Origin of the sequence: Pseudomonas sp. W2I6 (genome assembly GCF_030815935.1) — a bacterium.
GTDB lineage: Bacteria > Pseudomonadota > Gammaproteobacteria > Pseudomonadales > Pseudomonadaceae > Aquipseudomonas.
Genome location: NZ_JAUSXJ010000001.1, coordinates 6,287,889 through 6,344,470, shown reverse-complemented (window position 1 = coordinate 6,344,470; position 56,582 = coordinate 6,287,889). Strand labels below are relative to the sequence as shown.

The window sequence follows — 56,582 nt, the reverse complement described above, 5'->3', positions numbered from 1 at the left end:
ACCGGTCGAAACCGCCAAACCTGATCCGGATATTGCACGCCTGGAGCAGCGCCTGGCCGAACGCCTAGGCTCTGCGGTGCAAATTCGTCATGGCAAGAAAGGCAAAGGGCAATTGGTCATCGGATATAACTCATTGGATGAGCTTCAGGGCGTCCTTGCCCACATCCGCTGAAACAATTGCTTCTGTAGCGCGCAGTCGGAAATCACTACCCGGCAGTTGAATAGGGGCAGAACCGCCCCTATACTCTGCGCGCATTTTGTCGGCACAAATTATGCCAAGTTATTGATTTCCGGCAGCCGACCATTGAGGAGCAAGAGTGATGGAAACCCGCACGCCAAACACGTTGCCGTTCCATCGCTTGGCCGTTTTCCCGGTTTTAGTGGCTCAATTTGTCATTTTACTGATCGCCTCTTTGGCGCTCTGGTATTGGTATGGAGTCGTAGCCGGATACTCGGGACTCTGCGGAGGCCTGATAGCCTTGCTGCCCAATATGTATTTTGCTCACAGGGCCTTTCGGTTTTCCGGCGCCCGAGCAGCCCAGGCTATCGTCCGGTCTTTTTATGCCGGCGAGGCGGGGAAATTGATTTTGACGGCAGTGCTGTTTGCACTGACCTTTGCAGGTGTGAAGCCATTGGCGCCGCTGGCTGTATTCGGCGTCTTCGTGTTGACCCAACTGGTCAGCTGGTTCGCTCCCCTGCTAATGAAAACAAGACTTTCGAAACCTTAGGGCGTTTGAGGCAACCATGGCAGAAACAACCGCTTCGGGCTATATCCAGCACCACTTGCAGAACCTGACCTTCGGTCAGCTTCCCAACGGCGGCTGGGGCTTTGCCCACTCCGCAGCAGAAGCCAAAGAAATGGGCTTCTGGGCATTCCACCTGGATACTCTGGGCTGGTCTGTCGCATTGGGTCTGATCTTTGTCCTGATTTTCCGCATGGCGGCAAAGAAGGCGACTTCCGGTCAGCCAGGTGCTTTGCAGAACTTCGTTGAAGTATTGGTCGAATTCGTCGATGGCAGCGTGCGGGACAGCTTCCATGGTCGTAGCGCGGTGATTGCACCGTTGGCACTGACCATCTTCGTCTGGGTGTTCCTGATGAACGCCGTCGACCTGATCCCGGTCGACTGGATTCCTCAGTTGGCCATCCTGATCTCCGGCGATCACCACATTCCATTCCGTGCGGTTTCGACCACGGACCCTAACGCCACCCTGGGCATGGCCCTGTCGGTGTTCGCGTTGATCATTTTCTACAGCATCAAGATCAAGGGCATCGGCGGCTTCATCGGCGAACTGACCCTGCACCCGTTCGGCAGCAAGAACATCTTCGTTCAAGCGCTGCTGATCCCGGTGAACTTCCTGCTGGAGTTCGTGACCCTGGTCGCCAAGCCGATTTCCCTGGCCCTGCGACTGTTCGGCAACATGTATGCCGGCGAGCTGGTGTTCATTCTGATCGCTGTGATGTTCGGCAGTGGTCTGCTCTGGCTTAGCGGCCTGGGCATTGTTCTGCAGTGGGCGTGGGCTGTGTTCCACATCCTGATCATCACCCTGCAGGCGTTTATCTTCATGATGCTGACCATCGTCTACCTGTCGATGGCGCACGAAGAGAACCATTAAGACCAGTCTCGACTAGTCTGATGTCCCTCCCGGTCAAACGGGAGGGTAGCCCTGAAGGGCTATGAAACGATTTGTTTTACCGCTTTAAAATCTAAAAAACCTAAACCATACGACGTAAAAGTCGGGAGGAAAGATGGAAACTGTAGTTGGTCTAACCGCTATCGCTGTTGCACTGTTGATCGGCCTGGGCGCCCTGGGTACTGCCATTGGTTTCGGCCTGCTGGGCGGCAAGTTCCTGGAAGGCGCAGCGCGTCAGCCAGAAATGGTTCCAATGCTGCAAGTTAAAATGTTCATCGTCGCCGGCCTGCTCGACGCCGTGACCATGATCGGTGTTGGTATCGCTCTGTTCTTCACCTTCGCGAACCCCTTCGTTGGTCAACTCGCCGGTTAATCACTCGTTTTTTCGAGTGATTGGTGTGTTGTGCAACGAACGAGCGAGGTATTGGCGTGAACATTAATGCAACCATTATTGGTCAGTCCTTAGCGTTCTTGATTTTTGTAGTTTTCTGCATGAAGTTCGTATGGCCTCCGGTCATCGCGGCTTTGCACGAACGTCAGAAGAAGATCGCAGACGGACTGGACGCTGCCGCACGAGCAGCTCGCGACCTGGAGTTGGCCCAAGATAAAGCGGGTCAACAACTGCGCGAAGCGAAAGCTCAGGCAGCTGAAATCATTGAGCAAGCCAAGAAACGCGGTAACCAGATCGTTGAAGAGGCTGTTGAAAAAGCCCGTATCGACGCTGACCGTGTGAAGGTTCAGGCTCAAGCCGAGATCGAGCAGGAACTGAACGGTGTCAAAGATGCGCTGCGTGCCCAACTGGGTGCTCTGGCCGTCGGCGGTGCTGAGAAGATCCTGGGTGCCACAATCGATCAAAACGCGCACGCGGAGCTGGTAAACAAACTGGCTGCTGAAATTTAAGCGAGGGCGATCATGGCAGAATTGACCACGTTGGCCCGACCTTACGCTAAGGCAGCCTTCGAGCACGCCCAGGCCCACCAGCAGCTGGCCTCTTGGTCAGCCATGCTCGGCCTGGCTGCAGCAGTGTCGCAAGACGACACCATGCAGCGCGTGCTCAAGGCCCCGCGACTGACGAGCGCAGACAAGGCCGCCACGTTTATTGACGTGTGCGGCGACAAGTTTGATGTAAAAGTGCAGAACTTCATCCACGTCGTTGCCGAAAACGACCGTCTCCCGCTTCTGCCGGAGATCGCCGCTCTGTTTGACCTGTACAAGGCCGAACAAGAGAAATCGGTAGATGTTGAAGTGACCAGTGCTTTTGCATTGAACCAAGAACAGCAAGACAAACTCGCCAAGGTTCTCAGTGCACGACTCGACCGGGAAGTGCGCCTGCAAGTTGCGGAGGATGCCACCCTGATTGGTGGTGTCATCATTCGCGCCGGCGACCTGGTTATCGATGGCTCGATTCGCGGCAAACTCGCGAATCTTGCCGAAGCATTGAAATCTTGAGTTTGAAGGGGCAGCAGAGCAATGCAGCAACTCAATCCTTCCGAAATAAGTGAAATTATCAAGGGCCGCATCGACAAGCTCGATGTGACCTCCCAAGCCCGTAACGAAGGCACTGTCGTCAGCGTATCTGACGGCATCGTGCGGATTCACGGTCTGGCCGACGTAATGTACGGCGAGATGATCGAGTTTCCGGGCGGCGTCTACGGTATGGCCCTCAACCTGGAGCAAGACTCTGTAGGTGCCGTTGTATTGGGCTCCTACCAGACTCTGGCCGAAGGCATGAGCGCCAAGTGCACAGGCCGCATCCTGGAAGTTCCGGTTGGTAAGGAACTGCTGGGTCGCGTTGTCGACGCACTGGGTAACCCAGTTGACGGCAAAGGTCCGCTGAACAACACCGAGACCGATGCGGTCGAGAAAGTTGCTCCAGGCGTGATCTGGCGTAAGTCGGTAGACCAGCCTGTACAGACTGGCTACAAGGCTGTCGATGCCATGATTCCTGTCGGCCGTGGCCAGCGTGAGCTGATCATCGGTGACCGTCAGATCGGTAAAACCGCTCTGGCGATCGACGCGATCATCAACCAGAAAGACAGCGGGATTTTCTGCGTCTACGTAGCCATCGGTCAGAAACAATCGACCATCGCCAACGTGGTTCGCAAGCTGGAAGAAAACGGCGCCCTGGCTAACACCATCGTCGTGGCCGCCAGTGCTTCCGAATCCGCTGCACTTCAGTTCCTGGCACCGTACTCCGGTTGCACCATGGGCGAATACTTCCGCGACCGCGGTGAAGACGCGCTGATCGTTTATGACGATCTGTCCAAGCAAGCAGTGGCTTACCGCCAGATTTCCCTGCTGCTGCGCCGTCCACCAGGCCGTGAAGCTTACCCAGGCGACGTGTTCTATCTCCACTCCCGTCTGCTGGAGCGCGCATCCCGCGTTTCGGAAGAATACGTAGAGAAGTTCACCAACGGCGCAGTGACCGGCAAAACCGGTTCCCTGACCGCACTGCCGATCATCGAAACCCAGGCTGGCGACGTTTCCGCGTTCGTTCCGACCAACGTGATTTCCATCACCGACGGTCAGATCTTCCTGGAATCGGCCATGTTCAACTCCGGGATCCGTCCTGCAGTGAACGCCGGTGTTTCGGTATCCCGTGTGGGTGGTGCCGCTCAGACCAAGATCATCAAGAAGCTCTCCGGTGGTATCCGTACCGCTCTGGCTCAGTACCGTGAACTGGCGGCATTCGCCCAGTTCGCTTCTGACCTGGACGAAGCGACCCGTAAGCAACTTGAGCATGGTCAGCGCGTTACCGAGCTGATGAAGCAGAAGCAATACGCACCAATGTCGATCGCTGACATGGCGCTGTCGCTGTATGCCGCTGAGCGTGGGTTCCTGACCGACGTTGAAATCACCAAGGTCGGCAGCTTCGAACAAGCGCTGATTGCTTACTTCAACCGCGATCACGCCGAATTGATGGCGAAGATCAACGTGAAGGGTGACTTCAATGACGACATCGACGCTGGCATCAAAGCCGGTATCGAGAAGTTCAAGGCCACCCAAACCTGGTAAGCCGCAGCGGGGGCCGCGAGGCTCCCGCTTGCTAACCTGATAGGTGTTACATGGCAGGCGCAAAAGAGATTCGCAGTAAGATTGCGAGCATCAAAAGCACGCAAAAGATCACCAGCGCCATGGAAAAAGTGGCGGTCAGCAAAATGCGCAAGGCACAAATGCGCATGGCTGCTAGCCGTCCCTACGCGGAGCGTATCCGCCAGGTTATTGGTCATCTGGCCAACGCCAACCCGGAATATCGCCACCCGTTCATGATCGATCGCGAAGTAAAGCGCGTCGGTTATGTCGTGGTGAGCAGTGACCGTGGTTTGTGCGGTGGTTTGAATACCAACCTGTTCAAGGCCCTGGTCAAGGACATGGCGGTAAACCGCGAAAAAGGCGTCGAGATCGATCTGTGTGTGGTCGGTAGCAAGGGTGCGGCCTTTTTCCGCAACTTCGGCGGTAACGTCGTTGCAGCTATCAGCCACCTGGGTGAAGAACCGTCGATCAATGATTTGATCGGCAGCGTCAAGGTGATGCTGGATGCATACCTGGAAGGCCGGATTGACCGCCTCTCCGTGGTATCCAACAAGTTCATCAACACCATGACGCAACAGCCTACCGTGGAGCAGTTGATTCCATTGGTGGCCGCCCCGGAACAAGAACTCAAGCACCACTGGGACTACCTCTACGAACCAGACGCCAAAGAGCTGCTTGACGGCTTGATGGTGCGCTACGTGGAGTCGCAGGTGTACCAGGCGGTGGTCGAGAACAACGCGGCTGAACAAGCTGCGCGGATGATCGCGATGAAGAACGCTACCGACAACGCCGGTGATTTGATCAGCGATTTGCAGCTGATCTACAACAAGGCGCGTCAGGCTGCGATCACCCAAGAGATCTCGGAAATCGTCGGCGGCGCTGCCGCGGTTTAACGGTTCAAATATTCAGAGGATCCAGCTATGAGTAGCGGACGTATCGTTCAAATCATCGGCGCCGTTATCGACGTGGAATTCCCACGCGACAGCGTACCGAGCATCTACAACGCTTTGAAAGTCAAAAGCGATGCAGGCACCACCCTGGAAGTTCAGCAGCAGCTGGGCGACGGCGTGGTTCGTACCATTGCAATGGGTTCCACCGAAGGCTTGAAGCGCGGTCTGGAAGTCACTGACTCTGGCGCAGCCATCTCCGTACCGGTCGGTAAAGCGACCCTGGGCCGGATCATGGACGTCCTCGGTAACCCGATCGACGAAGCCGGTCCAATCGACACCGAAGAGCGCTGGGGCATTCACCGTCCTGCGCCTTCCTTCGCGGAACAAGCGGGCGGCAACGACCTGCTGGAAACCGGCATCAAGGTTATCGACCTGGTTTGCCCGTTCGCCAAGGGCGGTAAAGTCGGTCTGTTCGGTGGTGCCGGTGTAGGCAAAACCGTAAACATGATGGAACTGATCCGTAACATCGCCATCGAGCACAGCGGTTATTCCGTGTTCGCCGGTGTGGGTGAGCGTACTCGTGAGGGTAACGACTTCTACCACGAGATGAAGGATTCCAACGTTCTGGACAAAGTGGCACTGGTTTACGGTCAGATGAACGAGCCGCCGGGTAACCGTCTGCGCGTAGCACTGACCGGCCTGACCATGGCCGAGAAGTTCCGTGACGAAGGTAACGACGTTCTGCTGTTCGTCGACAACATCTACCGTTACACCCTGGCCGGTACTGAAGTATCCGCACTGCTGGGCCGTATGCCTTCCGCAGTAGGTTACCAGCCGACCCTGGCCGAAGAGATGGGTACTCTGCAAGAGCGTATCACTTCGACCAAAAACGGTTCGATCACCTCGATCCAAGCGGTATACGTACCTGCGGATGACTTGACTGACCCGTCGCCAGCGACCACGTTCGCCCACTTGGACGCCACCGTCGTACTGTCCCGTGACATCGCCTCCCTGGGTATCTACCCAGCGGTCGATCCACTGGACTCGACTTCGCGCCAGCTGGACCCGAACGTCATCGGCCAGGAACACTACGACACCGCTCGCGGCGTCCAGTACGTTCTGCAGCGTTACAAAGAACTGAAGGACATCATTGCGATCCTGGGTATGGACGAGCTGTCGGAAACCGACAAGCAGTTGGTATCCCGCGCTCGTAAGATCCAGCGCTTCTTGTCGCAGCCGTTCTTCGTGGCTGAAGTCTTCACCGGTGCCTCGGGTAAATACGTTTCCCTGAAAGACACCATTGCTGGCTTCAAAGGCATCCTCAACGGTGACTACGACCACCTGCCAGAACAAGCGTTCTACATGGTCGGCGGCATCGAAGAAGCGATCGAGAAAGCCAAGAAACTGTAATTCCGGCGCCCGGTAACGGGCGCTAATCAGGTTGAGGCAAGCAGATGGCTATGACATTCCATTGCGATATCGTCAGCGCGGAAGGGGAAATCTTCTCCGGTCAGATCGAGAGTGTGATTGCACACGGCGAACTGGGCGACCTGGGTATTAACTTTGGCCACGCGCCATTGATTACATCCTTGAAGCCTGGTCCGATCACTCTGACCAAGCTGGGCGGGGAACGGGAGGTGTTTTACATCTCCGGTGGTTTCCTCGAGGTTCAGCCGAACATGGTCAAGGTACTTGCCGACACCGTGCAACGTGCTGCCGACCTGGATGAAGCCTCCGCTCAGGAAGCCGTCAAGGCTGCCGAGAAGGCCCTGAACGAAAAAGGCGCAGATTTCGACTACGGTTCTGCTGCTGCACGTCTGGCCGAGGCCGCAGCTCAGCTGCGCACCGTCCAGCAGATCCGCAAGAAGTTTGGCGGCTAAGCCGTCAAGCCTCATGCGTGATTGATTAAAAAGGGTAGCCTCGGCTACCCTTTTTCTTTTTTTGCAAAACACTTCTTTGGTCTGAAGTCTGACCGCCCAGGATTGGTAGCCATTCATGTCTCTCGAAATCGTAATTCTTGCCGCAGGCCAGGGCACCCGCATGCGTTCGGCCCTGCCCAAGGTGCTGCACCCGGTTGCCGGCAACTCCATGCTTGGCCATGTTATCCACAGCGCCCGGCAGCTGGATCCACAGCGCATTCATGTGGTGATCGGCCACGGTGCCGATGTGGTGCGTGAGCGGCTGGCGGCGGATGACCTGAATTTCGTATTGCAGGACAAGCAATTGGGTACCGGCCATGCCACCGCGCAGGCCGTGCCGTTCATCAAGTCCGACACCGTGCTGATCCTCTACGGTGACGTGCCGCTGATCGAAGTGGAAACCTTGCAGCGCCTGCTCAAGCACGTGGTGCCAGGCCAGATGGGCCTGCTCACTGTCGAGCTGGACGACCCGACCGGCTACGGTCGCATCGTGCGCAACGCTGACGGCAAGGTCGCCGCCATCGTCGAGCATAAAGACGCCAGCAAAGCCCAGCGCGCCATCACTGAAGGCAACACCGGCATCCTCGCTGTGCCGGCTGACCGCCTGGCTGACTGGATGAGCCGCTTGTCCAACAACAACGCCCAGGGCGAGTACTACCTGACCGACGTCATCGAGATGGCCGTCAGCGATGGCCTGGTGGTCGCCACCGAACAGCCCCACGACCCGATGGAAGTGCAGGGCGCCAACGACCGCAAGCAACTGGCGGAGCTGGAGCGTCACTACCAACTGCGTGAAGGCCGCCGCCTGATGGCGCTGGGCGTGACGCTGCGTGATCCGGCACGTTTCGATGTGCGGGGTGACGTCACCGTTGGCCGCGACGTGCTGATCGATATCAACGTGATCCTCGAAGGCCGCGTGGTCATCGAAGACGACGTGGTGATCGGGCCGAACTGCGTGATCAAGGACAGCACCCTGCGCAAGGGTGTGGTGATCAAGGCCAACAGCCATATCGACGGTGCGGTGATGGGCGAGGGCAGTGATGCGGGTCCGTTCGCGCGTTTGCGTCCGGGCAGCGTGCTGGGAGCCAGGGCCCATGTGGGTAACTTTGTCGAACTGAAAAACGCCCGGATGGGTGACGACGCCAAGGCCGGCCATCTGGCCTACCTCGGTGATGCGGTGATCGGAGCGCGCAGCAATATCGGCGCAGGCGCCATCACCTGCAATTACGACGGCGCCAACAAGTACCAGACGACCATTGGCGAAGACGTGTTTATCGGCTCCAACAACTCGCTGATCGCCCCCGTCACTATCGGTGATGGTTCAAACACCGCCGCAGGTTCCACCATCAACCAGGATGTGGATAAGTCCCAGTTGGCCGTGGCCCGCGCCCGCCAGCGCAACATCGACGGCTGGAAACGCCCGGTCAAAATCAAGAAGAGCTGAGTTATCCACAACCCAGAAACACTGCAGTACGCATGTGGGAGCGGGCTTGCTCGCGAAGGCGGTCTTTCGGTTGATACATGCGCCGACTGACACACCGCCTTCGCGAGCAAGCCCGCTCCCACATTTTTATCTGTGTTGATTCAAAAAACTCAGTCGCATGCTTGACCATTTTGAATGAATAGGTTTTGATTGCCTTCGTTATCTTTCGAAACGAAACTTATCATCACCATGTCGAAACGAAATACACCCCAACGTCGCCACAACATCCTTGCCATGCTCACCGAGCAAGGTGAAGTCAGCGTGGACGAATTGGCCAAGCGTTTCGAAACCTCGGAAGTCACCATCCGCAAGGACCTGGCTGCCCTCGAAAGTAACGGTCTGTTGCTGCGTCGCTACGGTGGCGCCATCACCATGCCTCAGGAACTGGTCGGTGATCCGGCACAGCCCATTTCGGCCTACAAGCGCGCCATCGCCCGTGCGGCCGTCCGGCGTTTGCGGGAACACGCGCGCATCATCATCGACAGCGGCAGCACCACCGCCGCCATGATCCCCGAACTGGGGCACCAGCCCGGCCTGGTGGTGATGACCAACTCCCTGCACGTGGCCAGCGCCTTGAGCGACCTGGAACACGAGCCGGTATTGTTGATGACCGGCGGCACCTGGGACCCGCATTCGGACTCGTTCCAGGGCCAGGTCGCCGAACAGGTACTGCGTTCCTACGATTTCGACCAGCTCTTTATTGGTGCCGATGGCATCGACCTGGAGCGCGGCACCACCACCTTCAACGAATTACTGGGGCTGAGCCGCGTCATGGCCGAAGTCGCCCGCGAAGTGGTGGTGATGGTCGAGTCCGACAAGATTGGCCGCAAGATCCCCAACCTGGAACTGCCCTGGAGCAGCGTCCATACCCTTATTACCGATGATCGCCTGCCACTTGAGGCCCGCGACCAGATTCAAGCCCGCGGCATCACGCTGATTTGCGCGGCAGTCATCTAGGAGAGAAACCATGTGTGGAATTGTTGGCGCAGTCGCTGAACGAAACGTCACTGCCATTTTGCTCGAAGGCCTCAAACGCCTGGAATACCGTGGCTACGACAGCGCCGGTGTGGCGCTCTTTACCAACGCCGGCAAGCTTGAGCGCATGCGTCGCCCGGGCAAGGTCAGCGAACTCGAACAAGCGTTGGCCGGTGAGCCGCTGGTAGGCCGCCTGGGTATCGCCCACACCCGTTGGGCCACCCACGGCGCGCCGTGCGAACGCAATGCTCACCCGCACTTCTCCGGTGACCTGGCGGTTGTGCACAACGGCATCATCGAAAACCACGAAGTGCTGCGTGAACAACTCAAAGGCCAGGGTTATGTCTTCACCTCGGACACCGACACCGAAGTCATCGCCCACCTGCTGAACCACAAGCTCAAGGACATCGGCGACCTGACCAATGCCCTCAAGGCCACCGTCAAGGAACTGCATGGCGCCTATGGCCTGGCCGTGATCAGCGCCAGCCAGCCTGACCGCCTGGTTGCCGCCCGCAGCGGCAGCCCATTGGTGATCGGCCTGGGCCTGGGCGAGAACTTCCTCGCCTCCGACCAACTGGCCCTGCGTCAGGTGACTGACCGCTTCATGTACCTGGAAGAAGGCGACATCGCCGAAATCCGCCGTGAAAGCGTGCAGATCTGGGACGTTGACGGCCAGTCCGTGGAACGTGAGGCCGTGCAGTATCGTGACGGCGCCGAAGCCGCCGACAAGGGCGAGTTCCGCCACTTCATGCTCAAGGAAATCCACGAGCAACCGGCCGTGGTGCAACGCACCCTGGAAGGTCGCCTGAGCCAGAACCAGGTATTGGTGCAAGCCTTCGGCCCGCAAGCTGCCGAGCTGTTCGCCAAAGTGCGCAACGTGCAAATCGTCGCCTGCGGCACCAGCTACCACGCCGGTATGGTCGCACGTTACTGGCTGGAAGAACTGGCCGGCATCCCGTGCCAGGTCGAAGTCGCCAGCGAATTCCGCTACCGCAAGGTGGTGGTGCAGCCCGACACTCTGTTCGTGACCATCTCCCAGTCCGGTGAAACCGCCGACACCCTGGCCGCCCTGCGCAACGCCAAGGAACTGGGCTTCCTCGGCAGCCTGGCGATCTGCAACGTCGGCATCAGCTCGCTGGTGCGCGAGTCCGACCTGACCCTGCTGACCCAGGCCGGTCGTGAAATCGGCGTGGCATCCACCAAGGCCTTCACCACCCAGTTGGTCGGCCTGTTGTTGCTGACCCTGTCCCTGGGCCAGGTTCGCGGCACGCTGGGCGAAGGCGTCGAGGCACACCTGGTCGAAGAACTGCGCCGCCTGCCGGCCCGCCTGGGTGAAGCCCTGGCCATGGACAGCACCGTGGAGAAAGTCGCTGAGCTGTTCGCCGACAAACACCACACCCTGTTCCTCGGCCGTGGTGCGCAATACCCGGTGGCAATGGAAGGTTCGCTCAAGCTCAAGGAAATCTCCTACATCCACGCCGAAGCCTACCCGGCCGGTGAGCTCAAGCACGGTCCGCTGGCCCTGGTGGATGACGACATGCCAGTCGTTACCGTCGCGCCGAACAACGAACTGCTGGAGAAGCTCAAGTCCAACCTGCAGGAAGTGCGCGCCCGTGGCGGCCAATTGATCGTGTTCGCGGACGAGAAGGCCGGCATGACCAATGGCGAAGGCACTCACGTCATCAACATGCCGCACATCCACGACACCCTGTCGCCGATCCTCTACACCATCCCGCTGCAGCTGCTGTCGTATTACGTGGCTGTGCTGAAGGGCACCGACGTTGACCAGCCGCGTAACCTGGCGAAGTCGGTGACGGTGGAATAAGCCGCACCCGAACCACCAAAACCCCCGTTCTTCGGGGGTTTTGCTTTTTCAGGCTACCGGATATCGGGTCTTGCCGTTTCTGTGGACTAATTCCGGGAGTATTCCCCTGCTTTACCCCTAGAATGCGCCCTGTGGATAACTAGCCAGGGAATGCCGCCGCCATGAACATCGAACTGCTGATCGCCGGTATCGTCGTGCTGATCATTGTCGTCGGCCTGGTCGGCTGGCTGGTGGGGGTCTACAACGGCCTGGTGATGCGCCGCAACGATGTGGATAAAGCCTTCGCCAACATCGACGTGCTGCTCAAGCAGCGGGCAGACCAGATTCCCGACCTGATGCGCGTGGTGCAAACCGCCATGAACCATGAGAACGCGCTGTTCACCCGCCTCAGCGACGCCCGCACCGCGTACCTCAACGCCAGCAGCCTCACCGATAAAGTCGATGCCTCCAACCAGCTCAATACGGCGCTCAAGTCGGTGATTGCAGTGGCCGAGAATTATCCGACGCTGATCTCCGGCCCCAACATGGTCGAGTTGCAGCAGGCGATCTCGGCAGTGGAGGAACGCATCGCCGACCGTCGCGAGTTCTTCAATGAGTCGGTCAACCTCTACAACATCGCCATCGCGATTTTTCCTGATCTGTTCTTCGCCAAGATGCTCGGCTATCAGCGCATTCCGCTGCTGGCCATCAGCGCCGAAGAAACCCGCTACGACGGCGTGAAGCTTGAGGTGCCGGGGGCATGAAAACCACCCAGGCAGGGGTTGTCACAAAAAAACCAGCGTGGAAAACCCTGGTGGCACTGGTCTTTCTCGCCGGCTTTATTGGCCTGATGGTCTACGCCCCGACGATCCTGGTGGCGCTGTTTTTTCCTGTGTGCATCCTGATCGGACTGCTGGCCAGCTTCGGCCCCAATTTCTATCGCACCGAACAGCGCCTGGCCACCAGCCAGATACGCTCATTGGCCATGGGGCTGGTGGAGGTGAACGGCAAGGTGATCGTCGACTCGCCGCTGATCTCCCCGGTCCACGGCAAGCCTTGCGCGGGTTACGTGTGGGTCATCGAAGAAGGCACCAAAGACAAGGATGGCGATTGGAGCTGGAGCCAGGTCTCGGCCGAGGCTCGCTGCAATGACTTCCGCCTGCAGGACGCCACCGGTGAAGTGACAGTGATTGCCGAGGGTATCGACCTGTTCGGCAAGAAGCGCCCTGACGACCATGAATGGATCAGCAGCTCCCGCCGCCAGGGCGAACTGCTCCTCACCCACGATATGCAGGTGATGCTGATTGGCGACGCCTGCGAGCGTGCGGGCAAGACGGTGATTGCCCAGGGCCGGCAACCTGACGCGGTCTTCGGCCTGGCCGAGACCAAGGAGGTGGAAAACCGCCGTGTGCTGGCGCCGCTGTGGCGCGCCGGTGGTTTCTACGCGGTGGTGGTGGGTTTGATCGGCGTCGGCATCATGGCCATGACGCCGGAACATTTTGCCCAACTGCATTTGCCGGGCCCCGCCACCTACCAGCAAATGGCAGAGCTGAATCCCGCCTATCGGTTTCTGGCCTGGTTGTACCGTGACAATGGCTTCGTGATTCCTTTCATGGCCGCGTTTGGCTTCTTGCTGACGATGTTTGTGGTGTTGCTCGCGCTGCGGCTCTTGCTGCCCACGGGCATGCGCCTGGCGGTAGGCCGCGTGCTGGGCGCCTGGATGGGCCTGGGCATGGTGATTGGCGGCGTAGTGACCTTGCTGCTGGTGGTGGCCCAGGTGGACACCATGAAGGTGTTCCTGGTGTGGATGATGATTCTGCTGGGCACCCTGGTGTTTTCGATCTTTGAGCAACGCAAGCTGGGGGTGGCGTACAAGCATTTCGCAAAAGATGCCGGCACTGCCGGTTTAGGCGACGAAGACGCCTGATCAGGGTACAAACTCAACCTTCAAGCCTCGGCTGGCGCTGCGGCCCTGATCGTCAGTCACCCGCAACCGGTACTCCCCCGACTTACCCGGCCGCCAGTTCAGCGTGGTTTGCGGCGGGCCCTGGCCGATCAGGGTCTGGTCGGCGAACCAATACAGCGTCAGTGCATCACTGGCCGCATTGGCGTTCAGCGGGATGCTTTCCTGGGGCTGGGACAGGCGCAGGTGGTAGCTGACCTGGGTCAGCGGCGAGCGAATCTGTGGCGCTTCGCTTTGATCGCCGACACGGTTGGGTTGGCAGCTTTTCTGCACATTGGGCGGCGTACGCCGGGGCAGCCCGGCGGCGCGGAACAGCCGCTGCACATCGCTGGGCCAGAACTCGAAGACTTCTTCACGGGTGTACTGCGGGTCGAACGGCGGGCACGCGGCCTTGCCGGTGCGGGTGTCGATCAGCACCGGGCGGTGCAGGTTGGACACCCGAATCGGTGACACGCCGGGGATGTACCAGGTCTTGCGGGTACGTGGGCACCAACGGTTGGGCAAGTCACCAGAGGCCGCGCAGACGTCGATGCGGATCAGCCCGGCGGGCGGCTTGTCGGGTTTGATCACCACATTGGGCAAGGCCAGCGGCAGGGCGTCGGCGATACGGAAGAACAGCGGTGCCGCAGTTTTCGCACCGATAAACTCAGGATTCGGACGGCCATCGAAGTTGCCCACCCACACCACCAGCACGTACGGGCCTACGAGGCCGGCGCTCCATGCATCATGAAAACCCCATGACGTGCCGGTCTTCCAGGCCGTACGCCAGTGGCGCCCCGGCAGCCCGTCCGGGCGCGGGTTGCGCCGCAGCATGTCGCGCACCATAAACGCGGCCTGCGGCGTGAGTAGCTGGGCGCCAGTGGTTTGCGGCTGTTCCTGCAAATAGCGCAGCGGCCGCAAATGCCCGTCACCAGCCAGCATCACATACAGCCGCGCCAGCTCCTCGGGCGTCATCTCGCCGCCGCCCAATGCCAGCGCCAAGCCGTAATGGCTTTCGCCGCGCAGGCCCTTGATCCCGGCCCTTTGCAGCAATCCGTAGAGTGACGGAGAGCGGGTTTGGCTGGCCAGCCACACCGCCGGAATATTGCGGCTGCGAATCAGCGCGTCGCGGGCTGTCACCGGACCGACAAAACTACCGTCGAAATTTTCCGGCTGGAAGTAGCCGAAGTTACTCGGCATGTCCTTGAGGATGCTCATGGGGTGGATCACCCCTTGGTCCAGCGCCAGCCCATACAGGAATGGCTTGAGGGTGGAGCCCGGCGAGCGCCGCGACAACACGCCGTTGACCTGGCCGTGGATGCTTGTGGATAAGTAGTCTGCCGAGCCCACCAGGGCTTTTACGCTCTGGTCGCGGCTGTCGATCAGGATCGCCGTGGCGTTTTCCACGCCGCTGCTGCGGCGCTCGGCGATGAAGCCGGTGATCAGCCGTTCCAGCAATTGTTGCAGCGCCAGGTTGAGGGTGCTGTTCAACTCATTGCCGGTTTGCGAGGCCAGCAACTGTTCGCTCAGGTGCGGCGCGAGAAACGGGATCTGCTGGCGGTTGCGGGCTTCCAGCGGCAGGTCCAGCAAACTGTCGTTACGCGGGTCCTGTGGATAAGTTTCCCGCCAGTCGGCCATCAGCCGTTGCCGGGCGGTTTGCAGGGAAGGCCCAAAGCGCGCCCGACGACCCGGTTGCTGGGGAATCACGGCCAGCGCGAGGGCTTCAGACAAGGACAACTGCGCCGCTGACTTGCCAAAATAGATCCGGCTGGCCGCTTCGGCACCTTCGATATTGCCGCCCATGGGCGCCAGGTTGAGGTAGGCCTCAAGGATGTCGTGCTTGCTGTAACGCGCCTCCAGCCACAGTGCCAGGGCCATCTGCTGCAGCTTGCCGGGCACTTGGCGAGTATTGAGATCCCACAAGCGCCTGGCCAGTTGCATGCTCAAGGTCGAGCCGCCTTGGCGCTGGCCGCCGCTATAGGTGGCCATGGCCGCTCGCAATAACGCCGGGGGATTGATCCCCGGGTGCCAGTAGAAATTGCGGTCTTCCTTGAGCAGCAACGCCTCCACCAGTGACGGAGAAATCCGTTCCAGGGGAAGCCACAGGCGATATTGCCCGTCAGCCGCCAGGGTCATGCGCAGCAGCGAACCGTCATCGGCCAAAACCACCCGTGATGAACTGGCCGCCTGTTCCAGCGGTGCATGGGGCCACAAGCGCAGCCCCGCCAGAATCACCGCCGCTGCCAGCAGCGGCGTGAGGCTTTTAAGGCTTGGTAATTTCAAGCTGGCCTACTTTGCCGCGTCCTTGCAGGGTGGTTTCGTACATGCCCTCGGCGTAGGCCGGTGGCGTATTGAAGGTACCGGCGTTGGTGGCGCGCACGCGGTACACGAAGGTGCCTACATCCCGCAGCGCGGTGCCGTACAACACCACTCGGTCATCACGCACGTCGACGTAGTCCGGCTGCCAGTTGCTCAAGTCGGTCTCGCCAATCGGCGCCTGCCAGGCGTCGGCTTCTTCGGTGTCTTCGCCGGTTTCAACGTACTCCGAATCGTCGCCTTCGCTTTCCTCGGTGCTGGCCGCTTCCGGCTCCGGCGGCAAGTTATACACAGGCTCGACGCCGCCCGGCAGCAGGTCGACCACCGCCACTTGTTGCACCTGATCACGGTCGGTGGCGCGCAAGCGCAGGCGCACCAGGAACTCATCGCCTACCGCGACCTTGCTGACTGGATTGCCTTTGAGGTCGAGGTATTCGTGGATGATTTCCAGGCCGCTGTTGATCGGCTTGAGGTTGGCGCCCTTGTCATAGCCCGCTTCGCTCAGCATGTAGAACGCCGCCGGGCCGTCGGATTTTTCCATCTGCAGTTTTTGCGTACCGGCAGGCACCGCCGCACGTGGCGGCTGGCCGGCCATCTGCAACAACTGTTGCTGCTTGTCGCTGAGCCATGCGGTGGCCTTGAGGGTCATGTCGCTTTGGGCGCGCTGGCCGTAATTGTCCAGGGCCCGCAGCAACAGTGCCGCCGACAGCGAGTTGTAGCGTTGCTCGTTGAGACGCTTGCCGAGTTTATCCAGCAGGCTTGTCGGCACATCGTCGAGCATTTCCGGGAAGTGCCGCGCGAGCAAATGCAGGTGCTCGGCGTCGTGCACCAGCGGGTCGTAATACAGGCCGTCGCTGTTCCATTTATCCGACAGGGAAAGCCACGGCACCTTGCGGAACAAGGTATCGGCCTGACGATCCTGCTTGAGCAGCTTGTAGCTGGCGGCCAGGTACGCCGCGCCAATGTCGTTCTGCCAGGTGTCCTTGAAGTAGCTTTCGTAGCGCTCGCGGATATCGCTCAAGGCGCCGCTCACCAGAATCCCCTGACGGCTCAGGAGGTAACTGGCGTAGGCGCGGTTGCGCAATTCCGACAGGCCTTCGCTCGGGCCGTTGGCCAGGTCGGTGAGGTACGCGTTGGAACGTTGCAGCAGGTCTTCCGGCACCGGCAGCCCGCGCTCCCTGGCTTCGATCAGGAAGTCGGTGGCGTACAGGCTGGCATACGGCGCCACATCCGGGTTGGCCGCCCACAAGCCGAAACCGCCGGCCTGGTTCTGCCGTTGACGCAGCATGCGCACCGCACCGCTGAAGGCTTGCTCGGCCTCCGGCGCGTTACCACCCCAGATCAACGCCGGCATGGCCTTGGACACCAATTGCTCGGTGCAGGCGTAGCCATAGTCATCCAGGTAATGCTTGAGGCCGTTGGCCCATACCAGCGGCGAAGCGGCGACGCCCAACTGCACATCGCGCAACTGGCTGAACAGCTCGCGGGTCGGTTTCAGCTCTTTGCTGGCGCTGTCGAAACGGCCCAGGCTCAGGGCCACCCGATGCTCGCTCAAGGGTCGGATCGACGTGGTTTCCGCCACCTGGATACGCTTGCCATCCGGCAGCACCGCGACGAAGCGCAAGTCGGCCGAGCCTAGGGTTTCCCCAACCTTGATCTTGAACTCGGCAACACCTTCCTTGCGCGGTTGCAGGGCCAGGGTGCTGGCCTTGTCGCCTTGCACCTGCAGGCCATCGCTGGTCTGCACTTCAAACTTCACGTCCGCCGCCGCGTCCAGGTTGCTGAACACCCCGGCGCTGACGCTGAACACATCCCCCGGTGCGACAAAGGCCGGCACGTTCGGCGTGATCACCAGCGGCCCGCGCACTTCGGTGTTGGCCTCGCTGACGCCCACGCTGTCGCTGTCCACGGCCACCGCAAACAGGTGCAGCTTGCCATTGAAGCTGTCCGGAACCTGGTAGTGCAGCACGGTTTCACCGGCCGGCAAGTCCACCAGGCCAGACCACCAGGCCACAGGCGGCTGATGTTTACGCTTGAACGGGTTGAGGTGGTTGGCCAGGGCGCCTTCCGTATCGCCACCCGGCGCCGCCCCACTGAGCAGGCGGCTGAATTCCGGCAGGATCAGGTCAAGGATCTGACTGGTGCCGACCTCCAGTGCACGCTTCTGGAAGAAGAAGCCCAACGGGTCCGGCGTCTGGTAGCGCGCCACTTGCAGGATGCCTTCGTCCACCGCGTAGACCACTGCGCGGCCAGGGCGGTCGGCGTTGACCTTGATGTCCAGGGTCTGCCCCGGTTCGATCTTCGCCGGGCCTTCGACTTTCAGCGCCATGCGCCGCGCGTCGAGGTTGATGCTGAACGGCACCACGCCGTAGGACAGCGGGCTCATGTAGACCTCGGACGAACCAATGTCCCGTACGAACTGCACGTTGACGTAGGCATTGCCCTCAAGCCCCGCAGGAACGCGGATGTGTTGCACACTGTTGGTGCTGTCGGCCTTGAACCACTGCTGGGTGTAGACCTTGTCCCGCTCGATGGTGATCAACCCGGCGCCGGTGTACGGCGCGCGAATGCTGATGGCGATCTCATCACCGGTGGCGTAGCTGCGTCTATCCAGGCGCAGTTGCAGTTCGGCGTTGCGCTCCAGGGAGCGCGAGGTGTTGCCCCGGCCGGCGACGCTGTAGTCGATCTGGTTCAGCAGGTTGCCGTTGGCGTCCTTGAGTTGCAGGGTGAAATCGCCCGGGGTGCCGGTGTTCAGGGTTTGCTTGGCGCCGTCCTTGGTCATCACCAGCGGCGAGGCAGGCTGGCTGATGTTCTTGATGCGCGACTCGTATTTGTAGGTGCCGTTGGATTGCTTCACCAGCACCGAGACGTAGCGGTGCTCGACCACTTCACTGGTCAGGCCGTCGACTGCGACTGGCGTAAGGTCTGGCGCCACGGCCAGCCATTGCACTTCACGCGGGGCGTCCTTGGCGACGAAAGACAGCGAATCCTTGCTCTTCACACCCACCAGGTACGGCGCCGCCGACACCAGCAATGCGCTTTGTGCGGCGACGTTGCGACCGCCTTCGGCTTCGTACACCTGGGTCATCACTTGCAGGCGGTAGGTGCTGTTGGCGAAGCGTTGCAGGTTCAGGTCCAGCACCGCCTGGCCATTGTCGTCGACGGTGGTTTCGGCCAGGTCTTCGGAGCTGGCTTCTTCCAGCGAGTCATTCAGGCGGAAGCGGTAATCCGGGTAGCGATCAAAGGCCGCGAGCGTCGGGCTCAGAGACATTTTCGCCGTGACGCGACGACCCGCCGCCGGAGCGCCGAACAAGTGCATCGCGGTGACCTTGGCCACCACCTGGTCCGGCGGGATCCAGCCCAGCACCGGTGTATCGTGCAGGCTCAGGCTGACTTTCATCCGGTCCGGTTCAAAGTCGCGGACCTTGAAGCTGACGCTGCCCAGGTCGGTACGACGCTGCTTCTCACCGATCAGTTGCAGGGTCGCGGTGTAATCGCCGGATGGGGCTACTTCGCTGCTTGGGAAATCGAAGGTTTCAAAACCGCTGGCCGACAGTTTCAACGGCTGGCGAATCACCTCAAGGCCACGGGGGTCGGTGATCTGCAACTCAACCGGCAGGCCTTGCAGGGCGCCTTTCCAGTCGCCGCTGCGCACGATCATGCCCAGGTGCGCGGTCTCGCCGGGCCGGTACAGGCCGCGATCGGTAAACAGGTAGGCGCTGAGGCGATTGATCGCACCGTCCTCTTCCAGGCCGCCTACATCAAAGCGTGACAAATCCAGCTGTTGCGACTGACGGGCAATCGGCAGGAAGGATTGGTCATTGCCGCGACTGACCACATACATCAACGGCGTTTTCTCACGGCGCAGTTCATCCAGCTTGGCGAAGTGCGCATGACCTTCGGCGTCGGTATGGCCGCTGGCGACCGGCAAACCGTTGCGGCCGATGATATCGACCTGGGCGTCGGACACCGGCGAGCCGTTGCCGATGGACTGCACGTACACATCGTGACTGCCATCGCTGGAGCGCTTGGCGATGATGCCCAAGTCGGTGACCACGATGAAACGCAGGTCGCTGGTGGTGTTGCGCGAGTAGTCGAAGGTGCGATCGGCCGGGTCGTCCTGCGGGCTCAGCTTGAGCACAAAAATCCCCCGGCGGCCGCCGTTGGCCGTGAGGTAGTTGCTCAGGTCGACGTTGTCGTAGACGGTTTTCGACGGGTCGCCAGCCGACAGCGGAATGTCCAGGCTCTGACGCTCCACCATCCGGTCGAAGTAGTCATTGGCAAAATTCGGTCGGGCAAAGCTGCCGCTGCTCTGGTCCACCAGGTGTTGCAACTGGTTGGGCAGCAGGCGCGCGATTTCCACATGGGCGCCGGGTACGCCACGGGCCATGAAGCCCAGGCGTTTTTCGCCGGTGAGGCTGAGCAGGGCGCCGTCGGACAGGAACTGCAGCGTGCGTGGATAAGCCGGCATGCTCACGAGAGAGGCTGTCGGATTTTTCGCCAGGTAGCCGCCGATGGCTTCCAGGTTGGCCGGCACCCGCACATACAGGGCGCGGCCCGGCGGGGCCTTGAACTTGAAGGCGTGCAGGGTGTTCAGCGGTTCGACGCTCGGCACGTGGGTCAGCTTGACCTTGGTGCTGCTGGCCAACAGCTTGTCGTCGATGTCTTGCAGGTTCCAGGGGCGGGTATCGTCCTCGGCTTTTTCCGGCAGCATCCAGGCCTGCACCTTGTTGGCGATGGTCTCGTCGGCCACGGCGCTGGAACTGCTGAACATCAACACCGGCTCGGGTTCGCCGCGCTCGTTGTCGACAAAGCTGACTTCGGCGCCGGTAAAGGTCAGGCGATAGCGGCCGGGCACGGTGACTTCGGCCACCAGCGGTGCCGAGCTGGGATTGCCGCCATCACGGGCCTTGAGGCCTTCATCGAGCTTGGCGCTGACCGGGGTGCTTTCCAGTGGGGTGGCCAGGGCGGCAGAGCGCACAAAGGCGTTGAGCTTGTGTTCGTCGAAGGTGATTTCCGGGCGATTGGGCAGTTGCGCATCGCGGTAGGCCAAGCCTTTGCCGAGGGCGACCGAGGCACGTTTGCGTACGCTGTCTTCGTCTACCGGGTGGGAAAAGTGGAAGGTCGCTACCAGCTGTTTCTGCGTCGCGTTGCTCGGGTCCTGGTACAGCTCGTTTTGCGTCAAGGTGGCGCGGAACGGCTGGGTGGAGAATTGGCTGGTGTATTGGCTGAGCAGTACGCCGTCGGCCAACAGGGTTTTCTTGGCCAGGTCGATGGTGTAGTGGGCGTCGACGGGCCAGTCTTTTTCCGGGGTGAACACCAGGCTGCGGTCATCCGCCCAGCGCCAGGCGCCGGCGATGGCAGGCTTGAGGGTGATGCCTTCGGTGACCGGCTTGCCGATGGCTGCCAGCGGGGCCACGGATTCGGCGAAGCGTACCTGCAAGTTATCCACAACCGGTTGCGGCTGGGTGTAATCCGTCAGGTTGGGCTTGTGCAGCGAATAACCCACGGTGTGGGGCTGAGGCAGGTGGGAATACCAGTGCCAGCCGTAAAAGCCCGCGGCCAGCACGAGTACCAGGGCCAGCGCGCCGCCCGCAGCCTGGCGCGGATAAGCCCGGGCCTTGTGGCCGACGTTGACCAGGCCGTTGCCTGTGGCTTGCAGCCAACGCGGCGGCTGCCACTGGCCGAACAGGCTGCGTGCCAGCCATCGAACGGCGCTGAACAGGACACTCACCACTGAGATCAAGGCCCCGAAAAAACGGCGGCTGGTCGCTTTTAACGAATCAAACATGGTGAGCATCCCTGGCAATGTGTCGCGTATCTTACACGTCTCTTTGATACAAAAGATGACGGCAAATGCGCCGCAAAGCTCAGGCTTGCTGTACGAAGGTGAGGCGTATCGCAAAACCGATCAAAAGACTGCCAAACAGCCATTGCTGAAGGCGCTGGGCGGACGGGCTGCGCTCCAGCCAGCGGCCGATTCTTGCGCCGGCCAATCCATAGCAACTGTCGAATCCCAGGCCGACCGCCACCAGAATCGCCCCCAGCAGCGCAAACTGCGCCGTCACCGATGCGCCATGTGGATCAATGAATTGCGGCAGCAGCACGGAGCAGAACAGCAGCGCCTTGGGGTTGAGCAGGTTGGTCAGCAACCCCCGCTGGAAGGCTTCGCGCCAGGCATGCGCCGGCGCCGTGCTGTGCCCGGCGTTCAGGTTGGGCAGCAGGTTTGAGCGCAGGCACTGCACGCCGATCCACAGCAGATATGCCGCACCGCCCAGGCGCACCACATCGAAGGTCCAGGGTGCGACCTTGAACAGGGTCGCCAGGCCCATCCCCGCCAGCGCCACGTGGCAGGCTCGCGCCAGGCCCAAGCCGCCTGCGGTTGCCAGTGCCATCGCCTTGCCCTGGCGGGCGCCGGTTTGCAGCAGCAGGATCATGTCCGGGCCGGGCAGCAGGTACACCACTGCCAACGCGACTAAAAACAACCAGAGTTCTGCCATGTGCCTGCCCATTGCGGTAGGTGATTCGTAGGGCAATTTTAGGGGCGAAGGCCGGGGCAGGTGCTTGCGTAGTCAGATGGAAAAGCGTCTAGTCTTGGCACAATCTGCCACTTTTTTCGGGCGAAACATTTCACTTATGCCAAATCTGAAGCTGGACGCATTTGACCGCAAGATTCTTGAAGCCCTGCAACGGGATGGCCGGCTGAGCAACGTGCAACTGGCGGACGAGATTGGCCTCTCGGCCTCGCCCTGCTTGCGGCGTGTGCGGCTGCTGGAAGAGGCCGGGGTGATTCGTGGTTATCAGGCAAGCCTGGACCGGGATGAAGTCGGGTTGGGGCTGACGGTGTTTGTCGGGGTGAAAGTGGAGCGGCATAACGACGAACAGGCGGAGGCGTTTCGGTTGGCGGTGACGGCGCTGCCCCAGGTGATTTCGGCGTTTCTGGTGTCGGGGGAGTCGGATTTCCTGCTGCAAGTGGTGGTGCCGGACTTGCGCGGGTATGAGCGGTTCCTGACCGGGAGCTTGTTAAAGTTGCCGGGGGTGAGCGATATCCGCAGCAACTTCGCGATTCAGACGGTGAAGACGCCCGGGGCATTGCCGCTGGGTCACCTTCCCGGCTAGATCGTTCCCACGCTCCGCGTGGGAATGCCGCCCTGGACGCTCCGCGTTCGCTTTAAAAGTCGTGACGCGGAGCGTCACCGGATGCATTCCCACGCAGAGCGTGGGAACGATCAGATTATGACGCCGGGGGCATCTTCCCGGCTGGTGATTTCTTATTGTGGTAAGGACGCTTGTTGTGGCGAGGGAGCTTGCTCCCGCTGGGCTGCGTAGCGGCCCCAAAATCCTGGGAGCGCTGCGCACTCCAGCGGGAGCAAGCTCCCTCGCCACTGGGGTTGTGTGGATTTGGGGAGGGAGGTGGTCGTCAGGTCCACCAGTAGCGCACGAGATGAAAGAAGATCGGCGCGGCAAAACACACTGAATCCAGCCGATCCAGCATCCCGCCGTGCCCTTCGATCATGTGCCCCCAATCCTTCACGCCGCGGTCGCGCTTGATCGCTGACATCACGATCCCGCCGGCAAACCCCAGCAGGTTGATCAACAGTGCAATCAGGAACGACTGCCAGGGATTGAACGGCGTGGTCCACCACAGCGCCGCGCCGATCAGGGATGACAGCAGAATCCCGCCGACAAACCCTTCCACGGTTTTAGACGGCGACAAGTTGGGCGCGATCTTGTGTTTGCCGAACAGCTTCCCGCACACGTACTGCAGCACGTCCGACAGTTGCACCACGATCACCAGGTAGGCAATCAGCAGCAGGTTGCGGCCTTCGTAGCCGACGATATCCAGGGTCAGCAGCGCCGGCACGAAGGACACACAGAACACCGCGATCATCAGCCCCCATTGCACCTTCGACGCCCGCTCCAGGAAGTGCGTGCTGTCGCCGCCCAGTGACGCGAGGATCGGCAGCAGCAGGAACACGTACACCGGGATAAAGATCGAGAACAGCCCGTACCAGTCGAAGTAGATCAGCAGGTATTGCAGCGGCAGCGCCAAGTAGAAGGCCGCCACCAGCGCCGGGTAATCGCTGCGCCGGGTGGGTGTCAGCGTGAGGAATTCCCGCAGCGCATAGAACGACACTGCGTAAAACAGCAGGATCACCGCGCCGGTGCCAAGCCAGAACGCCACGCCGATCACCACCACCATCACCCACCACGCATTGATGCGGGCGTTGAGGTTGTCGATCACCGCGTTGGGTGTGCCACGGGTGCGCAGCTTGAGGATCAGGCCGATCAGCGAGGCGAGCACCAGGATCGCGCCGATCCCGCCGAACAACATCAGGGTTTGGCTATCCATCTCAGGAATGCTCCGGGGCAAGGGCGAGCAAGGCGTCGCGGGTGCGGGCGAGGAACAGCGCCTTGTCTTCGCCGTCCTCCAGTTGCAGCGGTGCGCCGAAGCTGGTGGTGCACAGCAAGGGCAGCGGCAGCACACGGCCCTTGGGCATGACCCGGTTGAGGTTGGCGATCCACACCGGGATCAATTCGGCTTGTGGATAACTCTTGGCCAGGTGATACAGCCCGCTTTTGAACGGCAACAGGCCGTCTTCCAGGTTGCGCGTGCCCTCGGGAAAGATGATCAGCGAGTCGCCGTTTTCCAAGGCCTGAAGCATCGGCGCCAGAGGGTTATCCACAGGGTCCTTGCGCTCGCGGTCGATCAGCACGCCGTTGAACACCCGGTTGATGATGTAGCGGCGCAGGGCGCTGGTGTTCCAGTAGTCGCTGCCGGCCACCGGGCGGGTGAATTTACGCAGGTTCTGCGGCAACGAGGCCCACAGCAGCACGAAATCGCCGTGGCTGCTGTGGTTGGCGTAGTAGATGCGTTGCACCGGCACCGGCGCGCAGCCAAGCCACAGGCTGCGGGCGCCGGTGACGGTGCGGGCCATGGAGGTAATCAGGGTGGCGACCACGGGTTCGAACATGAGGATTCCTTATCCGGCGAAGGGCAGCCAGGGGCTGGCCAGGATGACGGCCACGGTCAGCAGCACTTGCGCCGCCAGCAGGTAGGCTTGCTTGCGCAACAGTTTCAGGGCGCCGCGACGGCGCTCGGTCCAGGGGCGGCCTGCGCGTTTGGCGGATTGCAGGCCAAGGGTTTGCATGGCCTGGTCGAAGTCGGGCGTGCGGTCGGTGTCGCGGGCGAGCAGGGCGAACAGGTCGGCGTCGAAGGCCACCCGCAGCGCCCAGTATTTTTCCAGCAGCCCGAGCACAATCATCCACAGGCTGAGGATCAGGCAGACCGGCGTGATGCTGGCCATCAGCAGTTGAGCGAGGCCGAACAGTACGCCGAGCAAGGTCAGGCCTGTGGATAACTGATCCAGGGAACGGCCCCGCCGCAGCAGGCTGGCGACGACCTGTAATTCCATATCAGCGGGCATGGGCTAAACCCTCCAGGGCTTCACGGTGAGCGGAATGCAGGACCACACGTGGGCGTGCTGTACGAATAATAGCCACCGCCTCGTCGACATTGCCTGCGCGCCCGGTATGCAGCAGCCATGCAGCCACGGCGGTGGCGCTGCGTGAGTAACCGAGGGCGCAGCACACCAGCAAAGGTCCGGCTGAGCGTAGCCGCTCTATCGCTTGGGCGGCTTCCACGCATTGCGCTGCAGTGGGCGCCGTCAGGTCGAGCACTGGCAGGCTGTAATAGGCGCGACCCTGTGGATTAATCGGCAATTCGGCGCACAGATCGACCACCGCCTTGAATGATCCCAGCTCGCCGCTGGTGGGAATTCGCCCCAGCCAAACGTTATCCACAACCTGATCGGGCTGTGGATGTCTACGTGTCCACAGGCGGGAATTGATCCAGGCGGCCACCAGATAAGGCGCCAACAACCAGCGCGCCGCCGGAGTGAGTCGTCCGTCGGCGCGTTTCTGAAATCCCGCAACGCCCAGTACCAGGTAATTCGCCTTCATCAAGCCAAGGGATACCGCCGGCCAAAGCAGCCACAACCAGCCGCCGCCAAGGGAAAACGCCAGGATCAAACACACCAGCGACCCGAAGCCATAGCGCAGCCCCAGGCGCCAACGCTGGCGGTCCCTGGTCAGCTGGGCATTCAGCAGCGGGCTCGGATGTTCCAGCGGCCACAGCCACACGCACATCCAGCCGGCGAGGGCGCCTGTGGGTAAGTCAATAAAGTGATGTTGATAAGTGGTCAGCACCGAAAGGCCGATCAACGCGAACCAGCCATGCACCAGCCAGCGCCACAGGCCCTGGCTATGCCGCTGATACATTATCCACAGCACCACCAGCAGCGCGATGTGCAATGACGGCGCCTGGTTGAACGGCTTGTCGAACCCGGCGAGTACCGCAAACAGCCAGCCAAACACGCCGTCCAGCGCCGGCCTTTCAAAGGTGAAGCGCAAGGGCCAGATCAGGAAGCAGGTGACGGCAATCACTTGGGCCGTCAGCAGGCGCAAGGCATGTTGTTTCAGTTCATGGCGGGTGCTTGGCAGTAGCAGGGAGAAACCGTAGAGCAGGTCGATCGACCAGTAGGGCACGATGGTCCAGGCCCAGAACGGGATATGGGTTTCCCAGCCGAACACCATCGTGCCCACGTCGCTGCGCTGGCTGGTGACCCACGTGGCAAAGCCGTAGGTGCTGAAAAACAGCGGCGCCAACAGCAGCAGCCACAGCACCGCCGGTTTCAACAGGCCCGGTTCACGCATGGGTCAGGCTCGCTGTGCCAGGGACACGCTGAAAATCCCCCACTCATCCACACGCTGGGTGATCTTGCGGAAACCGGCGGCTGCCACCAGTTGATCCATTTCCGCCTGGCTGCGCCGGCGCATTACCCAGGCCTGGCCCTGGCGGTGGCTGGTGAGGGCGCGGGCGATCAGTTCCAGTTGCGGGTGCCACGGTTGGCCGGTGTACACCAGATAACCACCTGGCTCCACGGCTTCGGCCAAGCCGGCGAGCGAGCCACCGACCATCGCGTTATCCGCGAACAGTTCATATAGCCCGGACACCACCGCCAGCGTCGGCTTGGGTTCCAGCGCCGCAAGGTCCGCCCGGTCAAACGCATCGCCTTTGACGAACTGGGCGATATCCCCCAGCCCTTTTTCACGAATCAGCGCGCCACCGTCGCGCACGTTGATATCGCTGTAGTCCCGCAGCAGGATCGATTCCGGCAACGGCGAAACGCCCTGCAAGGCTTCCAGAATGTACCGACCATGCCCGGCGGCGATGTCGACGATTCGCACTTCCCGCTGCTCGTCCCGCAGCTTGGCCATCGCCAGGCGCAGCAGCTCTTCCACGTTCAACTTGCGCTGACGAATACCGCGCCAGCCGATGGAGTTCAGGTAGTTGGTGTCGATCATCCGCCCCAGCCCGCCTTTGCCGGTGGGTTTGTTGCGGTACACGTAGTCCAGGGTGCTGCCGGAGTCGAAGCCGGTGTCGAAACCGAGCTTCACGCCATCCGACAGTTTGCTGCCCAGGCCCATGCTGGCGCGGGTCATGCGCCAGTACAGGTCGCGCAGGGAGTTGCGTGGCAACGGCGCGGCGAGGGACTCGGATTCGGCGCAGGTCAGGCCAATCCTGTCGGCATCCAGCAAGGAGGCGCGGTCCAGCGGGTGTTCGAAGTTCTGCAGGATAAAGCGCCGGGCGCTGCTCAAGGCCACGGCACGATCACGTTCACCGAGGGTGTCGTGGAAGAAGCCGGGGAGGATGTGCAGCTCTTTCTTCAAGCTGCCGAGGCGGTCGAAAAACTGCTGCTGGGGTTTGCGGTGCACCACAAAGTCCGAGCCGGAGATCAGCAGTTGGGTCGGTACCTGAATTGCCTGGGCATCGGCTACAACCCGGTCGGCCGCTTCGTACAGGCCCAACAGCACATTCACCGAGATGGCTTTGGTGATCAGCGGATCACTGTCGTAGGACGCCACGCGCTCCGGGTCATGGCTCAGGAACTTGGCCTTGACGTAGCTGTTGACGAAAAAGTTGCCGCGAAACTTGCGCATCAACGCCAGGCCCGGCCGGGCGAAGGGCACGTAGAGTTTGACCTTGAATGCGGGGGAGGCGAGTACCAGCGAGCGAATCTTCGGCGCGTAGTCGTGCACCCAGGTGGCCGCGATCACCGCGCCGACGCTTTGGGCGATCACTGCGAGGTGTTCTTCCTCGATGTTGTAGGCGCTGCGGATATGGTCAACGAAAGTCTGCACGTCCCGCGCACTGGTGGCGAAGCTCGGGCTGTCGCCGCGCGCGCCGGGGGATTGGCCGTGGCCACGGGCGTCCCAGGCGAAGAAGTCGAACTCCGGCAGGTTCAGCTCTTCCACCAGGTGGGCGATACGACCGGAATGCTCGTGGCCGCGATGGAACAGCAAGATCGCCTTGCGCGGCGCAAAGCCCGCGGGTGCGGTGGCGGGCCAATGACGGTAGAAAAGCTCCACCCCGTCATGGGTGCTGAAGGTGTGCTCTTGCTGTTCACGCATCGCAAAATCCTTATGCAGAAGGGGAGGTGTTCGTTTCTTCTTTCAAGCCTTGGCGCACACGGTTGACCAGGGTGTAGGCCAGCAACGCCGCGACCAGCCACATCACCGCTTCGACCCAACCGGCACCCAGCCAACCCAGCGCCACGCCGGTGGCCAGCACCCCGAGCACAAACGCCCGATCGCTCTTGCCCATCGGGCCGTCGTAGCGCCGGGAAGCCCCGACCATCGGCCCGAGCACGCCGGCGTATTCGCTGAACACCGCCAGCAGCGTCACCAGCAACACCGGCGCCAGACTGACCTCGGGGATCAGCGCAAACGGCAGGATCAGTGCGCTGTCGGCGATCACGTCACACAGTTCATTGAGGTAGGCGCCGAGTCGCGACTGCTGGCCGAATTCCCGGGCGAGCATGCCGTCGATGGCATTGAGGGCCATGCGCAGGATCATCCACAGCGGGATCAGCGCAAACAGCCACACATGTTGTGCGAAGCCGGCAATCAGCAATCCCACCAGCAGGGAAACCACCCCGGCCAGCACGGTGATCTGGTTGGCGGTGGTGCCGTTGTCGTAGAGGCGCTGCACCAGCGGGCGCAGCAGGTTCTGAAAACGCGGTTTAAGCTGATAGATCGAAATCATGGGGAGTGACGCTTCCTTGTCCGTAAGCCCGCGAAAAACTCTGGGGAGTGTGCCGATTTATCACCGCTGAAACCAGTGATGGCTCGTGTTTCTGGGGCTTTCGTCACTATCTGTGTGAAACCAAACAAAAATTTCACGCTTCGGGTTATAGAGTAACTAATTGTTTCTGGGTGGGCGTTTGGGGATGCGAGTGGATCTAGACGCTGATGACGTGGCCATCGAAGGGCTGCCGCGTTTTCAGCAGGGGTTGTTTCATGCCCGCCGGTTAAGGCAGGCCGGCATTGGCCTGACGGTGCTGGCGGTCGGCGGCTGGATGCTGGCGCTGTTTGTGGCGCTGTTCGCCCCGCTGTCGATCTGGCCGGTGGTGCTGATCAACTGCGCCTCGGCGTTGCTGGTGCTGGTGGCTGGCTTGCAATCGGCGTGGTGGGTCGCGGATTGGCGGGCCATGGCGCTGGAGGAGCCGGCTGCACGGCTGATCGAACCGCCGCTGCCACAAGAAGAACCTGGCTGGCTAAACCGGCAGTTCGGTCGCGTCGGTAACGGCTTGCTGGTGCAGATTGGCGCACCGGTGTTCTGGCTGTGCAGCTGGTCGTTGCTGGCATTCTTCAGCGTTCTGGAATTCTGGAGCTTGACCTTGCCCGCCGCGGCGCTGGGCCAGGCTGCCAGTGTGGGCGCCGCCATTGCCTTGGCACTGGCGTTCGGCTTGCTGGTGTTTGAACGGCGCATGGCCCAGGAAAGCACCGCCCAATGGCCGGAAGCGGTGCAACTGGCGCAACTGAGCCGGGTGGCGATTATCTGCCTGGTGATCAGTGCGATTTGTCTGCTGTTTGCCGGTGAAGAGTCCGAGTGGCCTCTGCGCCTGGCCGTGTTGATCGGCCTGTTGCCGGCCCTGGTGGCGCTGGAGTTTCTGCTAAGAGGCCTGCTGTCGCTGTTCAGCCCGCGCCAGGGGCGGCTTGAACCGCGCCTGATGGCGCAAAGTTTTATCGCCGGGATGCTGCGCTGGCCGCCGCAACCGTTGCTCGCCTTGCAGCACGAACTGCACAACCGTTTCGGCATCGACCTGCGGCAGATCTGGGCCTTCACCTATATGCGCCGGGCATTCCTGCCAGTGCTGGTGGTGGTGCTGGCCGTAGGCTGGTTGCTGACCGGCGTGCATGAAGTCGCCCTGCAAAGCCGTGGGATCTATGAACGCTTTGGCAAGCCGGTGGAGGTCTTCGGGCCTGGCCTGCATGCCGGTTTGCCGTGGCCGCTGGGTCGCGTACTGAACGTGGAAAACGGCGTGGTCCATGAGCTGGCCACCAGCGTTGGCGAAGCGGCAAACACCGACGTCGCTCCGGCCGAGGGCCCGGCGCCGCTGATCGCCAACCGCCTGTGGGACGCCAGCCATGTGAATGACAAATCCCAGGTGATCGCCAGCAGCAGCGGCGACAAGCAGAGCGTCCAGATCGTCAATATGGACGTGCGCTTTGTGTACCGCATCGGCTTGACCGACCAGGCCGCACTCGCCGCCACCTATAACAGCGCCGATGTGCCCACGCTGATCCGCAGTACCGCCAGCCGCATCCTGGTGCACGAGTTTGCCTCGCGAACCCTTGATGAATTGCTGGGTGAGGAACGCAACAGCCTCGCCGATCAAATTGGCCAGGCGGTGCAAGCGGACCTGAAGACACTCGACAGCGGCGTGGAAATTCTCGCCACCGTGGTGGAAGCCATTCACCCGCCCTCCGGTGCGGCGAATGCCTACCACGCGGTGCAAGCTGCGCAGATCGGCGCCCAGGCGCTGATTTCCCGGGAGCGCGGCGCTGCCAGTGAGCAGACCAACCAGGCGTTGCTGCAAGCCAGTACCGCCCGCGACCAGGCCCAGGCCACGGCCCATGAAGTCAGCGCCGGCGCCCAGGCAGCAGACCTGCGTTTCAGCGCCGAAAAAAAGGCCTATCAACAAGCCGGCCAGGCGTTCGTGCTGGAGCAGTACCTGAGCCAACTGAGCCAGGGCCTGGCTCACGCCAAGTTACTCATTCTTGATCATCGCCTGGGCGCCAGTGGCGCACCGACCATCGATCTGCGTTCCTTTACCTTACCGGCCGACCCTGCGGTGCCGCGTAAAGCCGTTCAATAAGGAGTTCATCTGTTGAGCGCTCATTCTCACGATCACGCAGGCCATGGTCACCACCACGGCCACCATCATCACCATCATGGCGATGAGCACGAAGCCGGCCCGTTCCCCTGGCGGCGTATGGGCTGGGCGGTATTGCTGGTGCTGTTCGCGGTCACCGCGGCGAGCCTGGTGCAGGTGCGTTCCGGTGAAGCCACGGTGATTACCCGCTTCGGCAATCCGTCGCGGGTATTGCTGGAACCGGGCCTGGGCTGGCGCTGGCCGGCGCCGTTCGAGGCGGCGATTCCGGTGGACCTGCGCCTGCGCACCACCTCCAGCGGTTTGCAGGATGTGGGCACCCGCGATGGCCTGCGGATCATCGTGCAGGCCTACGTAGCCTGGCAGGTGCAGGGCGACCCCGACAACGTGCAGCGCTTTATGCGTGCGGTGCAGAACCAGCCGGATGAAGCGGCGCGGCAGATTCGTACCTTTGTCGGCTCGGCGCTGGAAACCACCGCCGCCAGTTTCGACCTGGCCAACCTGGTGAACACCGATGCCAGCCAGGTGCGCATTGCCGATTTTGAAGCGCAGTTGCGCCAGCAGATTGATCAACAATTGCTCACCACCTATGGCGTGCGTGTGGTGCAGGTGGGCGTTGAACGGCTGACCTTGCCCTCGGTGACCCTCGCCGCCACCGTCGACCGCATGCGCGCCGAGCGCGAGACCATCGCCACGGAACGAACCGCCGTGGGCAAGCGTGAAGCGGCGCAGATTCGTTCGGCCGCCGAGCGTGATGCGCGAATCGTCCAGGCCGACGCCACGGTGAAAGCCGCCGACATCGAAGCGCAATCCCGGGTCGAAGCCGCGCAGATTTATGGCCGTGCCTACGCCGGCAATCCGCAGTTGTACAACCTGCTGCGTTCCCTCGACACCCTTGGCACAGTGGTCACGCCGGGCACCAAGATCATCCTGCGCACCGACGCCGCGCCTTTCCGCGCGCTGGTGGATGGGCCGAAGGATGTCCAGCCATGAGTGAGCGGGAAAGCCTCGACAGCCCGTGGATCCAGGCTGGACGGCTGACGTTCCTGGCGCTGTATGCGGTGACGGTATTGGCCGCGCTGGCGTGGGCATTTTCCAACGTGCGGCAGATCGACCCGCAGAACCGCGCCGTGGTGTTGCACTTCGGCGCGCTGGACCGGATCCAGAATGCCGGGCTGCTGCTGGCCTGGCCGCGTCCGTTCGAGCAAGTGGTGCTGTTGCCCGCCGCGGACCGGGTGATTGAGCGCCGGGTGGAAAACCTGCTGCGTTCCGATGCGGCCACCCAAGCCGATCGCGTGGCCAGTTTTGCCACGCCGCTGAGCGATGCCCTGGCCGGTTCCGGCTACCTGCTGACTGGCGATGCCGGGGTGGTGCAGTTGGATGTGCGGGTTTTCTACAAGGTCACTGAGCCCTATGCGTTTGTGTTGCAGGGCGATCACGTGCTGCCGGCGCTGGATCGACTGGTCACTCGCAGCGCCGTGGTGCTGACTGCGGCGCGGGATCTGGACACGATTCTGGTGGCGCGCCCCGAGTTGATCGGCGCCGACAACCAGGCCGCCGAACGCCGCGAACGGCTGCGTGGCGACCTGGTGCGCGGCATCAATCAACGCCTGGCTGACCTGGCGTCTACCGGCCTTGGCCTGGGCATCGAAGTCACCCGGGTCGACGTGCAATCGAGCTTGCCGGGCCCGGCGGTCAATGCCTTCAACGCAGTGCTGACCGCCAGCCAGCAAGCCGACAAGGCGGTGGCCAATGCGCGCACCGACGCCGAAAAACTTACCCAGACCGCCAACCAGGACGCCGACCGCGCCGTGCAAGTGGCTCACGCCCAGGCCAGCGAACGGCTGTCCAACGCCCAGGCGCAAACCGCTACCGTCGCCAGCCTGGCCCAGGTCCAAGACCCAGGCTTGTTGCTGCGCCTCTACCGCGAACGCCTGCCGAAGATTCTCGGGCAGGCCGGCTCCGTGACCACGGTTGACCCTAAAGACGATTCCCGCCTGATCATTCAGGGAGCCGAACAATGACCGCCCACGCAGCCCCGATGCTCTCATCGGCCGAACAACGCAGCGCCGCCCGGCAACTGACCCTGGCGATGCTCGCCCTGGGCCTCCTCAGCCTGGGCCTGGTATGGCGCTGGCTGGCGCCGGACCAGACCGGCGTGAGCCAACTGCTGTTGGGCGTCGCCTCATTGCTGGTGGCCGTGCCCGTGATGCGCTCGGCCTGGTACAGCCTGCGGTATCCAAGTTTGCATGGCATCACCGACCAACTGATCGCCCTGGCCATGCTTGGCGCCTGGGCTACCGGTGACCTGCTGACCGCCGCGCTGCTGCCGATCATCATGATCTTCGGCCATGTGCTGGAAGAGCGCAGCGTCATCGGCTCCCAGGAAGCGATTCATGCCCTGGGCAAGCTGACCCGCAGCCACGCACGATTGGTGCAGGCGGACGGGACGATCCTGGAAGTGGACAACGGCATCCTGAAGACCGGCGATATCGTCGAAGTGCGCGCCGGTGACCGCGTGCCCGCCGACGGCGTGGTGCTTTCGGGCCAGGCCAGCCTCGACACCGCGCCGATTACCGGTGAATCGGTGCCGCTGGAAGCGAGTATCGGCGTGCAGGTGTTTGGTGGCGCGATCAACCTCGACGGTTTGCTGCGCCTGGAAGTGACCCGCACCGGCAATGAGTCGACGCTGGGTAAAGTCATCGCCCTGATGCAGAGCGCCGAACGTTCCAAGCCGCCGATCACCCGATTGCTGGAGCGCTACGCCGGCAGCTACATGGTGCTGGTGCTGTTGCTGGCAGCGGTCACCTGGTTTGTCACCAATGACGCCCAGGCGATGCTCGCGGTGCTGGTGGCGGCGTGCCCGTGTGCTTTGGTGTTGTCGGCGCCGGCCACGGCAATTGCGGGCATTGCGGTGGCGGCGCGTCACGGCATTCTGATTCGCAGCTCGGCGTTTCTCGAAGAACTGGCGGACCTGACGTCCCTGGTGGTCGACAAGACCGGTACTTTGACGTTTGGCACCCTGCGTTTGCAGTCCATCGAAACCTGCGAGCCGGATCGGCAAGTGCTGCTCAATCTGGCGGCCAGCCTCGGCTCGGCCAGCAGCCACCCGGTCAGCCGGGCATTGGCGGGGCTGGCGACTCAGGAACACATGCTGGTGTTGTCGGATATTCGCGAGCGGCAGGGCCTCGGTGTGGTCGCGCAGACCGGGCAGGGCGAAGCCGCCCTCGGCCGGCCGGAATTGTTTGAGCAACTGGGCATCACGACCACGGCGGTCCCCAATCACGACGGCCCGATTGCCGGGCTTGCGTTGAACGGGCAGTTCCTTGCCTGGCTGTTGCTGGCGGACAGCGTGAAACCTGAAGCGCGCCAGGCGATGAAAGAGCTGCGTGAATTGGGCCTGGGGCGCCAACTGCTGCTGACCGGCGACCGCCAGAGCGTGGCCGACAGCCTGGCGTTGGAAGTGGGCATCAGCGACGTCGAAGCCCAGGCGTTGCCGGAGGACAAACTCAATCGCGTGCTGGGGGAAATCGGCAGCGGTTTCCGGCCGATGGTGGTGGGCGACGGGATCAACGATTCCCTGGCGCTCAAGGCCGGCGTGGTCGGTGTGGCGATGGGCGCGGGCGGGGCGGATATCGCGCTGGCGTCGGCGGACGTGGTGCTGATCGGCAGCGACCTGCGGCGCCTGGGCACGTGCGTACGCTTGAGCCGCCAGTGCCGGCACACGCTGCAGGTCAACGTGATCATCGGCCTGGGCTGGACGCTGGCGATCGTGGTGTTCGCCGCATTTGGCTGGCTGGGCGCGGCGGGCGCGATGATTGCGGCGGTGCTGCACAACCTCAGTACGCTGCTGGTGCTGGGGAATGCGGGGCGCTTGCTGCGGTTCCAGGAGCCGTTATTGAAACTCGAGGAATAAATTTTTCAGTCGTGCTGTAACGCCATGGGGGGACCTCACTCTAGTGCTATGTCGAGACTGAACAATCCGTTCAGACCGGCTCCACTACCGATCATGAGGAATACAAAATGAACTTCAAAAACGCCGTTTCCGGTGCCGCCCTTGCTATCGCCGCTGCTGGCATGTTCGCCGGTGTTGCCACCCAGGTACAAGCCGCTGACGCGCCGGTTCATTGCTATGGCGTCAACGCCTGCAAAGGCCAGAACGACTGCAAGACCGCAGAGAACGCCTGCAAAGGCCAGGGTGTTTGCAAAGGTCACGGCTTCCTGTCGATGAGCAAGGCGATGTGCGACCAGAAAGGCGGCAAAGTCGGCGAGTAACCGACAACCGAGTGCAACCGCAGCGGGCACCCCCTCCGCTGCGGACACTTTCCCCAGGAGTGTTTTTATGTCCGCTTCCCTTCCGAGTCTGGGTTACGGCCTGGGTTTACGCAGCGAGTACTACCAGCAGATCCTTGAACAATCGCCGGCCGTGGATTGGTTCGAAGTGATCTCCGAGAATTATCTGGTGCAGGGCGGCAAGGCCTTGTACTACCTGGATGCGATAGCCGAGCGTTATCCCCTGGTGATGCATGGCGTGTCCCTGTCTATCGGCGGGCCCCATGCCCTCGATACCGATTACCTGAAACAACTCAAGCAGCTCTCCGAGCGCATCCGGCCGGCGTGGATTTCCGATCACCTGTGCTGGAGCCGTGGCAACGCGCACCAGTTGCATGACTTGCTGCCGCTGCCCTACACCGAAGAAAGCCTGTACCACGTCGCCGCTCGCGTGCGGCAGGTGCAGGATGTGTTGCAGCGCCCGTTCGTGCTGGAAAACGTCTCCAGCTACGTGCGCTCCAAGGCGGATGAGTTTACCGAGTGGGAATTTCTCAACGCCCTGAGCCACCTCACCGGCTGCCAGTTGCTGCTGGACGTGAATAACGTCTACGTCAGCTCGCGCAATCACGGGTTCGACGCCTGGGAATTTATCCGCAACCTGCCGCCCGAAAGCATCCGCCAACTGCACCTGGCCGGGCATATGGATTACGGCGACTACGTGATCGACACCCATGACCATCCGGTATGCGATCCGGTGTGGGCGCTGTATCAGCGGACCCTGGAGCACCTCGGGCCAGTCTCGACCTTGCTCGAACGCGATGACCATTTCCCGCCTTTCCAGGAGCTGCTCGACGAGTTGAACAAGGCCCGCGAACTGGGCGCGAGCGCGCTGGACAGGAGAGCGTTATGCGCCTGATCGATTGGCAATTGGCCTTTGAGCGGCATTTGCTGGCCGAATCTTCCACTGCCAGCAACAGCTTCAGCGCCACCTTGATCGGCGGCCCGACCCTGGATGTCGAGACGGGCCTGGCGATTTACCACAACGCCTATCACGCCCGATTGCAGGAAGTGCTGCGCGATGACTTCAGCGCCGTCTGGTATTGGCTGGGGGACGAGGAGTTTGCAGCGTTGGGTTCGGCCTATACCCGCCGTTATCCCTCGGCCCATTACAGCCTGCGCTGGTTTGGCGAGCGGTTCCCCGGGTTTATCGTTGAGCATTATGGCGAGCAAGGTTTGGCGCCTGCCGAGCTGGCGCGGCTCGAATGGGCATTCACCCTGGCCTTTGATGCACCGCAGGGCGAGCCGTTGGCCCTGCAAGACATGGCAACGCTGCCGCCCGAAGACTGGCCAGGGCTGCAGGTGCAGTTCGTGCCCTCGGTGCAGCAGGTGCTGTGTGATTTCAACAGCCTGGGCATCTGGCGTGCGAGCAAGGGCGAGTGGGACTTTCCCGGCAGCGAAGCCCTGCCATTGGCGCAGGTGTGCCTGGTCTGGCGCCATCAGAATGTCTGCCAATACCGCAGCGTTGAACCGGCGCAAGCCTGCGCGCTGACAGGCATGGTCGCCAACGGTTGGAGTTTTTCCGAACTGTGTGCCGAGTTGGCAGTCACTTACCAGGAGGGCGCGCCATTGCAAGCGGTTACCTGGCTGAAACAGTGGGTCCAGGAGGGTTTGCTCCAGCGGCGGGCACCATAGAAAGGCGCTATTGTTTCGATAGCCTGCTAATTTTTCCGTGGATGGTCTACCCTCATTTCAGACGTCTGAAACAAGGGGGGACTACTCATGCTCGCGCAACTTCCACCGGCCTTACAGAATCTCAAGCTACCGCTGCGTCTTCGACTCTGGGACGGCCATGAATTCAACCTGGGCCCGGATCCCAGCGTCACCATTGTGGTCAAGGACCCCATGATGGTTTCAAAGCTCAGCCATCCGACGCTCGACTCACTGGGCGAAGCTTTCGTCGAGGGCAAACTGGAGCTGGAAGGCTCCATTTCCGAAGTGATCAGGGTCGTTGACGAGTTGAGTCATGCCCTGGTTGATGACGACGAGGGGAGTCGTCCGGTGCGCTCGATCCACGACAAGGCCACCGACGCAGCGGCTATTTCCTACCATTACGACCTGTCCAACGAGTTCTACCAGCTGTGGCTGGACCGCGACATGGCCTATTCCTGTGGGTATTTCGAAACCGGCAGCGAATCCCTTGATCAAGCCCAACAAGACAAATTCCGCCACCTGTGCCGCAAATTGCGGCTGCAGCCGGGGGAGTATTTGCTCGACGTGGGCTGCGGTTGGGGTGGGCTGGCGCGGTATGCCGCGCGGGAATTCGGGGTCAAGGTGTTCGGTATCACCCTGAGCAAGGAACAGCTGGCGCTGGCCCAGGAGCGGGTGAAGGCCGAAGGCCTGGAAGACCAGGTAGAGCTGACGCTGCTCGACTACCGCGACTTGCCTCAGGATGGCCGGTTCGACAAGGTGGTGAGCGTGGGGATGTTTGAACACGTTGGCCACGCCAACCTGGCGGAGTACTGCAAGATTCTCTACGGCGCGGTGCGTGAGGGCGGCCTGGTGATGAACCACGGGATTACCGCCAAGCACATTGATGGCCGGCCCGTGGGCCGTGGCGCCGGGGATTTTATCGAGCGTTATGTGTTCCCCAACGGCGAGTTGCCGCATCTGTCGATGATGACCGCAGAGATCAGCGACGTGGGCCTGGAAGTAGTCGACGTCGAAAGCCTGCGCCTGCATTACGCGCGCACGCTGGATCACTGGAGCGAGCGCCTCGAAGACAACCTGGAAGCGGCGGGCAAGATGGTGCCGGAGCAAGCCTTGCGCATTTGGCGCCTGTACCTGGCCGGCTGTGCGTATGCGTTTGCCCGGGGCTGGATCAACCTGCATCAGATTCTGGCGGTGAAACCCCATGCCGATGGTAGCCATGAGCTGCCTTGGACGCGGGATGACCTGTACCAGTAAGCAATGGTACCGGTGATCTGAATGTGGGAGCGGGCTTGTGTGGGAGCGGGCTTGCTCGCGAAGGCGTTGGATCAGAAACACATTCAGTGACTGACACTCCGCTTTCGCGAGCAAGCCCGCTCCCACATTGGGTTCGGTGCAAGCCTTACAAGATTGGAGAAATCAGCCGCGCGATCCGCATGCCCAGTTGTTGCAGGCGGTGGGTCTGGCGGTTTTCTTCCTGGCTGATTTCATGGGCCAGGGCGAAGTCTTCCAGCAGCATGTGCTCCACCTGGCTGGCGAAAGTGTCATCTACCGTCAGCAACATCACTTCGAAATTCAGCCGGAACGAGCGGTTATCCAGGTTCGCACTGCCGATGGCGCTGATTTCACGGTCGACCAACACCACTTTCTGATGCAGGAACCCTGGCGTATAGCGAAATACCCGCACCCCGGCGCGCACGGCTTCGATCGCATACAGGCTGGAAGCGGCGTAGACGATGCGGTGATCCGGCCGTGACGGCAGCAGCAGGCGCACGTCGACACCGCGCAATACCGCCAACCTCAAAGCCGCAAACACCGCCTCATCGGGAATGAAATACGGGCTGGTGATCCACACCCGCTCGGTCGCCGCATGAATGGCCTCGACGAAAAACAGCGAGCAGGTTTCGTAGGGATCCGCCGGGCCGCTGGCCAGCAACTGGCAGAGTACGCCGTCGTCCGGGTAGGTATCCGGCAGCAGCAACGGCGGCAGCTCACGCGAGGCCCAGAACCAGTCTTCGGCAAACGACTCCTGCAAGCACGCCACCACCGGGCCGCTGACTTGCACATGGGTGTCACGCCATGGCGCCAGCGGCGGTTTCTTGCCCAGGTACTCATCGCCGACGTTATGCCCGCCGACAAACCCGGTAATGCCGTCGACCACCACGATCTTGCGATGGTTGCGAAAGTTGACCTGGAAGCGGTTGAGCCAGCCACTGCGGGTGGCGAATGCCTTGACCTGCACTCCGGCGTCCCGCAGTGACTGCACATAACGATGGGGCAGGGCATGGCTGCCGATACGGTCGTACAGCACGAAAATGGCTACGCCTTCGGCGGCTTTTTCCTTGAGCAAGGTGTGCAGTTGGCGGCCGAGTTCGTCGTCATGAATGATGAAGAACTGGAACAGCACAGCGGTCTTTGCCGAGCGAATCGCCTCGAAAATCGCGCTGAACGTGGCCTCGCCATTGATCAGCAAACGCACCTGATTATTCGCCAGGCACGGCATGCGTCCCAGCTTGGGCATGGCCCGCAGCGAAGCGTAGGCCTGGGAGTTGCGCGCGGCCAGCGCCTCTTCAACCCATGGGCGCCAGTTCAGCTCGGTGATCGCCTTGTGCATTTCCTGGTTGGCCTGGCGCCGCGCCTGAATGTAGGCGTCGAAAGTGCTCCGGCCAAAGATCAGGTAGGGAATCAGCGTCAGGTAGGGGATGAACATCAGCGACAATGCCCAGGCAATCGAGCCTTGGGCGGTCCTGACGGTCAGCACCGCATGGATGGCGGCGAGGGTGCCCAGAAAATGCAGGGTGGCAATGAAATAGGCGAGCAGGTGCGGGCCAAAGAAATCCATGGACAACGGTACTCCTGACGAACAAGTGCCTAACAGACCATGTTCGGCCACGAATGTCGCTATTTTATTTGCTGTGCAACACTGGCGCTTTTGCGGCGTCTAACGCCGACAATTGCCCAGGAGTTACCCGATGAATGCTCGTCTGCTTGGTTTGGCCATGGTTGTTGGTTTGACGCTGCCTGTGGCGGCGCAAGCGCAGATGTTGGCGCCGGGCTTGTGGGAGTTGACCACCAGCAACATGAAGGTCGATAACCAGGACCTGCCGGACTTGTCGCTGATCCTCGGTCAGCTCAAGCAACAGATGACCCCGGAACAACGCGCGATGCTTGAGAAGCAAGGCATCACCATGGCCGGCAAAGGCGTACAGGTGTGCCTGACCCCGGCCCAGGTGGCGTCCGATTCCATCCCGCTGACCGACCCGCAATCGGGTTGCAAGCAGGAAGTGACGGACAAGACCGGCAACCAATGGAAATTCCGTTTCAGCTGCCCGAAAGCCCAGGGCACTGGCGTGGCGACGTTCCAGAGCCAGCAGGAATTCACCACTACGGTTAACGGTACCTTCAACGCCACCGGCGTACAGCAGAAGGGCAGCCTGGACACCCACGCGCAGTGGTTGGGCAGCAACTGCGGCACGGTCAAACCCCGCGCCTAACCTAAGACATACCCCGATCAAAATGTGGGAGCGGGCTTGCTCGCGAATGCGGTGAATCAGTCACAGGTGTATTGGCTGACCCACCGCATTCGCGAGCAAGCCCGCTCCCACATTTGATTGGATTGCCAGGTACAGAGTCTCTTCAGCGCTGAAAATGCAGCGGCAACCCCTGGCAACTGTCGTGCACGCGCCCGTCGTGCCATGCCAGGTGGCCGGACACAAGCGTGGTGCTGACGCTGTGCCGGAAGCTGCGCCCGGCAAACGGCGTCCAGCCGCAGCGAGCCAGGATCGGCTGGCTGCTGACGGGCTTGCCGTGAGGCTCGGGTTGGATCAGCACCAGGTCGGCCCAATAGCCTTCGCGCAGGTAGCCACGGTCGGGGATCGCAAACAGGTCCGCGACCCGATGGCTGGTTTTCGCCACCAGCGTGGTCAGCGGCAGCAGGCCGTCGGCGACCAATTCCAGCAGCGCCGGCAGGGCGTGTTGCACCAGCGGCAAGCCTGACGGCGCTTCGCGATAGGGCAGCTGTTTTTGCGCCCAGGTGTGCGGCGCATGGTCACTGCCAATTACATCCAGACGATCACTCAACAATGCCAGGCGCAAGGCGTTGCGGTCGGCACGTGTTTTGATCGCCGGGTTGCATTTGATCTGGTGGCCGAGGCGGGCGTAGTCGCGGTCATCGAACAAGAGGTGATGCAGGCAGACTTCCGCCGTGATGTGTTTTTGCGCCAGGGGTTTGTCTTCGAACAGCACCAACTCCCGTGCGCTGGTGATGTGCAGCACATGCAGGCGCGTGCCGTGCCGCTTGGCCAGTTCCACCGCCAGGGACGAGGAGCGATAGCAGGCCTCGGCATCGCGGATCAGCGGGTGTGCCACGGCAGGAATGTGCTCACCGAAACGCTCGCGCATCCTTTGCTCGCGGGCCAGGATGCTGGGGGTGTGCTCGCAGTGGGCCAGGAGAATGGTCGGCACCTCGGCGAACAGACGCTCAAGGATCTTCGGATCATCCACCAGCATATTGCCGGTAGACGCACCCATGAACACTTTGACCCCGGCGACTTCTCGCGGGTCCAGCGCGGCGACGGTGTCGAGGTTGTCGTTGCTCACTCCGAAGTGAAAGCCATAGTTGGCCACCGAATGCAGCGCCGCGCGGCGCTTCTTGTCGGCCAGGGCATCCAGGTTCAGGGTCGCCGGGTTGGTGTTGGGCATGTCCATGAAACTGGTGATTCCACCCGCCACCGCCGCGCGGGACTCGCTGTAGAAGCTGCCTTTGTCCGGCGCGCCGGGCTCTCGGAAGTGCACCTGGTCGTCGATCATTCCCGGCAGCAGCCACTGGCCTTGGGCGTCGATTTCCACGGTGGCGTTGGCGTTGTCGATGCTGCCGGCGATCTTCTCGATACGGCCATTGGCGACCAGCAGGTCAGCCTCGAATTCCTCGCCTTCGTTCACCAGGCGGGCGTTGCGGATCAGCAGGCGGCTCATGGTCAGAACTCGTTTTGCAGGGCTTTGTAACCCAGTACCAGGTCGACGTTGGTGCGCGCCACGTCTTCGGAAAACTCCGAAGCGCTGACACTCACCGGCGGGAACTGGGACAGGTCGGTGTTGGGGCCGATGCGGGTGGTGGAGGGCACGTAGAACGCGTCGGGCAAATCGCGGCCGTCGACTACAGAGTTGTGCCGCACCACGCAGCCATTGCCGACGACGCAATTGAACAGCACGCTGTTGAAGCCGATGAACACCCGGTCACCAACGGTGCAGGGCCCGTGGACGATGGAGCGGTGGGCGATGGAGGTGAACTCGCCGATGGTTACGGCGGCGCCGGATTTGGAGTGGATCACCACGCCGTCCTGGATATTCGAATTGGCCCCAATGGTGATCGGGTCCATGTCACCGTTGGCGTCGACTTCGTCGGCGCGGATCACCGCGTAAGGGCCGACAAATACGTTTTCGCCGATGATCACCTTGCCGCAGATGATTGCGGTTTTGTCGACGTAGGCCGATTCGGCAATCACGGGCAGATCGCCGGAAGGGTTCTTGCGGATCATGGGTCAGGTTCCTTGAGAGGCGCGGTGATGATGTTTACGTGATGGCCGTCGATGGCGTTGTAGAAGCAGGTGGGCCGGCCGGTGTGGCAGGCCGGGCCTTGCTGGTCGACGATCAGCAATACCGCGTCGCCGTCGCAATCCAGGCGAGCCTCCACCAGCAGTTGCCGGTGGCCGGAGGTTTCGCCCTTGCGCCACAGTTGCTGGCGCGAACGGGACCAGTAGCAGACGTGCCTGGTGGCCAGGGTTTCGTCGAGGGCCTGGCGGTTCATCCAGGCCAGCATCAACACTTCGCCGCTGCCGTGTTGCTGGGCGATGGCGGCGATCAGTCCATCGCTGTTCCACGGCAGGGCGTCGAGCACGCTATCGAGTGGAAAGCGGCTGCCGATGGCAGCCTCTTCCAGGTCAAGCATGCTCAGGCTCATGGCTTGCTCAGGGCCGCGCACAGGGTGTTGAGGTTGTATTCGAACAGGCCGGTAAAGGTGCTGGCCGGACCTTCTGCAGCCAGGGCGTCCGAATACAGCGTGCCGCCGATCTGCGCGCCGCTCTCATCAGCGATCTGCTGGAGCAGACGCGAGTCCTTGATGTTTTCCATGAACACGGCCTTGACCTTGTCCTTGCGGATCTGGGTGATCAGCGTGGCGACTTCGGCGGCCGACGGTTCTCGTTCGGTGGACAGGCCTTGAGGCGACAGGAACTCGATACCGTAGGCCTGGCCCAGGTAACCGAAGGCGTCATGAGAGGTGACGATGCGACGGTTACCCGGTGGCAGCGCGCCGAACTTGGCCTTGGCTTCAGCCAGCAGGCGGTAGATTTCTTTCAGGTACACCTGGCTGTTGTGCTCGTAGTCGGCCTTGTTGGCCGGGTCGGCAGCGATCAGCGCCTTGGTGATGTTGTTCACGTAGATAACGGTGTTGGCCAGGTTGTGCCAGGCGTGCGGGTCGGGGATGGTTTCGCCGTCCTCTTCCATGGTGTGGGAGAGCACGCCTTTACTCGCAGTGACCACGGTGGCCTTGGTCTCGGTGCTGGTGACCAGGCGATCCAGCCACGGCTCGAAGCCCAGGCCGTTCTTGATGATTACCTTGGCCTTGAGCAGGGCCTTGGCATCGTCTGGTGTTGGTTCGTAAGTGTGGGCGTCGGCGTCGGGGCCGACCATGTTGCTGATCTGGATATGATCGCCACCGACCTGGTGGGTCATGTCGTCAAGAATACTGAAGCTGGTAACCACCTGAAGCTTGTCGGCAGCCTGGGCCGTCGCGAACGACAGCGGCAGCAACACACTGAACAGCACGAGTAGAGCGCGCATCGGGAAACACCTCATTGGGATGTAAGCAAAGGCGGGCGGCGCAGCAAGCCGTGCACCGGACCGAAGACCACGGACAGCAGGTACCAGCCGCCAGCCACCAGCACAATTGCCGGGCCGCTGGGCAGCGAGTAGTAGAACGACAGCAACAAGCCAAGCCATACCGACAGGCATCCCAGCACCGCTGATATGGCGATCAACACCGGCAGGCGCCGGCTCCAGAAACGTGAAGCAATCGCCGGCAACATCATCAGGCCGACCACCATCAACGCGCCGATGGCCTGGAAACCGATCACCAGGTTCAGCACCACCAGCGTCAGGAACAGGCCGTGGGCCAGCGGGCCGAGGCGGCTGACGGTTTGCAGGAACAGCGGGTCGAGGGTGTCCAGCAGCAGCGGTTTGTAGATCACCACCATGGCGATCAGGCTGAAGCCCGAGACCCAGAGCATGCCGGTGAGGGTCGGGCCGTCTACCGCCAGGGCCGAGCCGAACAGCAGGTGCAGCAGGTCCAGGCGTTTGCCGGCGAGGCCGAGGATCAGCACGCCGCTGGCCAGGGAGATCGGGTAGATGGCGGCGAGGCTGGCGTCTTCCTTCAGCCCGGTGCGACGGGTAATCCAGGCGGCGAGGCCGGCCATGCTCAGGCCGGCGCCCAGGCCGCCGATGGTCAGCGCGGGCAAACTCAGTCCGGCAAACCAGAAGCCCAGTGCGGCGCCGGGCAGGATGCCGTGGGACACCGCGTCACCGATCAGGCTCATGCGGCGCAGGATCAGGAACACCCCAAGCGGCGCCGTGCTGCATGCCAATACCAGACCGCCGACGAGCGCGCGGCGCATGAAAACGAAATCGAGAAACGGCATCCACAGGTGGGCGGCGAAGTGCATCAGGCCACCTGCATTTGCGGCTGCGGGCGGATCAGTTCTTTGCTGGAGCCGAACACGCAGCCACTGCTTTTGATCTGCACCACTTGCTGGGTGTGTTGGCGTACGGAACCGAGGTCATGGCACACCACGACCACCGTGCGGCCTGCGTCGTGCCAGGCGTGGATGTGTTTCCAGCACAGCGCCTGGCCGTCTTCGTCGAGGGCGGCGTGGGGTTCGTCCAGGAGCAATATCGGCGACTCGGCCAGGCTCATGCGGGCGAGCAGGGCGCGTTGCAGTTCGCCGCCCGACAAGGCCATCAACGGCCGATGCTCCAGGCCGCTGAGGCACCAGTCTTCGAGCACGGCGCTCAGGCGTTCGGTACGTTGTTGCGGGGTTTGCCTGCTGCCCCAAAAACCGGCGGCCACCAATTCTTCAAGGCTGATAGGAAACTGGCGATCGAGGTTCTGTTGCTGGGGCAAAAACGACAGGCCACCTCGGCGTGGAACATCGATCGTCACTTTCCCCGCCAGTGGCTTCTGCAATCCGGCGATAACTTTCAACAGGCTGCTTTTGCCGGTGCCGTTGGCGCCGATGATGCCGGTAAGGCTGCCTTTTTCCAGGGTGAAATCCACGGCGGGGGTCAGTGGTTGGCCGGGGGCGCCCCAGCGCAAAGCGGTGCAGGTGATCATTCGGAAGGTCTCGTCCAGCGGCTTTCGGCCACGGCATCGTGCGCGTGAAGGCTTTCGGCGTGGATCACTTTCAAGTGGAAGGCATTGACCGCATCCGAGCGTTTCAAGGCGAGGTTCAGGCGGCGGGCGGCGTCTTCGCAGAACATCAGGTTCTGCCCGTTGGCCAGGGCGAAGGCTTGTTCGTCTGCACGCTTTACGGCGGTCTGCACGGCAGTGCCGAGGGCGGCTTCGGTTTCGTCGATCAACTGGGTCAGCGGCAGTGTTGGCTGATCGTCCTGAAGCCGGACCTGCAACAGCGCGCTGCTGCGCTGGCTGTGGGGCGTGGCGACGATGCCGTTTGCACTGCCGAGCCAGGTCAGTACGTCTTCGTGCTGCAGCGGTGTGCCGGCAAAGTCCTCGATAAATTGCTGCTGAATCAATTGCCTGGCGAGGGCAGCGGAGCAAGGGCAGGTTGAAGAGTAAGTAACGTCAATTTTTAGTTCCACGTGGAACATCTGGTTTTCCAGGCGCGCCTCGATGCTCACCGGGTAGCTTTTCCAGCCGGCCAACGGGCTGACCAGCGCCGGACGTTTCAGCAGCAGACCTGCATGAATTCGCAGGTAGGCATTTGTGGATAAACCTTCATGACTGTCGAGAAAACGTTGCAATACACTGCGCAGCAGTGCTGGCGTAAGCGGCTGCTGTTCAAGCATTTCCAGCGCCAGGTAAAGCCGTGACATATGAATGCCACGGGCCTCGCCGTCGTCCAGGCTGACGCCGGCATCAGCCGTGGCGCTAAGGCTTTGGCCGTCGATCAGAATGGGCAGGGCAATGCCGCACATGCCCACCCAATCGAGCGGCGAGGCTTGGCGTGAAGCCTGCGCGGCGATATCGGGCAGAGTCAGCGCGTTCATGAGCAGGTCCATCGTTGGAAATAAAAAGACATGTTATATTATTACAATTGAAACGACGAAAGTTTTTCTGTTCTGTCTTTTATTCAGTCATGTCGAGTACGGAAGCTCCTTTATTTGCGGTGTAAGTCATGCACAGACGTCAACTCCTCAACCTGCTGCTGGCCAGTGCGGTGTTCACCTTGCCCTTGGGCGTGTCTGCCGCGCAGATCCGCAATGCACGGCTGTGGCGGTCGGATAACAAGCTGCGGCTGGTGCTGGACCTCAGCGGCCCGGTGCAATACAAGACCTTCACCCTGACCGCGCCGGAGCGGTTGATCATCGATTTGAGCGGCGCGAAGCTGACCGGTGATTTCAGCCAACTGGCCCTGACCAACAGCGGCATTACCTCGATTCGCTCGGGGCATTTCGGGCAGGGCGATACGCGGATCGTGCTGGATTTGAAGGCGCCGATGCAGCTCAACAGCTTTCTCCTGCCGCCGCAGGATGGCCAGGGCCACCGCCTCGTGCTGGACCTGACAAGCGCCACTCATGCACCTATGCAAATCGCTGCGGCACCGGCCGCGTTGGCTGCACCCGTGCCGGCACCGGTGGACAGGGCTCATCCGAAACGCGACATCATCGTGGTGGTCGACCCTGGGCACGGCGGCAAGGATCCCGGCGCGATTGGCTCAAAGGGCCAGCGCGAAAAAGACGTGGTGCTGTCCATCGCCCAGTTGCTGGCCAAGCGTCTGAAGCGCGAGAAGGGCTTCGATGTGAAGCTGGTGCGCAACGACGACTTCTTCGTGCCGCTGCGTAAACGTGTGGACATCGCCCGTCAGCACAAAGCCGACATGTTTATCTCGGTACACGCCGATGCCGCGCCACGGCTTACGGCGTCCGGCGCCTCTGTCTATGCGCTGTCTGAAGGCGGCGCCACCTCCGCCACTGCACGGTTCATGGCGCAGCGGGAAAACGGCGCCGACCTGTTGGGCGCCACCACCTTGCTCAATCTCAAGGACAAGGACCCGATGCTCGCCGGGGTGATTCTCGACATGTCGATGAACGCCACCATCGCCTCCAGCCTGCAACTGGGCAGCTCGGTACTGGGCAGCCTGCAAAGCATCACCACGCTGCATCAAAAACGCGTGGAACAGGCCGGCTTTGCGGTGCTCAAGTCGCCGGACGTGCCGTCGATCCTGGTGGAAACCGGGTTTATCTCCAACACCCAGGACGCCCAGCGACTGGTCACCGCACGCCATCAACAGGCGGTGGCAGACGGTTTATTTGAAGGGTTGAAGAACTACTTCCAGAAGAACCCGCCGATGAACAGCTACATGGCCTGGGTTCAGGAACAGAAAACCGGCCAGGTCTAACAGCCGGTGATTCGACTACAGGTGAACTTGGCGCTGGCACCACCGGAACTGGAAAACCGGTTGAGGGTGGTCCAGCCCACTCGCCGCGTGTAGCCCACCCACGCCTCACCATCGGAAGCCAACCCGGTAAAGAACGTCAGTTGCCCGTAGCGGCTGCTGGTTTGTGCCCAATAGCGTTTTCCGATCACTTCAAAGCCCCGCAAATACGTAGTGCTGCCTGCCGTCGCGACGCTGTAGGCATTGCCCTGGGCGTCGACGCACGCCAGCAGGTTGGCGCTGCGGGTGCAGTTGGCCAGCAGGCTGGGCACCTGGGCGTTGGCCAGGCTCGCCAGCATCAGCAACACAGCACACAGCAGGTATTTCATAGAGGCTCTCGGGGCGTTATTCGGCTGCCAGCATTGCGCCCTTCGTCGTCACGAGCAAGGGGGATTGGCTTATTTGCATTGTTATACTATAACATTAAAAAACAGCCTGACCCGTGAACCACCTCCGATGACCGAACAAGACCTTCTCGCCCAACCCTGCGCCGACTACATGAATGAAGCCCAGCAAGGTTTCTTCCGCGAGCTGCTGCTGGCCCAGCGCAACGAGCTGCAAGCGCGTATCGACGCTGAATTCATGGTGCTGCGCGAACAGGAGCCCAACAGCGATCCCGCCGATGTCGGCAGCGCCGAAGAACAGCGCCAATGGCAACTGCGCCTGCTGGAGCGCGAAAAAAAGCTGTTGGACAAGATCGACGAAGCCCTGGAACGCCTGGCCCGCGGTGAATACGGCTGGTGCCGTGAAACCTGCGAACCCATCGGCCTCAAGCGCCTGCTGCTGCGCCCCACGGCCACCCTGTGTATCGAAGCCAAAGAACGTGAAGAGCTGCGCGAACGCCATCAACGGGCGATTTGACCGGCCAACCCTGATGAGGAATACCTGATGCCCAATCGTCTCCCCGTTACTGTGCTGTCCGGATTCCTCGGCGCCGGCAAAAGCACGCTGCTCAACTACGTCCTGCGCAACCGCGAAAACCTGCGGGTGGCGGTGATCGTCAACGACATGAGCGAAATCAACATCGATGGCAGTGAGGTCCAGCGCGACGTCACCCTCAATCGCGCCGAAGAAAAACTGGTGGAGATGAGCAACGGCTGCATCTGCTGCACCTTGCGCGAAGACTTGCTGGAAGAAGTCGGAAAGCTCGCCAAGGAAGGTCGGTTCGATTACCTGTTGATCGAGTCCACTGGCATCTCCGAGCCGCTGCCGGTGGCGGAAACCTTCACCTTTCGCGATGAAGAAGGCCAGAGCCTGGCGGACATTGCCCGGCTCGACACCATGGTCACCGTGGTCGACGGCATGAACTTCCTGCTCGACTACCAGGCTGCCGAAAGCCTGGCGTCCCGGGGCGAAACCCTCGGTGAAGAGGACGAACGCTCGATCACCGACCTGCTGATCGAGCAGATCGAATTTGCGGATGTGATCCTCATCAGCAAGATCGACCTGATCAGCAGCAGTGAGCGCGAGGAGTTGATGGCGATCCTGGAGCGCTTGAACTCCCAGGCTGAAATCATCCCGATGGTCATGGGCGAAGTGCCGTTGGCGAAGATCCTCAACACCGGCCGTTTCGACTTCGAGCGTGCTTCCCAGGCGCCGGGCTGGTTGCAGGAACTGCGTGGCGAACACCTGCCGGAAACCGAAGAGTACGGCATCGCCTCCACCGCCTATCGCGCCCGCCGCCCGTTCCACCCGCAGCGGTTTTTCGACTTTATCGACCGGCCTTGGGTGAATGGAAAACTGCTGCGCTCCAAGGGCTTTTTCTGGCTGGCCAGCAAACACCAGGACGCCGGTAGCTGGTCCCAGGCTGGCGGCCTGATGCGCCATGGGTTTGCCGGGCGCTGGTGGCGTTTCGTGCCGAAAACCCAGTGGCCCCAGGACGAGGAAGGCATCGCCGCAATCATGAAAAACTGGCAACTGAGCACCGGCGATTGCCGGCAGGAGCTGGTGTTTATCGGCCAGAACATCGACTTCGCCCAGATGACCGCCGAGCTGGACGCTTGTTTGCTGACCGACGATGAAATGGCCACGGGTGTCGAAGGCTGGCGCTTGTTGGCCGATCCCTTTGGCCCTTGGTTCGAAGAGGCTGCCTGATGCTGGCACCGACCCTGAAACTGCGCCCGGTGGTTCGCCAGACCCACGGCGAAACCCCGGCCGTGCTCACTGATATCCTTGAGGACGGCGTGAACCTAGCGGTGTGGCAGCGTCAGTTGCCCCTGCACATCGCCGAGTTCGGCGCGTTACTGGTGGCACTCAATGAGCCATTGGCCGAGTCGCTGGTGGTTGAACTGAACAGCGAAGACGCCGAGCCAAACCTGCAGGAATTTGCATCGGGTTGCCGTGACCTTGAAGGCTACGAAGGCTTTATCGCCGATGTGTCGTGGCTGGTCAGCGCCTTTGCCTGTTTGCTCGGAGCCAAGCGTATCGGCGTGCGTTTGCGGCTATTGGACAAGGCCATGTGCCCGCGTTTTCATGTGGATCATGTGCCGGTGCGGCTGATCACCACCTACGCCGGCATTGGCAGCCAGTGGTTGCGCGAAGGTGTGATGGAGCGGCGGCACCTGAGCCAGGCGAGTGCTGAGCCAGAAGAACGCATTGAGCAAATCCACTGCGGTGAAGTGGCGTTGCTCAAGGGCGAAAAATGGCACGGCAACGAAGGCTTTGGCCTGATCCACCGCTCGCCGCAACTGCAAGCGGATGAGCGACGGTTGATCCTGACGCTGGATTGGTTGGCGTAACCGGGTAGGATCGAACCTCTCTACACGGTCTGAATGATGTCCACCATGCTGCAGAACATTCCCACCCATGTGATTGCCGGGCCCCTGGGCGCCGGCAAGACCAGCCTGATCAAGCACCTGCTGGCCCAGCGCCCGGCCAACGAGCGTTGGGCGGTGTTGATCAATGAGTTCGGGCAGATTGGCCTGGATGCCGCGTTGCTCACCCGTGATGACGACGGGATTGCCCTCGGTGAAGTGGCGGGTGGCTGCCTGTGTTGCGTCAACGGGGCGCCGTTTCAGGTAGGACTGGGGCGTTTGTTGCGTAAGGCCAGGCCCGACCGGCTGTTTATCGAGCCGTCCGGGCTTGGGCACCCGGCTCAATTGCTCAAGCAGCTGCGGGAAGCACCCTGGCAGCAGGTACTGGCGGTGCAGCCGTGCGTGCTGGTACTGGATGCCCAGGCGTTGGCGGCGGGTAAACCTTTACCCAATGCCCAACGGGAGGCATTAGCCAGCGCCGGGCTGTTGGTATTGAACAAGAATGAAGCCTTAAGTGATGCGCAGCGCCTGTTGATTCAAGGGCAACTGCCCGATCGACCGATCTATTGGACGCAGCAGGCGCAACTGCCCTTGGCCCGGTTACCGGGTGTGAATGCTCAAGCGGCAGCGGCTGTGGATAACTTCGAGTTGCCCAAAGGCCTGGGGCAAATGCCGGCCATCTGGACGGATCCGGCATCGCCGATCTGCCTCAGCCAGGGCCAGGAGGATGGCTGGAGCATTGGCTGGCGCTGGCATCCGAGTCAGCGATTCGACGCGCGGCGCATTCAGCAATGGCTGCAATCGTTGGACTGGCGACGGGCAAAACTGGTTATCCACAGCCTGGATGGCTGGGTATCGGCCAACGCTGTGGATAACGCCGCGTTGGCCTGGCAGCCCAGCGAATGGCGGCGGGATTCGCGTATCGAATTGATCTTCAGCGAAGTGCAGGACGTTGCGCAGTTACAGGGTGGGTTAACCGCTTGCCGTCAGTGACGGGTCTTGCTGTTGCCATGCTCCTGGCGCCACTGGCTTAGCTCAATGATCTCGGCGCTGGGCAATGGCGTCTTGATCTCGAACGGGTAGGGCGCCAACTCGATTTGTGCACTGTGGGCGCCGAATTGGGTGATGGTACCCGGGTGCCGCGTTTCGCCGGTCACGGTGAATTCGAAGTTGTAGATCCGTGCCAGGCGCCGCCGCCCGCTGGCATCTTTCACAAAACCGATGCGCTTCAACGCCACGGCGCCATCGAGCAGCTCGATGTCGAGCTTGGCGCAGTGCTGCTTGACCCGTTCCAGCGCCCGCTCGCGCAGGCCGTGGTTGTGCCACAGCCAGGCGGCACCGGTCGCCAGCAGCATCAGCACGAAGATATTTCCGAGGGTCAGCATTCGATGAACTCCAACAAAGTAGGGCCAGCTTAACTGCGTCTCCGGTCTGTCGTACAGGCCGCGTTTAGTCGCATACTGCGCAGCCAGAATATCAACGGCTTTACGGAAATCCCCTGCATGAAACGTACGCCCCATCTGCTTGCGATCCAGTCTCATGTGGTCTTCGGCCACGCCGGAAACAGCGCCGCCGTGTTCCCCATGCAACGGGTCGGGGTGAACGTGTGGCCGCTCAATACGGTGCAGTTCTCCAACCACACTCAGTATGGTCAGTGGGCGGGAGAAGTGTTGGCGCCGCAGCAAATTCCTGCGCTGGTGGAAGGCATCGCGGCGATTGGCGAGCTGGGCAACTGTGATGCAGTGCTGTCGGGCTACCTGGGCAGTGCGGCCCAGGGCCGGGCGATCCTCACCGGCGTGGCGCGGATCAAGGCGATCAACCCCAAGGCTCTTTACCTGTGTGACCCGGTGATGGGGCATCCGGAAAAAGGCTGCATCGTGCCCCAGGAGGTCAGCGACTTCCTGCTGGAGGAAGCGGCGGCGATGGCCGACTTCCTGTGCCCCAACCAGCTGGAGCTGGACAGCTTTGCCGGGCGCAAGCCGCAGTCGCTGTTCGATTGCCTGGGGATGGCCCGTGCGTTACTGGCCCGCGGGCCGAAAGCGGTGTTGGTCAAGCACCTGGATTATCCCGGCAAGCTGCCGGACGGCTTCGAAATGCTGTTGGTGACGGCTGAAGGCAGCTGGCACCTGCGTCGGCCACTGCTGGCATTCCCGCGTCAGCCGGTGGGCGTGGGCGACCTGACGTCGGGCTTGTTCCTGGCGCGGGTGTTGTTGGGCGATAGCCTGGTGGCGGCCTTTGAGTTCACTGCTGCAGCGGTGCATGAAGTACTGCTGGAAACCCAGGCGTGCGCCAGCTATGAGCTGGAACTGGTGCGCGCCCAGGACCGGATTGCCCATCCGCGAGTTCGCTTCGAGGCAACCCCAATCGGGCTGTAGGAATATTCCTGATTGAGCGAGGCAAAGGGCGTCCGTTACTATCGGCCGTCTTTTTGCCCTCTGCGTTCATCAAGGAAGATCATGTCGTTATCCCTGCTCCATTCGCCACGGGCATTTATCGCATTGGCCCTGGTTACGCTGCTCAGTGGTTGCAGCGTCCACGGTACCTATCCTGACGCAACCGAGCCCGATGCGGCGAAGCTGCGGTTCATCTCCAACACCACCAACAGCACCCTTTTTGTCTATGACGCACAGCACTGCATGGGTGAGACCACAGGCATTCTCAACAACATGTTCCTGGTGGACACCAAGCGGCGGGTAGACATGCTTGTGCCGCCACCGCCCACGGCTCGTGGGCTGCTGGAGATCAAGCTGGCGCCCGGAAAGGACACTATGTTGATGATCAACACCAACGGCAGCTCCTATGTCTGTGGCAAAGCGTTCAATCTAACGCCCAAGGCGGGTGAAGAGTACGAAGTGACCTTCGAATTGCAGGGCCGCCAATGCAGCACGCTGCTCCAGCGTCTTACGCGATTGGACGGCAAGGACGTGCGGATCCCGCAGCCGCTGTTCGAGACCGGCATGCCGTCTTGCGAGGGCAAAGGTCCGATATTCGGCAAGTTGTTACCGGATACTCCGCAGCGAATGGTGTTGATTGATCGCATTCTTGACGAGCGTGCGCAGTCGATCACGGCCATCGTGTCAGAAAATAAAGTCGACCGAATGCAAACCTCGCCTCAAGAGCTTGATGAGTTGATCAGCAAGCGCAAGGCGTTGATGGGCTCGTATACCTTGCCGCCGGATTATTGGAACCAGTTTCGGCAGAACTACGAACTGTCGAATCAAGAGTCTGCCGGTCGTCTGGCCCGGGCTCTGGTGTTTTACACTGAGGTGTACCGCCAGCGCCTGCGGGGAACTGAGGATGCCGTCCTGGAGCAATGGATGCAGCCTACGGACAGTGCGATCAAATCGCGCGTAGCGGAGAACGACAAGCTTATGGTGCAGTACTACGTGAATACCCGAAAGAGCGTGACGATGGAGGTGGTCAATCACCATATGGAGCGCATGGCCCAGTTGGACCAGCGCTTTGATGTGTGTGCGCACTTTGACAAGTGCTCGCGTTACTAAGCGGTCATCCAGAAACCTGGCGGGCTCTTACGGGCCGTCTGCCTTGATTTCCTGATAGCGCTTTTCCAGCTCCTGGCGAATCTGCCGGCGCTGTTGAGCCTGCACAAACCGGCGCTTGTCTTCGCTGTTCTGCGGTTGCAGCGGCGGCACGGCGGCCGGTTTGCGCTGGTCATCCACCGCGACCATGGTGAAGAAGCAGCTATTGGTGTGGCGTACCGAACGCTCACGGATGTTCTCGGTGACCACCTTGATCCCCACTTCCATCGACGTGTTGCCGGTGTAGTTGACCGAGGCCAGGAAGGTCACCAGCTCGCCGACATGGATCGGCTCGCGAAAAATCACCTGGTCCACCGACAACGTCACCACATAGCGCCCGGCATAACGGCTGGCGCAGGCGTAGGCCACTTCGTCGAGGTACTTGAGCAGCGTGCCGCCGTGCACATTGCCAGAGAAGTTGGCCATGTCAGGGGTCATCAATACTGTCATCGACAGCTGGGCGTTTCCGGGTTCCATAGCACACTCACGGGTTGTAGGCATTGGGTGGGGAGGCACCTCTGCGGGTGCTGGAATCTTTGCAGAGCCATTCATAACGGGACGCTGGGCCCCGGCTTGCCGTCACGCCCGGGGCGATCTGTTTCCATATATTGCACCGGCTTTCTGCCGCAAGTCGCGGTGTTACCCTTCAAAAGCCCGTCTCAAAGGCAATTCTTACGATCAAGGCAGACTTTTCTTTCCGTTCATTGCGACCTTTCGGGGTGCATGCGTGGAAATGGGAAAAGCGCCAGTACCCCTCAAGGAGCCCCTCGCCATGCACGCCATCAGCTTTATCCAGGACCTGGCCGTGATCATGCTGGTGGCCGGGGTGGTGACGATCCTGTTCCATCGACTCAAGCAGCCGGTGGTGTTGGGGTATATCGTCGCCGGCTTCATCATCGGCCCGCACACCCCACCGTTTGGCCTGATCCACGACGAAGACACGATCAAGACCCTGGCCGAGCTTGGGGTGATCTTCCTGATGTTCTGCCTGGGCCTTGAGTTCAGCCTGCGCAAGCTGTTCAAGGTTGGCGCCACCGCATTTATCGCGGCGTTCCTCGAAATCATCCTGATGATCTGGATCGGCTACGAAATCGGCCGCTGGTTCGACTGGAACACCATGGACTCGCTGTTCCTGGGCGCGATCCTGGCGATTTCCTCGACCACCATCATCGTCAAGGCGCTCAATGACCTGAAGATGAAAAACCAGCGCTTTGCCCAGCTGATTTTCGGGGTGCTGATCGTCGAAGACATCCTCGGCATCGGCATCATCGCCTTGCTGTCGAGCATTGCCGTCAGCGGCACGGTCAGCTCCGGCGAGGTGTTCTCCACCGTCGGCAAGCTCTCGCTGTTCATGATTGTCGCGCTGGTGATCGGGATTTTGCTGGTGCCACGCCTGCTGGAGTACGTGGCCAAATTCGAAAGCAACGAGATGCTGCTGATCACCGTGCTGGGTCTGTGTTTCGGTTTCTGTCTGCTGGTGGTCAAGCTGGAATACAGCATGGTGCTGGGGGCATTCCTGATCGGCGCGATCATGGCCGAATCCCGGCAATTGCTGAAGATTGAGCGCCTGATCGAACCGGTTCGCGACATGTTCAGCGCGATCTTCTTTGTCGCCATTGGCTTGATGATCGACCCGCAGATCCTCCTGCAATACGCCTGGCCGATTGCGGTGATTACCGTGGCCGTGGTGCTGGGCAAGATGTTGTCCTGTGGGTTGGGGGCGTTCATTGCGGGTAACGATGGCCGCACTTCATTGCGAGTGGGGATGGGGCTGTCACAGATCGGCGAATTTTCATTCATCATCGCCGCGCTGGGGATGACGTTGCAGGTCACCAGCGACTTCCTGTATCCGGTGGCGGTGGCTGTTTCGGCGATTACCACACTGCTCACACCCTATCTGATCCGTGGCGCAGACCCGCTGTCGCTGAAGATTGCCGCAGTGATGCCCAAGCGCATGAGCCGGGTGTTCGGGATGTATGGCGAGTGGCTGCGCAGCATTCAGCCCCAGGGCGAGGGTGCGATGCTGGCGTCGATGATCCGCAAGATCATTCTGCAGGTGGGGGTGAACCTGGCGCTGGTGGTGGCGATCTTCTTTGCCGGCAGCTTTTTCGCGGCGCGTATTGGCAGCTACCTGGAAGGCTGGGTCAGCGATCCGAGCTGGCAGAAGGCATTGATCTGGGGTGGGGCGTTGCTGCTGTCGCTGCCGTTTTTGATTGCGGCGTACCGCAAGCTCAAGGCGCTGTCGATGCTGCTGGCGGAGATGAGCGTGAAGCCGGAAATGGCCGGGCGCCACACTCAGCGCGTGCGCCGGGTGATCGCCGAAGTGATCCCGATTCTTTCGCTGCTGGTGATTTTCCTGCTATTGGCAGCCTTGTCGGCCAGTATCCTGCCGACCAACAAGTTGCTGGTGC

Annotated in this window: 53 protein-coding genes (2 of these 53 cut by a window edge); 33 read left to right on the top strand and 20 right to left on the bottom strand. The window is 61.4% G+C overall.

Annotation, left to right across the window (positions count from 1 at the left end; genetic code table 11):
- The 15 genes from QF039_RS29370 to QF039_RS29300 form a co-directional block, all read left to right on the top strand.
- Positions 1–172 carry the 3' portion of a ParB/RepB/Spo0J family partition protein gene (locus tag QF039_RS29370; RefSeq protein ID WP_003213558.1) on the top strand. It extends 701 nt beyond the left edge of the window, so the window shows 172 of its 873 coding nt (coding positions 702–873); the start codon falls outside the window, past its left edge; it ends in the stop codon at positions 170–172.
- 148 nt (positions 173–320) lie between these two features.
- Positions 321–728 (top strand): F0F1 ATP synthase subunit I, encoded by a 408-nt coding sequence (locus tag QF039_RS29365; RefSeq protein WP_003213556.1) that lies wholly within the window; start codon positions 321–323, stop codon positions 726–728.
- Positions 729–744: 16 nt separating this feature from the next.
- Positions 745–1,614 (top strand): F0F1 ATP synthase subunit A, encoded by an 870-nt coding sequence (atpB, locus tag QF039_RS29360; protein WP_003213554.1) that lies wholly within the window; start codon positions 745–747, stop codon positions 1,612–1,614.
- 133 nt (positions 1,615–1,747) lie between these two features.
- Complete coding sequence (gene atpE, locus QF039_RS29355) at positions 1,748–2,005, top strand: F0F1 ATP synthase subunit C (protein WP_002555987.1); 258 nt, start codon at positions 1,748–1,750, stop codon at positions 2,003–2,005.
- Between the two features lie 56 nt (positions 2,006–2,061).
- Positions 2,062–2,532, top strand: coding sequence for a F0F1 ATP synthase subunit B (locus QF039_RS29350; RefSeq protein WP_008439543.1), 471 nt, complete (start codon positions 2,062–2,064; stop codon positions 2,530–2,532).
- Positions 2,533–2,544: 12 nt separating this feature from the next.
- On the top strand, positions 2,545–3,081 hold the full coding sequence (locus QF039_RS29345; protein WP_003213551.1) for a F0F1 ATP synthase subunit delta: 537 nt from the start codon (positions 2,545–2,547) through the stop codon (positions 3,079–3,081).
- 21 nt (positions 3,082–3,102) lie between these two features.
- Positions 3,103–4,647, top strand: a complete 1,545-nt coding sequence (gene atpA / locus QF039_RS29340) for a F0F1 ATP synthase subunit alpha (protein ID WP_003213549.1) — start codon at positions 3,103–3,105, stop codon at positions 4,645–4,647.
- Positions 4,648–4,697: 50 nt separating this feature from the next.
- On the top strand, positions 4,698–5,558 hold the full coding sequence (gene atpG / locus QF039_RS29335; RefSeq protein ID WP_003213547.1) for a F0F1 ATP synthase subunit gamma: 861 nt from the start codon (positions 4,698–4,700) through the stop codon (positions 5,556–5,558).
- Positions 5,559–5,585: 27 nt separating this feature from the next.
- Positions 5,586–6,965, top strand: coding sequence for a F0F1 ATP synthase subunit beta (gene atpD / locus QF039_RS29330; protein ID WP_003213545.1), 1,380 nt, complete (start codon positions 5,586–5,588; stop codon positions 6,963–6,965).
- 44 nt (positions 6,966–7,009) lie between these two features.
- A complete protein-coding gene (locus QF039_RS29325) occupies positions 7,010–7,435 on the top strand; it encodes a F0F1 ATP synthase subunit epsilon (protein ID WP_008439541.1) in 426 nt (141 codons plus the stop codon).
- Positions 7,436–7,550: 115 nt separating this feature from the next.
- Positions 7,551–8,918: a bifunctional UDP-N-acetylglucosamine diphosphorylase/glucosamine-1-phosphate N-acetyltransferase GlmU gene (gene glmU / locus QF039_RS29320; protein WP_307522017.1), complete on the top strand. Its 1,368-nt coding sequence runs from the start codon at positions 7,551–7,553 to the stop codon at positions 8,916–8,918.
- Positions 8,919–9,146: 228 nt separating this feature from the next.
- On the top strand, positions 9,147–9,914 hold the full coding sequence (locus tag QF039_RS29315) for a DeoR/GlpR family DNA-binding transcription regulator (protein WP_003213539.1): 768 nt from the start codon (positions 9,147–9,149) through the stop codon (positions 9,912–9,914).
- Positions 9,915–9,924: 10 nt separating this feature from the next.
- Entirely contained in the window at positions 9,925–11,757 is a 1,833-nt protein-coding gene (glmS, locus tag QF039_RS29310) for a glutamine--fructose-6-phosphate transaminase (isomerizing) (protein ID WP_003213537.1), read from the top strand.
- Positions 11,758–11,918: 161 nt separating this feature from the next.
- Entirely contained in the window at positions 11,919–12,500 is a 582-nt protein-coding gene (locus QF039_RS29305) for a LemA family protein (protein ID WP_003213535.1), read from the top strand.
- A complete protein-coding gene (locus QF039_RS29300; protein ID WP_307522013.1) occupies positions 12,497–13,663 on the top strand; it encodes a hypothetical protein in 1,167 nt (388 codons plus the stop codon). Before QF039_RS29305 ends, QF039_RS29300 begins: the two co-directional genes overlap by 4 nt.
- Here QF039_RS29300 and pbpC read toward each other — a convergent pair whose 3' ends face one another.
- The 3 genes from pbpC to QF039_RS29285 all read right to left on the bottom strand — a co-directional run bounded on the left by pbpC (position 13,664) and on the right by QF039_RS29285 (position 22,494).
- A complete protein-coding gene (gene pbpC / locus QF039_RS29295; RefSeq protein WP_177068632.1) occupies positions 13,664–15,961 on the bottom strand; it encodes a penicillin-binding protein 1C in 2,298 nt (765 codons plus the stop codon).
- Positions 15,942–21,785: an alpha-2-macroglobulin gene (locus tag QF039_RS29290; RefSeq protein WP_307522010.1), complete on the bottom strand. Its 5,844-nt coding sequence runs from the start codon at positions 21,783–21,785 to the stop codon at positions 15,942–15,944. Before QF039_RS29290 ends, pbpC begins: the two co-directional genes overlap by 20 nt.
- A 79-nt stretch (positions 21,786–21,864) precedes the next feature.
- Positions 21,865–22,494, bottom strand: coding sequence for a LysE family translocator (locus tag QF039_RS29285; RefSeq protein WP_134327568.1), 630 nt, complete (start codon positions 22,492–22,494; stop codon positions 21,865–21,867).
- A 145-nt stretch (positions 22,495–22,639) separates the two neighbouring features.
- Here QF039_RS29285 and QF039_RS29280 point away from each other — a divergent pair, with 145 nt between their 5' ends.
- Positions 22,640–23,113, top strand: coding sequence for an Lrp/AsnC family transcriptional regulator (locus tag QF039_RS29280; RefSeq protein ID WP_026078018.1), 474 nt, complete (start codon positions 22,640–22,642; stop codon positions 23,111–23,113).
- Positions 23,114–23,414: 301 nt separating this feature from the next.
- Here the strand turns inward: QF039_RS29280 and QF039_RS29275 are convergent, their stop codons facing one another.
- The 6 genes from QF039_RS29275 to QF039_RS29250 are packed head-to-tail and all read right to left on the bottom strand — an operon-like array spanning position 23,415 to position 29,102.
- Positions 23,415–24,347: a phosphatidate cytidylyltransferase gene (locus QF039_RS29275; RefSeq protein WP_063033761.1), complete on the bottom strand. Its 933-nt coding sequence runs from the start codon at positions 24,345–24,347 to the stop codon at positions 23,415–23,417.
- A gap of 1 nt (position 24,348) precedes the next feature.
- Entirely contained in the window at positions 24,349–24,969 is a 621-nt protein-coding gene (locus QF039_RS29270; protein ID WP_003213522.1) for a 1-acyl-sn-glycerol-3-phosphate acyltransferase, read from the bottom strand.
- 9 nt (positions 24,970–24,978) lie between these two features.
- Positions 24,979–25,422: a hypothetical protein gene (locus QF039_RS29265; RefSeq protein WP_003213520.1), complete on the bottom strand. Its 444-nt coding sequence runs from the start codon at positions 25,420–25,422 to the stop codon at positions 24,979–24,981.
- Complete coding sequence (locus QF039_RS29260) at positions 25,412–26,710, bottom strand: phosphatase PAP2/dual specificity phosphatase family protein (protein ID WP_177116560.1); 1,299 nt, start codon at positions 26,708–26,710, stop codon at positions 25,412–25,414. The genes QF039_RS29265 and QF039_RS29260 overlap by 11 nt, the downstream gene beginning before the upstream one ends.
- 3 nt (positions 26,711–26,713) lie before the next feature.
- Positions 26,714–28,468 (bottom strand): bifunctional alpha/beta hydrolase/class I SAM-dependent methyltransferase, encoded by a 1,755-nt coding sequence (locus QF039_RS29255; protein WP_307522006.1) that lies wholly within the window; start codon positions 28,466–28,468, stop codon positions 26,714–26,716.
- A 10-nt stretch (positions 28,469–28,478) separates the two neighbouring features.
- Positions 28,479–29,102, bottom strand: coding sequence for a CDP-alcohol phosphatidyltransferase family protein (locus QF039_RS29250; RefSeq protein ID WP_003213515.1), 624 nt, complete (start codon positions 29,100–29,102; stop codon positions 28,479–28,481).
- Between the two features lie 184 nt (positions 29,103–29,286).
- Between QF039_RS29250 and hflK (QF039_RS29245) the strand changes: the two genes are divergently transcribed.
- The 8 genes from hflK (QF039_RS29245) to cfaB all read left to right on the top strand — a co-directional run bounded on the left by hflK (QF039_RS29245) (position 29,287) and on the right by cfaB (position 38,469).
- Entirely contained in the window at positions 29,287–31,218 is a 1,932-nt protein-coding gene (gene hflK, locus QF039_RS29245; protein ID WP_307522004.1) for a protease modulator HflK, read from the top strand.
- A gap of 9 nt (positions 31,219–31,227) precedes the next feature.
- Positions 31,228–32,226: a protease modulator HflC gene (gene hflC, locus QF039_RS29240; protein ID WP_307523049.1), complete on the top strand. Its 999-nt coding sequence runs from the start codon at positions 31,228–31,230 to the stop codon at positions 32,224–32,226.
- Positions 32,223–33,257 (top strand): protease modulator HflK, encoded by a 1,035-nt coding sequence (hflK, locus tag QF039_RS29235; RefSeq protein WP_003213508.1) that lies wholly within the window; start codon positions 32,223–32,225, stop codon positions 33,255–33,257. The genes hflC and hflK (QF039_RS29235) overlap by 4 nt, the downstream gene beginning before the upstream one ends.
- A complete protein-coding gene (locus tag QF039_RS29230) occupies positions 33,254–35,149 on the top strand; it encodes a cation-translocating P-type ATPase (RefSeq protein ID WP_307522001.1) in 1,896 nt (631 codons plus the stop codon). The genes hflK (QF039_RS29235) and QF039_RS29230 overlap by 4 nt, the downstream gene beginning before the upstream one ends.
- Positions 35,150–35,256: 107 nt before the next feature.
- Positions 35,257–35,508: a hypothetical protein gene (locus QF039_RS29225; protein WP_102370195.1), complete on the top strand. Its 252-nt coding sequence runs from the start codon at positions 35,257–35,259 to the stop codon at positions 35,506–35,508.
- Positions 35,509–35,575: 67 nt separating this feature from the next.
- Positions 35,576–36,421 carry a DUF692 domain-containing protein gene (locus QF039_RS29220; protein WP_087694584.1) on the top strand — a complete coding sequence of 282 codons (846 nt, stop codon included), beginning with the start codon at positions 35,576–35,578 and terminating at the stop codon, positions 36,419–36,421.
- Positions 36,412–37,197, top strand: a complete 786-nt coding sequence (locus QF039_RS29215; RefSeq protein WP_307521997.1) for a DNA-binding domain-containing protein — start codon at positions 36,412–36,414, stop codon at positions 37,195–37,197. Before QF039_RS29220 ends, QF039_RS29215 begins: the two co-directional genes overlap by 10 nt.
- Before the next feature lie 87 nt (positions 37,198–37,284).
- Positions 37,285–38,469 carry a C17 cyclopropane fatty acid synthase CfaB gene (cfaB, locus tag QF039_RS29210; RefSeq protein ID WP_008439517.1) on the top strand — a complete coding sequence of 395 codons (1,185 nt, stop codon included), beginning with the start codon at positions 37,285–37,287 and terminating at the stop codon, positions 38,467–38,469.
- 145 nt (positions 38,470–38,614) lie between these two features.
- Here the strand turns inward: cfaB and cls are convergent, their stop codons facing one another.
- Entirely contained in the window at positions 38,615–40,054 is a 1,440-nt protein-coding gene (cls, locus tag QF039_RS29205) for a cardiolipin synthase (protein WP_003213496.1), read from the bottom strand.
- Positions 40,055–40,184: 130 nt separating this feature from the next.
- Here cls and QF039_RS29200 point away from each other — a divergent pair, with 130 nt between their 5' ends.
- Entirely contained in the window at positions 40,185–40,706 is a 522-nt protein-coding gene (locus QF039_RS29200) for a DUF3617 domain-containing protein (protein WP_003213494.1), read from the top strand.
- 142 nt (positions 40,707–40,848) lie between these two features.
- Here the strand turns inward: QF039_RS29200 and QF039_RS29195 are convergent, their stop codons facing one another.
- From QF039_RS29195 to folE2, 7 genes are read right to left on the bottom strand one after another with little or no spacing between them, the layout of a single operon-like run.
- On the bottom strand, positions 40,849–42,186 hold the full coding sequence (locus QF039_RS29195; RefSeq protein WP_178902837.1) for a dihydroorotase: 1,338 nt from the start codon (positions 42,184–42,186) through the stop codon (positions 40,849–40,851).
- Between the two features lie 2 nt (positions 42,187–42,188).
- The gene (locus tag QF039_RS29190; RefSeq protein WP_307521991.1) at positions 42,189–42,749 is read right to left on the bottom strand and encodes a carbonate dehydratase; all 561 of its coding nucleotides are present in this window, start codon (positions 42,747–42,749) and stop codon (positions 42,189–42,191) included.
- Positions 42,746–43,171, bottom strand: a complete 426-nt coding sequence (gene hisI, locus QF039_RS29185; RefSeq protein ID WP_177035369.1) for a phosphoribosyl-AMP cyclohydrolase — start codon at positions 43,169–43,171, stop codon at positions 42,746–42,748. Before hisI ends, QF039_RS29190 begins: the two co-directional genes overlap by 4 nt.
- Entirely contained in the window at positions 43,168–44,052 is an 885-nt protein-coding gene (locus QF039_RS29180) for a metal ABC transporter substrate-binding protein (RefSeq protein WP_003213485.1), read from the bottom strand. The genes hisI and QF039_RS29180 overlap by 4 nt, the downstream gene beginning before the upstream one ends.
- A gap of 11 nt (positions 44,053–44,063) precedes the next feature.
- Complete coding sequence (locus QF039_RS29175; protein ID WP_003213483.1) at positions 44,064–44,930, bottom strand: metal ABC transporter permease; 867 nt, start codon at positions 44,928–44,930, stop codon at positions 44,064–44,066.
- The gene (locus QF039_RS29170; protein ID WP_008439505.1) at positions 44,930–45,598 is read right to left on the bottom strand and encodes a metal ABC transporter ATP-binding protein; all 669 of its coding nucleotides are present in this window, start codon (positions 45,596–45,598) and stop codon (positions 44,930–44,932) included. Before QF039_RS29170 ends, QF039_RS29175 begins: the two co-directional genes overlap by 1 nt.
- Positions 45,595–46,491 (bottom strand): GTP cyclohydrolase FolE2, encoded by an 897-nt coding sequence (folE2, locus tag QF039_RS29165; RefSeq protein ID WP_087694588.1) that lies wholly within the window; start codon positions 46,489–46,491, stop codon positions 45,595–45,597. Before folE2 ends, QF039_RS29170 begins: the two co-directional genes overlap by 4 nt.
- Before the next feature lie 128 nt (positions 46,492–46,619).
- Here folE2 and QF039_RS29160 point away from each other — a divergent pair, with 128 nt between their 5' ends.
- Positions 46,620–47,843 (top strand): N-acetylmuramoyl-L-alanine amidase, encoded by a 1,224-nt coding sequence (locus QF039_RS29160; protein WP_003213478.1) that lies wholly within the window; start codon positions 46,620–46,622, stop codon positions 47,841–47,843.
- On the opposite strand, the gene QF039_RS29155 is transcribed toward QF039_RS29160, so the two are convergent.
- Positions 47,840–48,208, bottom strand: a complete 369-nt coding sequence (locus QF039_RS29155) for a hypothetical protein (RefSeq protein WP_003213476.1) — start codon at positions 48,206–48,208, stop codon at positions 47,840–47,842. The genes QF039_RS29160 and QF039_RS29155 overlap by 4 nt on opposite strands.
- 127 nt (positions 48,209–48,335) lie before the next feature.
- Between QF039_RS29155 and dksA the strand changes: the two genes are divergently transcribed.
- From dksA to QF039_RS29135, 4 genes are read left to right on the top strand one after another with little or no spacing between them, the layout of a single operon-like run.
- Positions 48,336–48,740, top strand: a complete 405-nt coding sequence (gene dksA, locus QF039_RS29150) for an RNA polymerase-binding protein DksA (protein ID WP_003213474.1) — start codon at positions 48,336–48,338, stop codon at positions 48,738–48,740.
- Between the two features lie 27 nt (positions 48,741–48,767).
- Positions 48,768–49,973 (top strand): zinc metallochaperone GTPase ZigA, encoded by a 1,206-nt coding sequence (gene zigA / locus QF039_RS29145; RefSeq protein WP_087694589.1) that lies wholly within the window; start codon positions 48,768–48,770, stop codon positions 49,971–49,973.
- Entirely contained in the window at positions 49,973–50,617 is a 645-nt protein-coding gene (locus QF039_RS29140; protein ID WP_177122420.1) for a DUF1826 domain-containing protein, read from the top strand. Before zigA ends, QF039_RS29140 begins: the two co-directional genes overlap by 1 nt.
- 45 nt (positions 50,618–50,662) lie before the next feature.
- Positions 50,663–51,625 carry a GTP-binding protein gene (locus tag QF039_RS29135; protein WP_008439499.1) on the top strand — a complete coding sequence of 321 codons (963 nt, stop codon included), beginning with the start codon at positions 50,663–50,665 and terminating at the stop codon, positions 51,623–51,625.
- Here QF039_RS29135 and QF039_RS29130 read toward each other — a convergent pair.
- Complete coding sequence (locus QF039_RS29130; RefSeq protein ID WP_003213466.1) at positions 51,619–52,017, bottom strand: DUF3301 domain-containing protein; 399 nt, start codon at positions 52,015–52,017, stop codon at positions 51,619–51,621. The genes QF039_RS29135 and QF039_RS29130 overlap by 7 nt on opposite strands.
- 117 nt (positions 52,018–52,134) lie before the next feature.
- Here QF039_RS29130 and pdxY point away from each other — a divergent pair, with 117 nt between their 5' ends.
- The gene (gene pdxY, locus QF039_RS29125) at positions 52,135–53,007 is read left to right on the top strand and encodes a pyridoxal kinase PdxY (RefSeq protein WP_003213465.1); all 873 of its coding nucleotides are present in this window, start codon (positions 52,135–52,137) and stop codon (positions 53,005–53,007) included.
- 81 nt (positions 53,008–53,088) lie between these two features.
- Entirely contained in the window at positions 53,089–54,135 is a 1,047-nt protein-coding gene (locus QF039_RS29120) for a hypothetical protein (RefSeq protein ID WP_307521978.1), read from the top strand.
- A 27-nt stretch (positions 54,136–54,162) separates the two neighbouring features.
- Here QF039_RS29120 and QF039_RS29115 read toward each other — a convergent pair whose 3' ends face one another.
- A complete protein-coding gene (locus QF039_RS29115) occupies positions 54,163–54,648 on the bottom strand; it encodes an acyl-CoA thioesterase (protein ID WP_003213461.1) in 486 nt (161 codons plus the stop codon).
- A 295-nt stretch (positions 54,649–54,943) separates the two neighbouring features.
- Here QF039_RS29115 and QF039_RS29110 point away from each other — a divergent pair, with 295 nt between their 5' ends.
- Positions 54,944–56,582, top strand: partial view of a cation:proton antiporter gene (locus tag QF039_RS29110; protein ID WP_003213459.1) — the 5' portion only. The gene runs 125 nt beyond the window's last position; the window shows 1,639 of its 1,764 coding nt (coding positions 1–1,639); it begins with the start codon at positions 54,944–54,946; the stop codon falls past the right edge of the window.

Excerpts from the sequence above, each read along its gene's own strand:
- QF039_RS29175 (WP_003213483.1), bottom strand. The coding sequence starts at position 44,930 with ATGCACTTCGCCGCCCACCTGTGGATGCCGTTTCTCGATTTCGTTTTC.
- folE2 (WP_087694588.1), bottom strand. The coding sequence starts at position 46,491 with ATGAACGCGCTGACTCTGCCCGATATCGCCGCGCAGGCTTCACGCCAA.
- atpD (WP_003213545.1), top strand. The coding sequence starts at position 5,586 with ATGAGTAGCGGACGTATCGTTCAAATCATCGGCGCCGTTATCGACGTG.
- QF039_RS29275 (WP_063033761.1), bottom strand. The coding sequence starts at position 24,347 with ATGGATAGCCAAACCCTGATGTTGTTCGGCGGGATCGGCGCGATCCTG.
- QF039_RS29225 (WP_102370195.1), top strand. The coding sequence starts at position 35,257 with ATGAACTTCAAAAACGCCGTTTCCGGTGCCGCCCTTGCTATCGCCGCT.
- hisI (WP_177035369.1), bottom strand. The coding sequence starts at position 43,171 with ATGAGCCTGAGCATGCTTGACCTGGAAGAGGCTGCCATCGGCAGCCGC.
- zigA (WP_087694589.1), top strand. The coding sequence starts at position 48,768 with ATGCCCAATCGTCTCCCCGTTACTGTGCTGTCCGGATTCCTCGGCGCC.
- QF039_RS29305 (WP_003213535.1), top strand. The coding sequence starts at position 11,919 with ATGAACATCGAACTGCTGATCGCCGGTATCGTCGTGCTGATCATTGTC.
- atpG (WP_003213547.1), top strand. The coding sequence starts at position 4,698 with ATGGCAGGCGCAAAAGAGATTCGCAGTAAGATTGCGAGCATCAAAAGC.
- QF039_RS29195 (WP_178902837.1), bottom strand. The coding sequence starts at position 42,186 with ATGAGCCGCCTGCTGATCCGCAACGCCCGCCTGGTGAACGAAGGCGAG.
- atpB (WP_003213554.1), top strand. The coding sequence starts at position 745 with ATGGCAGAAACAACCGCTTCGGGCTATATCCAGCACCACTTGCAGAAC.
- atpA (WP_003213549.1), top strand. The coding sequence starts at position 3,103 with ATGCAGCAACTCAATCCTTCCGAAATAAGTGAAATTATCAAGGGCCGC.
- cfaB (WP_008439517.1), top strand. The coding sequence starts at position 37,285 with ATGCTCGCGCAACTTCCACCGGCCTTACAGAATCTCAAGCTACCGCTG.
- QF039_RS29215 (WP_307521997.1), top strand. The coding sequence starts at position 36,412 with ATGCGCCTGATCGATTGGCAATTGGCCTTTGAGCGGCATTTGCTGGCC.
- hflK (WP_307522004.1), top strand. The coding sequence starts at position 29,287 with ATGCGAGTGGATCTAGACGCTGATGACGTGGCCATCGAAGGGCTGCCG.
- QF039_RS29120 (WP_307521978.1), top strand. The coding sequence starts at position 53,089 with ATGTCGTTATCCCTGCTCCATTCGCCACGGGCATTTATCGCATTGGCC.
- QF039_RS29180 (WP_003213485.1), bottom strand. The coding sequence starts at position 44,052 with ATGCGCGCTCTACTCGTGCTGTTCAGTGTGTTGCTGCCGCTGTCGTTC.
- QF039_RS29170 (WP_008439505.1), bottom strand. The coding sequence starts at position 45,598 with ATGATCACCTGCACCGCTTTGCGCTGGGGCGCCCCCGGCCAACCACTG.
- QF039_RS29285 (WP_134327568.1), bottom strand. The coding sequence starts at position 22,494 with ATGGCAGAACTCTGGTTGTTTTTAGTCGCGTTGGCAGTGGTGTACCTG.
- QF039_RS29255 (WP_307522006.1), bottom strand. The coding sequence starts at position 28,468 with ATGCGTGAACAGCAAGAGCACACCTTCAGCACCCATGACGGGGTGGAG.
- hflK (WP_003213508.1), top strand. The coding sequence starts at position 32,223 with ATGAGTGAGCGGGAAAGCCTCGACAGCCCGTGGATCCAGGCTGGACGG.
- QF039_RS29130 (WP_003213466.1), bottom strand. The coding sequence starts at position 52,017 with ATGCTGACCCTCGGAAATATCTTCGTGCTGATGCTGCTGGCGACCGGT.
- QF039_RS29345 (WP_003213551.1), top strand. The coding sequence starts at position 2,545 with ATGGCAGAATTGACCACGTTGGCCCGACCTTACGCTAAGGCAGCCTTC.
- QF039_RS29315 (WP_003213539.1), top strand. The coding sequence starts at position 9,147 with ATGTCGAAACGAAATACACCCCAACGTCGCCACAACATCCTTGCCATG.
- glmU (WP_307522017.1), top strand. The coding sequence starts at position 7,551 with ATGTCTCTCGAAATCGTAATTCTTGCCGCAGGCCAGGGCACCCGCATG.
- QF039_RS29135 (WP_008439499.1), top strand. The coding sequence starts at position 50,663 with ATGCTGCAGAACATTCCCACCCATGTGATTGCCGGGCCCCTGGGCGCC.
- QF039_RS29260 (WP_177116560.1), bottom strand. The coding sequence starts at position 26,710 with ATGCGTGAACCGGGCCTGTTGAAACCGGCGGTGCTGTGGCTGCTGCTG.
- QF039_RS29220 (WP_087694584.1), top strand. The coding sequence starts at position 35,576 with ATGTCCGCTTCCCTTCCGAGTCTGGGTTACGGCCTGGGTTTACGCAGC.
- QF039_RS29200 (WP_003213494.1), top strand. The coding sequence starts at position 40,185 with ATGAATGCTCGTCTGCTTGGTTTGGCCATGGTTGTTGGTTTGACGCTG.
- QF039_RS29365 (WP_003213556.1), top strand. The coding sequence starts at position 321 with ATGGAAACCCGCACGCCAAACACGTTGCCGTTCCATCGCTTGGCCGTT.
- QF039_RS29265 (WP_003213520.1), bottom strand. The coding sequence starts at position 25,422 with ATGCCCGCTGATATGGAATTACAGGTCGTCGCCAGCCTGCTGCGGCGG.
- QF039_RS29155 (WP_003213476.1), bottom strand. The coding sequence starts at position 48,208 with ATGAAATACCTGCTGTGTGCTGTGTTGCTGATGCTGGCGAGCCTGGCC.
- QF039_RS29270 (WP_003213522.1), bottom strand. The coding sequence starts at position 24,969 with ATGTTCGAACCCGTGGTCGCCACCCTGATTACCTCCATGGCCCGCACC.
- pdxY (WP_003213465.1), top strand. The coding sequence starts at position 52,135 with ATGAAACGTACGCCCCATCTGCTTGCGATCCAGTCTCATGTGGTCTTC.
- atpE (WP_002555987.1), top strand. The coding sequence starts at position 1,748 with ATGGAAACTGTAGTTGGTCTAACCGCTATCGCTGTTGCACTGTTGATC.
- QF039_RS29160 (WP_003213478.1), top strand. The coding sequence starts at position 46,620 with ATGCACAGACGTCAACTCCTCAACCTGCTGCTGGCCAGTGCGGTGTTC.
- cls (WP_003213496.1), bottom strand. The coding sequence starts at position 40,054 with ATGGATTTCTTTGGCCCGCACCTGCTCGCCTATTTCATTGCCACCCTG.
- QF039_RS29325 (WP_008439541.1), top strand. The coding sequence starts at position 7,010 with ATGGCTATGACATTCCATTGCGATATCGTCAGCGCGGAAGGGGAAATC.
- QF039_RS29250 (WP_003213515.1), bottom strand. The coding sequence starts at position 29,102 with ATGATTTCGATCTATCAGCTTAAACCGCGTTTTCAGAACCTGCTGCGC.
- QF039_RS29290 (WP_307522010.1), bottom strand. The coding sequence starts at position 21,785 with ATGTTTGATTCGTTAAAAGCGACCAGCCGCCGTTTTTTCGGGGCCTTG.
- QF039_RS29190 (WP_307521991.1), bottom strand. The coding sequence starts at position 42,749 with ATGATCCGCAAGAACCCTTCCGGCGATCTGCCCGTGATTGCCGAATCG.
- glmS (WP_003213537.1), top strand. The coding sequence starts at position 9,925 with ATGTGTGGAATTGTTGGCGCAGTCGCTGAACGAAACGTCACTGCCATT.
- dksA (WP_003213474.1), top strand. The coding sequence starts at position 48,336 with ATGACCGAACAAGACCTTCTCGCCCAACCCTGCGCCGACTACATGAAT.
- QF039_RS29300 (WP_307522013.1), top strand. The coding sequence starts at position 12,497 with ATGAAAACCACCCAGGCAGGGGTTGTCACAAAAAAACCAGCGTGGAAA.
- QF039_RS29230 (WP_307522001.1), top strand. The coding sequence starts at position 33,254 with ATGACCGCCCACGCAGCCCCGATGCTCTCATCGGCCGAACAACGCAGC.
- QF039_RS29115 (WP_003213461.1), bottom strand. The coding sequence starts at position 54,648 with ATGGAACCCGGAAACGCCCAGCTGTCGATGACAGTATTGATGACCCCT.
- QF039_RS29140 (WP_177122420.1), top strand. The coding sequence starts at position 49,973 with ATGCTGGCACCGACCCTGAAACTGCGCCCGGTGGTTCGCCAGACCCAC.